Source organism: Pseudomonas sp. GW704-F2, assembly GCF_059423025.1.
Window position 1 is genome coordinate 1 of sequence record NZ_JBWKXO010000024.1, and the last position, 53769, is coordinate 53769.

A 53769-nucleotide genomic window follows, 5' to 3' on the forward strand; every position below is an offset into this window, starting at 1 on the left:
GGCGTCAGCGCATACACGCCAGCAGCATTGGTGGCCCCACGATAGTTTGGCGCGATCGACATTGCCGAGTCGCTGGCGATGTTTGTGACCTCATACCACCCGCCATCTGGGCCGAGAAAGGCATCACCTACCCGACTGTTGGCCACGAAGGCAGTGCCGGTTCCGATAACAGCGTTGGAATTTAGCGTTACAGAAACTGTGCCGGCTCTATACCAAGGCATATTTTTCTCCAGACAATAAAAAACCCACTCATGGCGGGATCTTAAAAGTTAAATATAGAACTCTTACTACGTTCCAGGAAGTCTTGCGAACACGGCGCCAGGCGCACCTATGTTAGTCCATGGCGATAGCGCGCTAACTCCAAACACTTGAAGTCTATTTTCTGAATAATTGAACCTTACAGCTGAATCTAGCCAATTCAGGTGGTTTTGCAGTATGCCGCGAGAGAATGGGTTGATCATGAAGTACTCATCAGACTGCAGTGGCGCAACAGATCCATTTGCCCAGTAGTAAGCCTGGGCCGTCCCATTTAAAACTACCATCCCTTGATATGCCCACGAGTTATTGGCCCGCGTAAAAATTACCGGGGCCGCCCCAGAATCAAAGATAAGTACGCCATTTGCATCCCACATCCGCAGCCCGTAATCAGCCTTACTTATCGAGGCAAATACGGCTGCAAACCACTTTCCGGCAGGCCTGAAGTCAATGTTAAGTGACGTGATGGAAAACCCAGTCCACGCTCCAGGACCTCCGTTAATGGTCATGCTCGTGTAAAGCTCATTCGGTCTAGCCGCACTGTTCTGAATGAATACGCACGGCGGCTCCGGCGTGGTTATGGCGGACGGGAACGACACTGACACCGATGAACTACCAGATGCCTGATACGTTCCACTGTACAGCGCACAAAGCCTAGGCTGCTCTGAGTCTATCTGTACATAGCTTCCGTCATTTACAACAGATAGACCGAAAGTCAATTTTTGAACCTCATTACAAGCAGCCTGAACTGTATTGTTGATCCTATCGCGCCAGGCTCATTTGGGTGTTTTGAGCGAACGACAACCGAACCAACACCTACTGACATAAACGGCATGGCGCTATAGCAGTAGTTGTTAGCTGCGGCCTGCGTGGGAAGTATAACGGCCGTACATGTTGCCGGGTCGAACCCGGCAATACTTGCAGTCACTATGGCACCCATCGTTAGCGTGTATAGGGCGTTATGCAGAACCTGATACGTGAAACTATCAGTATCCATTTGAAGATTACCTGAAGCATCCCACGTCCTTACCCCATGGCTCATACCGATAGATCTCCAAGTTGTACGCGCTTAACGTTGTTGGCGTCATATACCTTAATCGCTCTGTTGGTCATCGTCAGACGCCCACCGCCAGGTGCTGGCCCGTTGAATTCCAGGTTTCCCGCTTTGTCCAGGCGCCACCCCTGTACGCCGGCGACATAATTGTCGGACTGCAGGGCCTGCCCGATCTTCAACATCGTGATCGTGCCGTCCTCAATGAAGGCAGAGTTCATAAACACCTGCCCGCCACTCACCACAAACGGCGTAGTGATAGCCCCGCCAGCCAGCGTGTTAACAACAGCGAACCGATCAGCGCTCACCAGGAACTGGCTTTGCAGAAGGCCGTCAGCGTTCTGCTCGATACCGAGCCCGATGCCGGCCGCTACATACTGGCCGTTCTGGTTCACCTGCATCTTCACCGCCCACATGGTGGACAGCTTGCCGTCGGTGTCTGCCTGGGCCTTGGCTGTGATCTGGATCGCAGCCTTGTTCTTCCATTCGCTGAGAGCACTCGCAAGGTCACCCTCGTCCGTCCCATCGCGCCCGCCGCCGGCTATGGCTTCGAGCGTGGTGGAATGCGAGGCGATCGCCGTGTTCGTGTCGACTAGCGACTGGCTGACGGTTTGCACTGCCGCCGAGTTGTCATCGACTTCGCCTTTCAGTTGATCAATGCGCTCCGCTGTTACCACCTGATCGGTGGCCACTACCCGTTCAAGCGTAGTAATACTGGCTCTGTTCTGGCCAATCGCTGCGTCAAGCGCGGTGGTGCGCTCCACCATGGCCTGATTATCGGAGGCCTGCACCTTGACCTGCTGGGCGAATTTCGCAGCCGCATCCCAGTTTTGCAGCGCGCCCGATAGGTCACCCTCCCCATCATCCTCGCGCCAGCTTGCCTGGAGCGATTGCAGGGCCGAAGCCTGAGCCGTGACCTTACCGTCCACGGTTTCGATTGACGCCTTGTTCTGCTGGATCTGGAGCGCCATGGCCTGGGTTGTTTCGGCAATGGTGCCCATGTTGAACCAGAACTCTGCGGCGGGCGGCGGGGTTTCCACCGGAACCGCTTTGATCGCCTGGTACAGGTACTGGCCCTGTCGAACGATCTGCCCGACGGTGTATGGCTTGGCCGGATCGTAGGCCAGGGCGTCCGTTACCTGGTCAATCAGGTCTTCCAGTTCCTGCTTCGCCTGCTCCAACCTGTCATTGACCGAGCCAGGGCCGGAGCCAGAGATCAGGTCGATCTGGTCCATGATCTCCTTCGCAAGCTCGGTATCGCCAATCTGACCGGCGATCAGATCAAGGATCGGACCAGCCTGCGAGCTGGCCTGCCCAATCACGCCATTCACAACCGGGTAGAACGGCCCGATGTTGCCTGTGCGATCCACCAGGCGCGCCCAGAAAAACAACGTGGCGCCCGCCAGCAGTTGCTGCATGCGGTAATCGGCCTGCGGATAGGCCAGGTCGGCTAGCTTGGTAGCTACCGTAAGATCATTCGCAGGGCCGTACCACAGCTCGGTACGCTGGGTGTCTTCGGCGCCAGCAGGAAAGCCCCACTTGATGCCGATGCCGAACAGTTCGCTGGTGGTGGTTAGGAACGCCACCGCCGGCGGCAGGCCGACCTTCCCTTCCAGGTTGGTCAGTGCCGACGTGGTCGGGATCGAGGACACATTGAGCGCGCTCACCGCCCGCACCCTGGCCATGTATTGGCCGGAGTAAATACCGCGCACATCGACCATCTGATCGGCGGTGCGCGGCACAGTGACCCATTCGCGCGCCCCCCACTTCCATTCAACGTCGTAAGCCACAGCGTTCGGTGCCGCGTCCCACGCGATGGACATGACGGTGACCGCAATACCCTGCTCGATGACAACGTGCTGGCTGAGCATCACCCGGGCCGGAGCGTCCTGACTGCCCGCGGGAATGCCGGTGATTGGCCGAGGGTCTACCACGGCCCCGTTGTCGATTGCTTCAAACTTGCTCGGGTCGTGCTGAATAACTTCAAACTGGAACTGGTGCCACTCCGGCCGCGTGACGTTGCGGACGTAGAACTGCATCAGCTTCAGGTCTTCGTAGTCCAATATCCAGCCACACTCGGCCTGGGGCTGCTCGCTGAAATCGGCCATCACGGTGACGTCGCGCCCAGCAACCGACTTCACCACCCGCCCTTCGGACTTGCCGCTGGGCAGGTTGACCATCAGGCGCGCGCCGACCGGCACCACGGTATCGCGATCGAGCGTAACCACACGTCCGGCGGCCGCAGCGATCCGGCCGCCGTTGTTCCGTCCAACCAGCATCGGGTCGGCCACGGCGATCACCTGACCAGGCTTTGGAATATCACCGTCGAGCCCGACCCGAAACACACCGCCCTGGGTCTGCAGCTTTTCGGTCAGCGCCGCCCACTGCCCGGCGCGCTGCGCCTGACCCAGGGATGTGCAGGCGATGGCGTCGATGGTGGTGTCGCGCACGATTCCGCCAAGCTCGACCATGGCCTCATCATCAAACACCGGCTCCTTGTCGGTTTCAAAACCCTGGTCCGGATTATCCCAGGACACCATGTAGAGCGTGTGCCGATCGCGCGCGCGGGTGCCTTCGTACTTGATAGCGCCATTGTTCAGGATCTGCGTCTGGTTGTACGTGTACACCGGATCGCCTGGCATATCGGCATTGACCACGATCTGGCTGCCGTCCCAGTAGGCCAGGCCATGGAATATTGACGCCAGGTCCTGAAGCACGGCGTAGGCTTCGGCCTGCTTCTGGAAATAGAGGTTGCAGGTGAAGCGCGGCTCCATGCCCCCCTTCCCATCCGGCACCATCTGGTCGCAGTACTGCGCGATGCGATAGAGCGACCAGCGATCAACCATTGTCGCGTCGATCCGGTCGCCGAGCCCGTAGTACGGGTGCAGCACCAGGTCGTAGAAGATCCAAGCCGGGTTGTTGGTGTAGGCCTCCTTGAAGGTGCCGTCCCAAATACCGTTGCTTGTGCCGGTGCCCGACGTTGCGTAGGTGCGGGTTGTCGCGTCGTAGTTGCTGGGCACACGAATAATGCGACCACGCATGAGGACGGCGATCTTGGCGATATCGCCGCCGAAAGTCTGGGCGTCGTACTCAAGACAGCTGACGGCGGTGAGCGGGTATTCCTGATCGCTGTCGACCACCTCGGCAATTGCCTTGACGATCATCTGATCGACGACCAGGTCGGAGTTTGCATTTGGGGTCAGGCGACGGACGCGAATAGTCCAGCGGTTTCCGGCGGGCAACTCCAGGCGGTGCGCTCGCTCGTACTCCGTGATGTTCTTGCGATCTACGGCCGATACCAGCACTTCAACGTAGGGGCCGTTATCGGTGGATATGTCCACGGCATAATCGATACGCACTCCATTGATATTGCCGGCGGCGTCCTGACTGCGAAGCGTTGGCCAACTCAGGCGGATGCGCGCGGCATCGCTCATCGAGTTGGTGATGGTGTACAGCCATGGCGTTCCGTGGATCAACTCCTTCTTGACGTCGATCTCGTTACTGGATTCCTGTATTCCCTCCAGGCGCTCCTGATTCAGCTCGCCAGAACGGAACTGCCACTTCACACTGGGATAGTTGATCGTGCCGTCAGCGGCCTTCACGGGTGTTCCGTTGAGCTTGACTGAGCGCAAGTCGTCGACCGGACCAACAATAGGACCCCAGCTCCACAGGTAGGTGATTCGCGCGGTGGAGATCGACGGCACGCTATTGGAGGCGATACTCGGCTGCTTCTGCTTGGCCTGTCCGCCCTTTCCGCCAATTACGGCCCGGCGCTTACGAGGTGCTGCGCGGCGCGCCTTCTTTGCTACTGCGCTCATGCGCCCTCCAGAATGCAAAAACCCGCCGAAGCGGGTTGGTTGTGGTAACTGAATCAGATGTTGTCTTGGGTGTAGATCCCGCCAGACTCGACCGCGCCGCCGATCTCGCGCTCGCCGTAAAGCAGTGGGTATGGGTTGCCCTGGGCAATAGTCGTAACCGCCCCGCCGAAGCCGTAGCTCGGGTTGTTGCCGTCATCGTTCTGGCCATCGGCAGTGGCCTTGGTGGTGGGCGACAGCATTTGAACAACGCCGCCCAGGCCGACAGCGGCGCCGGCGGCGAGAAGGCCCATCCCCAGAGTTGAGGTGGTGCCGCCAGTAAATAGGCCGGCCACGATCAGCACCACGCCGAGCAGCGTCTGAAACATGCCCGCCTGTTTGCTGCCCTGGATAATCGGCTGAATGCGGATTTCGCCCTCACCTCGGCCCACAAGGTCAAGCTCCTGCTCGCCCAGATTGCGCTCATCGACGAACACGGCGAACACAAGGCCGCGCTCTTCGGCGGTGCGCAGGTACTTCTCGAAGCCCGGCTTCATCATGCACAGCGCCGCCATGGCATCACGGAAGCTGTGAACGTCCAGGGTGTACTGCTTGCCAAACTTCTTGCCCAGCACGCCGCCGAGCTTGATGGTACGCATGGTCATGGGCGGTAGTCCTTGTGTCGGAGGATCAATTTCACGCGGTTCGCCATCGACCAACCGTAGATTTCACGGACAGCCAGGCGGCCAGGCATGTGGTGGTAAATGAACGGGCCGGAGCCACCAAGTTTCGGCGCCGATTCGCTGATCAGCGACGGTTCATCGCCAAGGTAAATCACTGCGTGATTCGGGAAATAGCACTCCCGGCCTGGCGTGGGGATCTGCAACACCAGCATGTCGCCGCGGCGCGCCTCGTTGACCTGGTAGAAACCAGTCGCCGCGAAGTTGTCCTCGTAGAGGCTTGGGCCATCCTTATCCTCCCACCACAGGTCGGAGCGTTCGAAGTTTGGCAACTCCAGGCCCGCCTCGCGCGCGTACCAGTCGCGGCAGGCCGCCCAACAGTCAAGCAGCCCATGAGAGAAGTCCCGACCCAGCAGCGGCGCCTGGAAGCCCGAAGGCTTGAACCACTCGAAGTCACCGCCGGGCCAGCCGACAATGCCCCAGGGCAATTCGTGCAACTCGCAACTGACACGGTCGGCCATGCTCGGCGCCGGCGCCTTGTCCGGGTGGCTATGGATGATCGCCAGAACCTCGCCCCGATCTTCCGCTCGGGCCATGTCCTTATGGTCGATCTGGAAATGTTCGCGCGGCGTGGTGGCCAAGTTTACGCAAGGCACGTACTCACGGCCGGCGGCGGACTTGATGACCACCCCGCAAGCCTCGGCCGGATAGTTCCGCTCGGCGTGCGCGCGGATCTCATCCTGTAATTTTTGGTTGATTCGCATGGCTACCTCGAACTTGCAATAAGGCTTGCGCCCATGGACCCACCGAAGCGCCGCGTGTTGCCGCGAAGTTTGCAGCTGCTCCACCAACCGCCGCAGCGATCGAGGGCGGGGTTATCCGTGGGCTGGTTCTTTTTGTCGAACATCGCGGTGCCGGTGTAGGCGCAGGCCTCTTGGCGGTAGCCACCCCGGCAGGCCCAGCGGCAGAGCTTGGTGATCTGCTGGGAGGGCAGCATCTGCCCTTCCATATCCGTGGGGCTGGACAGCGAGAACGTGACCGAGATGCTGGGCAGCGCCTCAGTCTTCTGCTCGATAAACCAGAGGTTCGTTTTCGATTGGTCGCTGGCTTCCGGGTTGCCGTCGGGGAAGTTGGCCGCGTCCAGGAAGTGGCGGAACGTCTCGATCACCTTGACCCGGGCGCCGGCCAGGTCGCGGAACTGAAAACACAGAGCAGTAATCGCGCCGCGCACGCCGCCGAGCTCGTCATCCACCTGCAGCGTTGGTGTGGCCGGGCGCCCATCACCGCGGATGTCGAAGCCCTTGGCCTCGATCTGGAGCGGCGAGTAGAGCTGCCCCTGCCAGATGATGTCGCCCTCATGGGCATGGCCGTGGAACCGCCAGAGCATGCCGCCCAGGCGCGTAGCGTCCAACTCGTAAAGCCTGATCTGGTTGCCCGGCTCGAGCTTTTGAATATCGGCGTTGTAATTCATGGGGCCTCAGAAACAAGAAACCCCGCACTTGGCGGGGTCTGGTGAGGGTTAAGGTCGTGGGTTGAACACCTGCTTAACGGTGAAGGTGACAGTGTAGATTTCCTCGCCGAGCGCTTTTTTCTTGTACCCGTTGGTCCGGTACCAGCCTTCCGGCTCACCTGGCGGGGCAAAGCGGAAAGCCTTGTAGCCTTCATGCCGATCCAAGAAGGCGATCAGCTCGGGAAGCTCCTCTCCCGGCAGATCCTCACCGGTATGCACCAAGTTCCAGACTTGGCTTTTGGTATTGATGCCAATTCCCCCAGCCTGGACCAGCCCGTCGCCAAACTCATTTTCCCAAGTGCGCTGGCTGACATCACCATCGGCGCCGACCTCAACATCAAAAGTAAATGTCTCAGCCATCAACGCCTCCACAGCCGGCCACCCTGGCCCATTTCACGATCAAGAAATTTACCGAACTGCGTCTCCAGCCCGGCCGACATCGCCTGTCCCTGGCGTGCTGCATCCTGGTCTGTCATGCCGGGCTGGGCCTGCACGGTGATTGGTGCGTTGAAGACAATCTGTGTGGGTCCACTCGGTGCCAACTGGGTGCCGGCGCCAACCATTGCCGCGCGCCCATCGCCACCTGACTCCAGGCTACCAACACCTATCTGGGCTTGGGGCTGCGAACCGCTCAGGCCGTTGTCGATCCTCGACAGCATTGCATCCAGCTTCGCGCTGGTTTGAGCGGTGGTAACCCGCTCGCCCTTTTGCAGAAACCAACTGCCATCTTCAGGAACCGAATCGATACCGTCGTGCGCCATACCCGCTAGCGCGGTCATACCCACCGCCGATGCCAGGGGGCCGGTGACGGTCAGCGCCGCGGCCATTGCCGCCGGCGCGGCTGCTGGCCCAATGATCGGAATTGCCGCAGTCGAGGCGTAAGCGTTCAGGCCAGCCTGCAAGGACATCGCCTGAGCATTGGTACCCAAAGTGGTGGCGGCGCCAGCCTGAGTTGTTTTGCCCACCAGCAACTGCACGCCCTGGTAGATCAGCCACTGCGCCGCCATATCACCCAAAGCCTTGAGCATCGACTTGGCGAAGTTTCCGACCATGTCGCCCAGGGCGTCATCGGCATCCTCCGCTCCGCTGGCCACGTCCGAGAAGAAAGTGCCAAGCCCACCGGTTGCCTCGCTCAATGCGGTATTGGTGATGTCCGTTGCCTGGGCTGAATAGTCCCGCGCCGCGTCTGCGTAATTGGCCCAAGCCTCGTTGACGCCATTCATCCAGTTGGCTTGCTGCTCATCCGTCGCAGCGTAGAAATTCTCCTGCGCCAGCAGACGCTTGTTCAGCTCATCCTGCAGGACCTGGGTCTCATTGGCATAAAGCTCCGGCGTGATCTGCCCGGTGTTGCGCTGCTCGTTGAGGCTAGCAACGTCAGCCGCATACTTCTGCCGCATAGCCAGATCAGCGCGCATCCTGTCCCGGGCCTTGTCGCCCATACCGACGCCAGCCAATTCCTGGTCGAAGCCGTCCTTCGTAGTTTGGGTAGTCAGCGCTTGGGCATTCTTGAACGCCGTGAGCTTCAGGTCGTCCTCATTGGCCTTCTTCAGCTTGTTCAGCGCATCCAGCTCGGCAGCCATGCCCTGGAGCTTTTTCTTTTGCGCCTCGCTCAGCTTTCCGAGCTTGCCCTCCTGGAGTTCGAAGGACAGCTTCATCACCTCCGTGGCTTCGTTCTGCTTGTTGCCGGTGGTGTTGATCAGCTCGATCTGGCGCTTGTAGCCCTCCTCCGCGGTGTCGAAGGACTTGAGCTGTTGCTTGGCAGCAGAGTTCGATTCGGTGGTGTTCTTCCTCAAGGCCTTGGCGGCGGCATCATCCTTGGCTTTCTGTGCATCCTTAGCGGCTGCCGCCGAGCGAATCGCAACGACCATGTCATTGGTCAGGTCAGTGTTCTCCGCAATGAAGCGGTTAGCTGCCTCGAGGCTAGTTTTGTCTTGGGCGGCGCCGAGCTGCTTCTGAAGCTGCTCCAAGTACTTCTGTCCAACCTGCGCGGCAGCGGCCTTCGCGGCATTGTTCTCGCCCTGAGCGCGGGTGTTCGAATCGGTTTCGCCGGTGAGCAGCGCTAGAGTTTCTCGCTGCTTGTCGAGAACATCTGTCAATCCGGAGACTTTGATTTGTCCGTTTTCAATGGCCTGGGCCATCTCTTCGGTAACACCTGGGATCAGGCGAAGTTGGTCAGCGAGCGCCTTCCAGTCTACCGCCTGCCCTTTTGAAGCATCCGCAACAGCCTTATTCATCAGGTCCATTGCCGACTGCAACTCTGTCGACAGCGGCGCGATGCCAGCCATGAAGCCGGAAGATCCAGCCAGACCAGCATTAGTCATACTGCTTTGGAACTCAAAGGCGATTGTGCCAGCGGCACCAGACAGCTCCTCCTGAGTGTCTGCGATTGAAGCCCTGAGCTCTCTCAGGGTTACGGACTGAGTCGCACGATTTAGCTTATTGAATTTCTCCGCGAGCTTATCCAGCGGGTCACTGAGGTCGCCAAGCTTCTCTTCGAGAACGCTGGTGTTATCGTGCAACGTTAGGAAAGCGGTAGCTGCGCCGATCGCCAAGGCAGCGACACCCACGGGGCCGCCAAGCATTCCGACCAGACCAACCCCTGCACGACTAACGCCAACCTGAGCAGCCGCAACAGCATTCGTGGCGCGTGTCTCGACCAGCCGGGCCTCAGCAAGCTGGAGCGACATCTGGGTTTGAACTGCCGTTCCTCGCGCGGCTATCGCTTCTTTCTCGGCCAGAAAGACTGATGTCTGGGCCTTCTGCTGCTCAGCTTGAGCGACCAGTAACACGGCCGTGGCCTGAGCCTTCCTTGCGGCAACATCCTTGAAGGCCGAATAGGTAGCAGTAGCTGCCGATGTCGCCGCAAGAGCGCCGTATCGCGCAAGCGCTGCAGAAGCGGCAATGATCGAAACATTAGCGATAGTCTCGAAATCATCCCCGACCAAGCTGATGGCCTTGCCAAGCGTACCGGTGAAATCTGTGGCTTCGTTCAGGCGCCCAACATAGACGCTGAATGAATTGGACAGGTTTTGCACTGCATCCCTTACCGCGATGCTCATCGCATCCGCCAACTCGCCGTTCGCCTTCGATGCCTTCTGAAGTCCAGAAGTAAGGATATCGAGGCCGAGCTTTCCCTGCGCACCCAGGCTGCGGATCTCTTCAGCGCTTTTTCCGGTGGACTTTGCAAGGGTGTCAACGATCGTTGGCATAGCCGCGAGAATCGATTGCCATCCGTCTGCCTCGACCTTACCGGTCTGAAGCGCCTTCGAATACGCATCGATGGCCGAACTGGCTTTATCAGCGGAGGCAGAGTTTGTCACCAGCAGGAAGCTGAAACTGTCCATTACATCCAGCGCCTGGCTGGTGTTGTAACCCATGGACTTCAGGCTGTCAGAGGTACGGATGTAGAGCTCTTGAGCTTCGGCCAATGGGCGATATGTGCGTTTAGCAGTGTCGAGGAGGCGCTGTTGCACCAAGTCGTATTCGCCAACACTAACCGTTGCCATGCCGATGCGGTCAGACATCTGGCCGTATGAGTCGGCCGTCTCAATTATTTTACCAATGCCGGCGGCGCCAATAGCCGCACCGAGGGCGCTCTTTATCAGTCCGGATGCATGCTGAGCACGCTCACCCGTGCGATCAAAGGCGGCATCAATACGCCCCAGGCTCTTATCAATCTTCCCGGATATCTGGCCGACACTGGAATCGGCGCGCGCCATCTCTTGACGCAACTGGGCCGTGGTCGCCTCGATGCGGACGAGCATCCCCTGTACGTCGGTGTCAGCCATGCATTTTCTCCAGGCGAAAAAAAACCCGCCAAGCGGGTCTCTTTTTTAGTAACTCGTCGGGGTTAATCGGAACCCCGAATGGTTTGTGTAGATGCGCCTTTTGGCGACCTGACCAGCAGCGACAACAACTTCTGACTCCAGCAGACCCGCCCCTCCACAAGGAGCCGCTGCGGCTATTCCAAGGACGTGTGACCCAGCCTTAATGCCGAATGCAGCGGTTTCGCCCGAACCAAACTCCGCAGCGAAGGTTCCATCTATGTAGAGCTTATAATTGCAGGCCGCCCCCAAAATTCCTGTATCTCTCGTAACAACAAGCGTTGACTCCTGCTTGCTGGTGAAAGCGTGCAAACGGCTCGAAGGAACCTTCGATGCCTCGCCGGATGGAATTGGAGACGTGGAGCACCCCGAAACAGCTAACAACGCCAACGCCACTGCAATGTATTTCATGTCGGTCCCTCGCTCAGATGTGGCGGAACTTTATCACTACCAAGCTTAAAAGCGCATGAGACTCCTGCACGCGATGCTTCGCACGCTATCTCGCCTGCTTGCCCGTGAGAGCCTGGCGCAGCTTATCCGCCACAGTCGACGGCGAAGGCTTGTCGGCCTTGGTCTTCGTCTTGCCGGCGCCAAAAGGATTGGTCATCTGCGCCCATTCAATCTTGGCATCCATGGCCAGGAACAGTTCGGGCATCGGCGTGGACCAGGCCAGGTCAGGCGGCCAGCCCAGCCAGCCGGTGGCCACCGCGTAGAGCCGGTCGACGTAGCTGCCGTTCTCGACAGCACTTACGCCGCCGCCGGCTTTTACTTTCCCGCATCAGGGCCCTTTGGGTTGTACAGCGCGACCAGGTAGGCGTTGAGCTGCACGGACACATCCAGTACTCCAGCCTGCCAAACCTGCTCAGCGACAGCCTCGGCGGCCTTTCCTTTCAAGCCCGCGCCGCCAGCGATGATCACAGCGCAACCGTCGATACTCAGCGCATTGATGGCCTGTGATGCCCCACGCAGACCACCGAAGTGCGCCTCGATGGCGCGCACGGCGCCGAGCGTCGGCATGAGGGTATAGACCTCGTCGCCGAGCTTGATCTCGACGGTACCGTGAAGAGTCTTGCTCATGTGTCGAACCCTTGAGGAGCGGGGCCGAAGCCCCGATGGTTATGCCGCGGCAGCCGGGAGAATTTCCAGGATGTCGGAGTTGATGCCGATCGTGACGTTGCGGCGGACCACGTTGTCAGCAGCGCCGGCGGCGACGGTGTTGTTCATCACCTTGCCACGCAGGTAGAAGGTGGTCGGAAGAATCGCCGTGGCGGCATCAGGGTCGCCATCGTTCAGCGTGATCTTGATGTTGTAGTCGCCCTTGCTGCGATCCTTGTGAGCGATCTTCAGCTTGGCCTGGCCCACGTCGCCGTTATCCAGGCCGACGGCCAGGGTCAGGTCGCCGGCATCAGCAGTGCCCTTGTACTTGCGCACGCGGCCATCGCGCAGCGAAGTGAAGGTCACCGAACTGAAGGTGTCGCCGAACTCGCCCAGGTCTTCCACTTCGCCGATCTCGACGTAGGTGTCTGCCTTGTAGAGCGCTTCGGTATCCGCGCCGTTCTTGCTGCCGATGCTGATCCGGCAGCCGGCGGCTGTATTGAGGTTGTCGTCGGCCATGGGGGTTCCTCCAAAGGCACATTGGATAAAGCCGCGGGGCGGCCGGTGTTGGGTTTAGTGGGTGGTGATAATGCGGACCGTGATCGATCCCTGATACGTGACGCCGTCAGCATCGCGCTGGGCGTCGGCTTGCTCAACACGGACAGATACAGCGCGCCCGACGGTCAACGGCAGGCGGCGCTCATCCAGAGCGGCCACAACTTCACCGGTTATCCGTTTCACCTCGGCCTGGCCGTGGGCATCCGACCATACGGACAGGTAAACCAGACGCTGTTCGCGCTTCCTGCCCGCGATGGGCGAGGCGTTGGTGGATATTTCCCGGTCAATCGAGACGTATGGCATGGGCGAATCCATGGGGGCGCCGTCGTAGACAGGGCATGACACCTCGGCCTCCAGCCTGGCGAACAGCGCCTCCTGCAACGCAACAGACGGATCAGCCATTGGAAAGCCCCTTACTCGCCTTGCTCAGCGTTCGACCGATCGCAGCCCGAATGTTGGCCACGACATACTCCCGGTTCACGTCCTTCGAAGGACGAAGCCAGGGGTGCGCCGGGCGGGCCGGAATGTCTGGATACTTGCCAAAGAAGTTGGTGCCGTCAGCCTTGTTCGTGGGGCGGCGCGTGCGGCCCCCGGCGCGCTTGTTTCCGGTGTAGCCCTTGGTACCGTATTCGATGAAGCGCAGGTAGAAGAACCGTTGCTTGTTCTTCTTCCCGCGGATACCGATCTGTGCGTCGAGGCCGCTTTGCGAAACGAAAATCGTAAGCGCAGCAGCGGCGGCACCAGTGTCTTTCGGGATCAAATCCTTCATCGTCGAAAAAATCCGCTCAGCGCTGTCGCGCATTACCGGGGCCAGTTCGTTATCCATGGATTGGTGGATGGTGCGAAGCGTCCGGCGCAGCTTGAAGTCTCCGGACATGCGCGAGCGGCGGGCGGCCATGGCCTACTCCTTGGCCTTGGCTGCCTTTTCAGACGCAGGCGCTGTATCGGGCACTGGCCGTACCAGTTCACGCAACACAAGGTCGGCGCCGAGCCTGGCATCCACCGTAAACTCTTCACCCTTCTCCCGGTCGCCAGTGGCGCCGGACAGGGTGCCCAGGGCAATAACTTTCATGATTCACCTCTAAGGGTTGGGGACGTTTGAACACAGCAGCCGAAGCATGTCGCGCTCGTTGTTAGGCAGTGGAGCCTCGATCAGGTAGGTTGCGATGGCGCGACCTCCAACCATTTCGACGAGTCGATTTCCCGCGACAACATCCTTGCGCGGACGGACTCGGATTTCAGCGGTGACCACGGCCTTCAATTGCTCAGCCACAGGCGAAACCCGCCCAGTTGGCAGAACGATCTCAGCCCAAAGCTTGCCGATATCGAGCCAGGCTGTATCGAAGCCACCTGATTTGTTCTTGGTCAGAACCGGCTTGTACATCGTGCAGCGGTGACGCATTGGGCCGGCTCTCATACATTCACCCAGCGGTGAGGCTTCCAGAGCGCATTGGTTGCCATTGGTAACTCAGCAGTGATTGTTCCGATAACCACCGTCTCGCGACTGCTGTACCAATGACCTATCAACAGCAGCGCCCCCTGCTTAATCGCCTTTGTCATCAGGAGCGCATTGCCGACGGGGTCTGGCAAAGCCGTCTCTGGATCGACAAGCGTGCGATTGGTCCAGGTCTCAAACGCGCTGAGGGCTGCGTCCGTGTAGCCCTGTATCAGCGAGTCCTCATCGTCATGGTCGACCCGTAAGTGAGCCTTGACGATGGGGAGATCAATCACCCTTTGGCACCAGCGCCTGAAGGGCTTCCTTATTTGCGGACGGATCGAATTCGATCCCTTTGCCGGTGAGCCAGGCCTTCAGGTCGGGAACCTTCATCTTGAGCGGGTCGGTTTCTTTCTGCGCATCGATAGCCGCGTCGATTTCTTCCTGCGAGCTGCGCGATGCGTAACCCTCGGGTGGGTAATTCACCGCTAGGTAGCCGCCTGCTAAAAACTCAGCAATGGTCGGCCCATCCAGCTTCAGACCATTGGAGTCCAGTTGATTGGGATAGGACGCCACGCCCAGGTGCTCGACCGCTACCAGCGCGCAACGCTCCGAGACATCCTGCTCGCCGGCAGGAACCTCAACTACATGGTTGCCATCCGCAGAGAATGGGAACGGTTTTTTCACAATAATGATCGGCATAAATCCTCCGGCAGTCTGGGCGCCCGTAGGCGCCCGCCCATTCAGGCAGCGGCGCTCAGGGTGAGAATCTTCACGGCCTGAGAGTCGACCAGCATGCCGCCGACGCGCTTGGTGGTGTAGAAGCCAACAAAAGGCTTGTTGGTGTAGGGGTCGCGCAGGACGCGGGTGCCGATACGGTCGACAACGGTGTAAGCACGCTTGAAGTCGCCAAATGCAATGGCATTGGCATCGGCGGCGACATCCGGCATGTCTTCGTTTTCGGTGATGCCGTAGCCCAGAAGGACCGACGGAGCGCCCGCTTCCAGGCCTGGACGCCAGAGGTAGTTACCCTCGCTGTCCTTCAGCTTGCGGACATAAGCAACAGTCAGGTTGCCCATCATCCAGGTGCCGTTGGCACGGTAGCCCGCCTTGAGGGTGTGAATCAGGTTTATCAAACTGTCGCCAGTGATCGCCCCGGCGGCGCCAGAGACGAGCTTTTGCAGGACGCCGAAAGCACGCTCGTCGTCGTCCTTCAAATCCAAGCCGTAAGCCAACAGGCCTTTTGGCTTGTTGACGCCATCACCCTTCAGGAAAGCATTACCTTCCTTCTCGGCGAAGTCGCGGGCAACTTCTCCATTCAGCCAACCCTCAGCATCGAAAAAGATGTCGTCAAGGCTGGTCTGAGTGGCTTGTGGGTTGGCGTACAGCTCGCCCATAAAGGCAGAGATGTTACCCAACTTCGGGGTATTGGTTGCCGGGCGTGGATCGGTTTCACCAACCCAGCCAGCACCGTTACCACCCAGGTTCACCAAACGCTTGTAGTCCGGGCTGCCAACAGTGATTTGGTTGCATACCTGGCGCATTGGCGAGGTATCGCGCAGCAGTTCGATGATGCTGCGATCCAGCTCTTCAGGAACAGCAAAGCCGCCATCGGCATCAACGCCTACCTGCAAGGCCTTGGCCTGCAGTTCGCCCAGACCGGTCTCGATGCCCTTGCGCACGAACTGCATGAATGCGGTCTTGTGCTCACTGGCGGCCTTGGTGCCGGTACCGTCTGGGCGCTTGAGGGCCAATAGTTCTTTTTCCAGATTGCTTTTCAGCTCATCCAGCTCACTCAACTTCTCGTTGAGGGTGTCAACCTGGCCGGACAGCTTGCCCTTTTCGGCTTCCAGGCCGTCGATGCGCTTGTCGTTCTTTTCCTTGAACTCGTCGAACTTCTTGCCCAGAGCTTCAGCGACTTGTTCCACGTCTTTCAATTCAACAGCCATGAGAGGCTCCTTACATTCGGTCAATAAGTTTTTTAAAAGGTTGCAGCGTTTCGCCGGCATCCGCCTCTCGCGGTGAAACTGCGCCGTAGCCCTTGGCCATAAAGGCCTTGGCCTGGGAGCCAGAAAACCCAACCTCTCGAAGGGCTCGCTCCACTTTGCTGGGCGGCGGTGTTTCGCCGCGGGCCAGCAGAGATTTCACATCAGTGATCCGGGCCTCGTCGTTGGCCGGGAAGGTGACCGGGGATACTTCCCACAGGTCGATTGCCTTCAGTACCCAGACGCCCTTTTCCTTGTCGTATTCGTAATCATCAAGCATGTAGCCGATGGACAAGCCGGTCAGGCTTCCAGCCTTCATGTGCCCGTGGGCACGCTTGGCCAGCGGATCGTCATCAATCAGCAGGCGCCCCTTGACGAGCAGCCCGGTGTCGTCTTCGCGCATCTCGGTGTAGATGCCGATCGGCTCGCTCATCTGGTGTTGCCAGAGCATGGCCGGCAGGCGGCCCTTCTCTTTCCACTTGGCCAGGCTGGCCGCGAATGCCCCGCGAATCACCACGTCGCCGTAGCTGTCTTCGACGCCAAACACGGAGCCATAGCCTTCGAACTCGCCGTTGTCACTGACCGACTTAAGGGTCAGCGGCACGTCAAGACGCTGTTTTGTCTGCATTGTCGGCAGCCTCTGGATTGGTAGTCATGTTCATTGGGGTGAGGTAAATGTCACCACCCTCGCGGGGGTTTTCGTCTTCAAGTTCGCGGCAGTCGTTGGGGCTCAAAATCCCCCACTGGATGCCCTTGCCGTAGGATTCGTACCGACCTTTAAGGTCGCCGCGCATCAGGGCACCGGCGTTGAACTTGGCGTAATGGGTAAGTCGGTCTTTCTCGTTGAGCAGACCGACTTGGATGCGGTGCTCGATGCGAGTCATGATCGGAACCAGCGAGTAGTTCACGAAGCTCATGCCCATGTGCTCAATGTTGTTGAGCGTCATCTTCTCCATGCTGGCAACCAGGTGCGGCGGCACACGGAACAAGCCGCAGATCTGCGCTTCTGTCAGCTTTTTGGATTCAATGAACTGGGTATCCTGGGCGTTAAGGCTGATCGGCTTCCAATCCAGCCCCATCTCCAGGATCATTGGCTTATAGGCGTTGGCCACACCCATGTGCTCGCCCTGAAAGTCCGCCTTGAGCCGCGCAAACGCTTCGTCGGTGAGCTGCTGTTCAGTGCGCAAAACACCGCTGGTAACGGCGCCATTCGTGAAGAGCTTGGCGGCGTGAGCATCCATTGCCTGGCCCAGGCCCAGCGCTTGGCGCGCATAGGCGATTGGGTTTAACCCGTTGAGCCCGTCAAGCGTAAATAGCCGCACATGCCACAGCTCATCCTGGGTCAGCGTCCGTGTCCCCGACTTAAAGTTGACGGTGTATTCAACCGTCCAGTCGTCTTTGAGTTTTGGCGTAACGATGTCAGGGCTGAGCGGCAATAGTTCAACCACGTTCCCCAGCGCCATCACCTTGTAGGCGTAGAAGTTGCCACGAAGGCACAGGCACGCCACCAACATCTCCCAGAACTCCTGGGCGGTCATGTAGCTATTCGGCGCCATAGTAATGAGTGGGTAGAGCCGGTGTGTCGTTGCGGGCAATCGAACTCGACCGGTCTGCTTAAGTAGCCGACATGGCAGCATCCCCATCGACTCGGCCAACACCCGAACGCAGTTGAATACGACCAGTTGCTGCATGGCGCTGGTAGTTGTTACTCGCTGACCGGCATTGCTTTCGTAGCCTGCACCCAGCGCCTGAGCCAGCTTCTCTGGCGTATCAATGACCTGAGCTACGCTCTTCCTTCCAAGCATCGCGCGAAGCATCAGCGGCCCCCTCGAACAATAGAGGCCACTGACAAGGTGATTAACAGCGCACCACAGACAGTCAACGCCAGTGGCTCACCCATCCAGGACCAAAGACCACGGGTCAGCAATGCCAAACCAAGGACGCCGACGAGATCGGGGGCAGCCTCTTTCAGCGCCTCCAACTTTGGCGGCTTGATTTCGTCGGTCATAGGGTTCGAATTCCGTGCTTTGAGATGTGGTCAGAGAGAGTGTCTTCGGGGTGAAGGTTTGCCAGGACACGCCCGATCGCCATGATCAGAGCTACGGCGCCGTCGATTTTGTTGTCGTCGCCTTGCTTGATTGGACGGACAATGTCGTCGTTCCCCGGCATGTTCTTGCCGATCACGTTGGCGATACACCAGGTCATAATCGGGTTGCCGTCATGGTGAAAACGGCCCGCCTCAATGGCGGCCTCCAACTCCTTCATGGGGTCGGACATGTTGGTGTAGTTCTGAGTGATCGTGATCGGCTCAAAACCCTGGTCATCAAGGTCGTGACTCAGGCCTGTGGCGCCGTGCGGGTCAATCGGGCATTGACGCACCGGGGCGTGATGATTTGCCTCTTTGGTGTCCTCAAGGATCTCGCGGTAGTCGACCTCAGCGCCGTCGGTCACCTCCAAATGCTTGGTGTGAATCCAAGCCTGGAAGCGCTCCGCCATGCGCTTGTTATCGGTGTTGAACGCTGTGTCGTAAGGAACCCAGAACTTCGGCGCGATGCTGTAGTAGTGATTCTTCCCATCGATGACGCGCCAGAACAGTCTCGCCCTCGAGTTCATGTCGAGCTTTCGCGCCAAGTCGAAACCTGCAATCCACTCCTGCCCCTCGAACTGCTCCAGGGTCAGCGACGTGTCTTCGCAAGCCTTCCAGCTTTCCATGTTGTAGAAGCCGGACTTGGCGCTCACCCAGAGGTTGAGGTGCTTCGTTTTGAAGGTGTTGGCGAAGCGCGCCGAGCGAATGGCCCTGGCCTGCTGACTCTCCAGATACTCCTGAAACACTGAAACACCGTGGTTCGGGTTGGCCTTGGCCAGCATCTTCGGGTCGGTCCAGTCGTCCCCTTCGTCCAGCGTCCATATCCAGCCGAACAACTCTTCGTCCGGCACGGTGCCGGCCAGCATCTCAACGACCTGGCGGCGCTTGTCGTAACACGGCCCCTCGATGTCCGCACCCGCGGTGGTAATGATGAACATCAGCGGCTGACGCCGGGCGCCCATCCCCGTGAGCATGGTGTCGTACTGGGCCGACGTTGGGTGTTCGTGGTATTCGTCAACGATGGCGCAGCTGGGCGAAGCGCCGTCGCCGGGATTGCCGATCAGTGGCTCGAACCGGCTGAAGTCAGACGGAATATTCATGTTCGAGGCATTCACCTCAATGCCGGCGGCCTGAATCAGCATCGGTGACTTGCTGACCATGAGCTTCGCGGGCCGGAAAACCTCCCACGCTTGCTTCTCTGTGGTCGCACCGGCGTATACCTCGGCACCAAATTCGCCATCGGCAACGAACATGCTGATGCCAACACCGCCGGCGACAACAGATTTTCCGTTCTTCCTGGGCACTTCCCAGTAGCTTTCACGGAACCGGCGGTGACCGCCCTTCTTCTTGACCCAGCCAAATGTCACAGCCAGGCCGAACAACTGCCATGGCTCCAGCGTGATCAGTTGACGCTTGAACGCCCACTCGCCCTTGGTGTGCGGGAGCAACTGCATCAGCTTGAGCTTTTTCTCTGCCTTCGCCGGATCGAACTTGAAACGGAAACCGCGCTTGCGGCTGGCGGCCAGGTCGTCGAAGTGACGCTGCACTGCCTGGTGGATATAACGGCACGCAGGGACCTTACCGCGGAGCAACGACCGACCCCACGCCATTGCCTTGTCGACATTGGGGTGGGCAGATTTGGTCATCAGGTTCTCAGCAGGTTGGCAAATTCGTTGGTTTCTTTCTCCTTGTTGCCGCCGATCAGTCGTGTGCGGCTGGCAGGGTCCAGGCCCAGCATCGAACCGAACGTCACCATCTGGCGCATCGTTTCGTTAGCGGCTGTAAGGGCGGGGTTCTTCATAGGCCCACCGGTAGCGCCGGCAACAACGATTCCGTTCTTCTGGATCGATTCCTGCGCGAGTCGCCAGTTGTCGTAGGCGCTACAGAATGCCTCGACGTTATGCAGGTCCGTGATCGCCACCACGTTCTCGCGCAGCAACTCCGGAACAATCATGTTCCACATGGTGGCTGCCCGAGGACTGAACCAATCCGGCGGGTCGATCTGGGTGATCTTTGAAAACTGAGGTTCGGCTGTATTCAGCGCGCGCTTGCCAGGGTTTCCGGCGAGTAATTTTTTGGCCGTTGGCTTGGGTTTGCGACCACGGCCGGCGACCGTGGCGGTGCCTCCCATCGCGCAACTCCTGAATTTTTAATTTCGCGGGTGTAAGAAAAAGGCCAAGGGGACGGTCTAGCTCACGAAAAGCCGGGACTTTTCACCCTCCCCCCCCGTATTGAGATTCAACCTCATTACGGTGCTCGAATCGGTCAATTCGCACGATTTCTCGATGGATTGCCCCAGCCGCCGTCCTCGGACGCCGTCTTCCTGCTGTGGCAGGGATGGCACAGGGCTTGCCAGTTCGAACTGTCCCAGAACACGGCCTTGTCACCCTTGTGAGGAACGACGTGATCAAGGTCAGTGGCCGCGACCACCAAGCCCTGACGCTCGCACTCAGCACAGAGAGGATGCTTGGTCAGGTACGCCTTGCGAGCCTGCTGCCACTTGTAGCTGTACCCACGCTGGGCGCTGGTCTCACGCTGCTGCTCACGGCGCTTGGCCTCGGCGCTCTTTCCGATGTCCTTGTGGGCATCGCAGTAGCGCGGGTTTCGGGTCAGCACGTTGCAGCCCTGAGCGTTGCAAGGTTTCTTTGGCCTGAGCGGCATGATCAAGGCGTCCTGTTTGGCAGCTTGAAGTCAGTCACCCTGTCGGCAATTGCACGAACCTTCTCGACACCGAGCAAGCCAACCCAACCACCAACGAACGCAGCCATGCTTTGAGGCAGTCCGAAGAACTCGAAACCGCTGATGATGGTCAGGGTGAGCCCGCCGCAGATGGCGCCCTCGACCAGCATCTGGCGGCGGGTACCACCGCCGTAGGTGATACGCAACACAGCCATGGCACAGGAAAGGCCAGCCGCGTACAGAAGGGGCGAATGCTGGCTCAACCACGCAAGCACAATCGCCCAGGTGTCTGGCTTGTCTGGCATGTTTGGCATCTCAGGTTCCTCCCGAGTTGGGAGTTAGGGAATGGATTAGCGGGAGCGGTAAAGCAGGCCGCCGGGGCGCAGCTCGGAGCGGATCACTTCTTTGACCTGGTCGTCCAGGTTGAAAACAAAGCCATCACGCTCGCCAATGCCTATACCGGCTGCATAGGGACGACCGTCGGCACCCATTTGCGTTCTCAAGAACCAACTGGCGGTGAAGCCCTTACGGGCGGTGGCGTCCTTGATAGCTGTCTGGCTTATAAACACCTGGTCATCCGCCACTACGAATGGCGGCGGTTGCTCGGCCTTCGTGAGGTCGCCATAGCGAATGCGAGCGACGCCATCGATAGAGATGGTCGTCAACCCGCCCTTTTGCGTGATGCGTGTTCCAGCGACTTTCGCCCTCGCCTGCCGCGCAGCTACCTCTTCGGCAGTTTCGTGGCGCTCGTAGGTCAGCGAGGTCCGCACATCCGAACCATCACGATCAAATGAGATGTCCTCGGTCGTGAACTCCGCGCTTGCTCGGCACCCTGCTGGGATCTTTTCCAGCTCGGCTCCGATAAACGCCAGGCGCTCCAGTGCGTTGGCTGGCAGATCGTATTCCGACCAAGAGCCCGCCGTGACGGTGATCAACTGAGGATCACTTGGCAGGGTGCCGACTTGGATCTGGGCGCTGTTGATTTCGAAGTGGCCGCTGACGTGGTCGAGCTTCCAGCCGGAAACGCCCGGCACGTAGTTGCCGGATTGGATAGAGCCGGACATTTGCTGTGCTCCAGAAACAGAAAAGGCCCACCAATATGGCGAGCCTCGAAATAGATCAGCTCCAGCAGCACTCCCAGGTCGGAGCGATGGGTGTGGTGGAGCCGAAAACGAAAAAGCCCCGGCAAATGCCGAGGCTCAAGGAAGTGTAGAAAGCAAAAAGCCCAACTCTAGGGTCGGGCTTTGCTCGCGGAAAAACCGCAAAGTAACTTAAATCTATATATCGTCCCCGGGCCTGTCAAGCAGCCTGACGACGAATATCTAAAGCCCCATCAATCCAGGCAATGCCGGCCTTCCATAGCCCGCGCGTCTTCTCTTCGCCGAAGCCCATCTTCTTTCCGACTTCCATCAATGAGCTGTCGCGGGTGGTGTAGTACTTCATCAGCACCTGGCCGCATTCGGGGTACCGCTTAAGCAGGCGGCCCATCAAGCCATCGATCATAAGCGCGTCGTCATCGGTGATCATCGGCGACAGGATGGTGTTCTCGCGAGAGGCGCAGCAGGACACACCGGAGCCCAGGACAACCCAGCGACCCCAATGCTCGAGCAGATCCTCGGCGGTGCGTTCTTTAAAGCTCGGTGTGAAGGCCATGGCTCAATCCCCTGTGAAGTTGGTGGCACCAGGGCCACGGCGGTTGTTCTCGTTGTATTGCGCTTCAGCGCCGGCAGGCTTAAAGCAGTTGAATTGCGCGATCTGATGCTCGGCGGCCTGGAGGCGGATGCTCAGCTGCGTCACCAGCACCTCCAGCGGCAGCGCCTCACCGGTTTCGGCGGTGACCCAGCCCGAGGCGTTGCACTGCACGCACGCCAGTTCGTGGAATACACCCTTGATCACAGCGCGACCACGGCATGCCGGGCACTTGGCCAGGTCGAGTTGAGCGGCGCGGAAAGCGGGGCCGTGGGACTTCTTCATTTGGCCTCCAGCAGTTGCTTGTGCAGAGCGTAGATGTCGTCACCATCCGAACAATGCGCGGTATGCCTGACCAGGTGCCGATCACCCGTCGACATCTTCACGTCGAGCACCTGCCAGCCGTTCGAACTGCGGATCACCACCGAACTGACATCTGCGGGATTCACGGCGAGGCCAGAGTGCCTTTCGAGCAAAATCATCATTTTTAAACCTCGCCTATGGTTGATTCTTGAATGGCCTTGCAGCCCTTATGTTCTGCGGCGTGCAGCGAATCACCGGAATCTTCAAATCTAAAGCCGGTCAATCCGTGAATAGCTGCAAACCCTTTCTGATCTAGATGCGCGTGCCACTGCTCCAGCGCGTTACGCTTGCGGGCCATGACGTCGGACTGGATGTACACCTTCACGTTATGGCCCATCGCGTGGTTGATCAGCAGTTCGCCAATGAGGTGGTCGACGCCGAGGTCTGCCCAACCGGTGCGGGCCACCTTGCGCAGGTCGTGGCTGGTCCAATCACCCTTACCTAATCGACGGAAAACAGCACAGCCCTGAGCCTCGCCCAGCGCCTTGCCGTTGCGCGCAGGGAACAGGAACTGGCCGTCATAGCCTCGGGCGTACTGACCTTCGCGGTACTGGATCAGCAGCGTGCAGACCTGCTCGGTCAGTGGCAGGTGATGCTCGACGCCGGTCTTGGTGTGCTCGGCCGGGATGAACCACTCGCGCTCGGCCAGGCTGATGTGCGACCAGCGCGCCATCCGGGTTTCGCCGATCCGCGTGCCGTGGCACAGCATCATCAGGGCCAACATAGAATCCAGCGGGTCAGCAGCCATGACCTCGGCCAACTGCTCCAGCACCCCCTCCAATTGAACGCCGCGCAGGCGGGACGGCTTGATCCCGACCTTCGCTTTTGAGAAGTCGTTGAACCTGATCGCCGCCATCGGATTGGATGTGATCAGGCCCAGCTTTGTGGCCTGACGGAAAGCCAGGGCTAGTAGCTGGAACACAGAACGCACGTAGTCGATGGAAATGCTTTCCTGCATCGGCCACATGAGCTGGCTGTCGAGTGCGGCCTTGTCGAGACTGATCAGCGGCAGGTCGCCCAGGCGGGGCTTCAGGTGGCACTTTATCATCGAGGCACTGGTTTTCTTGCGTTTGTCCGACAGGCTCCGGTCGCGCGACATGCGATCAGCGAACCAGTCCAGCAACTCACCGACGGTATCCCACTTCGAGAGGCTCGCCCCTTCGCCAGCGGCCAGCCGCAAGCGAATTGCAGGGAGCGCCGTGACGACCTGCGTGTGATACAGCTCAGGGTATTTTCCGATGGGGTTCCATTTGCCCTTCAGCACCAGGAACCACGACCCACCGGTGCGCGCCTTGTTGAAACGCAGGTACAGGCCTTTATTCTCAAGGTCACGCAAATCCTGAACGGTACCGGAGGCCTGCCGCTTGATTTCGGCCTGGGTGATCTTCACGGCGGCAGTCGTCATGCGATCACCGCCCGCAACTTCTGCTGCTCTGGGGTGAGGTCGCCGCGCAGAGGCATGAGATGGCGCGGCTCGTGAATGCCGAAGTCGCCCTGCACAGGCTCTGCATCAGCAATCCAGCAAAGCCCGTCCCCGACCACCACCCAGCAAGGCACGTCGTCATGCTGGTAGGCGATGCCGTTGGGCGCGATGTAGAAATCGCCCTTTACGATGAACCGCCGCAGTTCGCACTGCTTGCCGATGTTCTGGGTCAGCGAGTTGGCACCAACGATCATCGCCTGGTCGCCTGGCTTGAAGTTATGGCTCATGCGGCAGCCCTCGTTTGTGGTTGAAGTAGGTAGGCCCTGATGGCCTCAATGGCGTCGACGTGCCCACGGCAGACGATGGCTAGGTAACCCTGATCAGTCAGCGCCTGCAGGTAAGCGTCCTGCGCAGGGGAAACGGCGGCGTCATACGGCGCCCGGGCCTTGAATTCGATGTACAGGCCAAAGTACCCGCCCCGAGCCATCGGCAGCACCAGATCAGGCACGCCAGCCTTGACGCCCTGCTCTTTCAGCTTGATCGCCACCAGCTTGTGCCGGTGCCCGCCGTTCGGGACGTGGAAGATCAACTTGGCGGCAGCCGGGTAGCGCAGGTCGATCTCTTTCATTAGGGCGGCCTGTTCCTGCCCTTCCCGGTCGACTGGCTTGGCGCGCGCTGTCTTCGGGCTGAATGGCTTCACGGCAAATGGCTTCAAAGTTTCACCTTCCCTTCGCGGATCAGGATGTCTTGCGTGCGCATTACGCCCTCAGCGAGAAACAAACGGATCTCGTATTTGGTCAACTGGCCAGGCGCGCGCAAACGGCCGTCGGCGACGTCATGGCAGTAACCGCAGGCCCAGGCAGCCTGGAAGTCGTTGGGCTTCATGCCCATGCCACAGGTACCGGCCAGTCGGTAGTGAGCCAGGACTGTGGTGGATGGTTCGCAGGAGCAGCCGGGAAACCGTACTTGGCACTCGCGATCGCGGGCGGCGTTGGTGAGTTTGCTCACTGGAAACCTCCCGCCCGGCGGGCGCGCAATTCGGCCAAGGCCTTTTTCCCCACCTCTGGCGTTATCTTCGGTTCCAGAGCCAACTCTGCCACTGGCACCGGGGCCAACTGCTCGCCCTGCCAGATGCGTCGGCACTGGATCAAGTACTGCTTCTCGAAGCTAGCCAGCCCAAGCTCGCGCGATAGAAGCGGTAGACTGTGAAAGCCCGCCGCTGCCGTGGCGTGGTACACGGCCGGGTGGTACCACTTCGAGCAGCTGCGCATGGCGGGGTGACAGTTGCGGAGTGCCTGGGCGTAAGCAGATTCAACATTGGGCAGGCCCAAGCCTTCAGGCGCAAAACACCAACTGACGAACACGCCTGGGGCAGGAACGAAAGCCGACTTGCTCGCACTCACAACGCGCATTCCGTGATCGATCTGCTCCATCCGAGTGATGCCGGAACGCATGAACTCGCCCAACCACTCCAGCTTGGAAGCGTTCATGACGGCCTCGGTCGGCCAGGACTGACGCCAGGCACCGCACGCACCGCGCAGCCGCAGGAAAAGATCGTCTATTACGGCCTGAGTTGAAGGATCGACAGCGACGACCGCCGGTGACTGGTCGGGCCCCTGATAGGTCGGATCAGATCGGCGGCGAGCAACCAGCTCACCCACGGCGACAGGCTTGTTTGATCGGTTCACAGGCGCACTCCTTTCGCTGCCCAGTCATCACCGGCTGAGCCTTCCTCGTTGGTGGCTGTACTGGCAGCCAGGGCTCGCTCTCGCTTGATCCAGCCGACAAGCTTGAAACACCAACCGGCGGCCGTATCTACAACGGATGTTTTGGCGACGAAGAACCCCTTGAACCCCGACAGAAGCTCAGCGGTCAGGGCGTCAGCTGGCAAACCGGCGATCTTCAACTGAGTCTCCAGCGCCTCTACCGAGGGCTCGAATTCAGCAAACATTGCGAACCGTTGGCGATCATCCTGCTGCTCCAGCGCCTGGCGATCCTGCTCAGCGATCAAGTCCGAAAGCTCGCGCTGCTGCTGCTCTTCGGTTCCTTGATGGTTAAGTGATGGATTGGGTGCAGCTGCTGCACCCCGTTCTGTTCCAGGCTGCACCCCGTTGTGTTGTGAGTTGCACCCCGCTGCGTCATCTGCACCCCGTTTTGCACGGGGTGCAGGATTTGCACCCCGCAATATTTGGAGGTCGTAAACGACGGGGCGGCGGTCGTGGCGATCAATGTGCACCGCAGCGATGGCCTGATTGCCCTTTTTGATCAGTCCAGACTGTTCCAGGTCATCAAGTTTGTAACGGACAGTGCGCTCGGAAAGACCGGTGTCCTGGGCAAGGGTAGAGGCAGATGGGAAGGCCCCGGTACCGTTCGAGCCGGCGTAGTTGGCCAGGCACAGCAGCACGTGACGCGCGCTTGAGTCTTTGAGGGTTTGCACGGGCAGAGAGAGCGCCCAGGACATTGCTTGAACGCTCACAGCGAGTTTCCTTGGATTTGTTCGGCGAGAGTGGTGATGCCTTTGCGGGTGACCATGACCTGCTCGACCACCTTGAGATCTTCCTCGTCGCCCTTGCCTACCTTGACCAGCTTGTGCTCGAGCAGGCCGGCGGTGAGGCGGGGCTGATACGCAGACCAGGCCGAGAACGCCGCGCGGCGGTAGATCCAGCGGTTATCGCTGAGCCACTTGAAGAGTTTCAGCGGGCCGATGCCCAACTGCTTGGCGGCCGAGGTGATGCAGATAGAGCCCTCAGTGGCTGACAGGCGCTCAAACGCTTGAACCTTCGGGGCCTGCTGCTGGATGACCTGGTGCAGCGAAGCGTTCTGCTTGGCCTGATCGGCGGCGAGTTGGAGGGCTTCGGCGAAGTTGGTGGGGATTTGGAGCTGCCCGACAACCTTCGACTCCAACTCCTGCCACCGGTCGATCACACGAGCTCGATGCTCGTCGCTGTAACCCGCGATCACTAGATGGGTGTCACGCTCCGTAAGGTCGTAGACATCAATTGGACGCCCGCCAGTCGACTCTCGGCGGCTTTTACGATCAGATCGTAAAAGCCCTTTACTGAAGAGCCGCTCGATTGTCGCGATGACATCGTTGTGGCGAGCCTCTACCAGATCTGCGATCTCGCGCGAAGACATTGTGTGGCGCGACACCTTTTCAGAATTGCCAAAAAGTGTCGCGACACTAGGGGTATTGCCAGGGGTAGCTGTCATGTTCATAATGGCCCCACGAATTGTTTCTGCTGTTGAAAGAACCGCCCTGCCAGGCGGTTTTTTTATGCCTGTGATTCAGGCGGCCTTCAGCGATTCGCGCAAAACTTGCAGAGCGTCTATCGCCTCAAGGATTGCTTTATCGCCCTGGGCTTTTTCGTGCTGGCTGATGTGGTTGTCCGCCGTGGCATCGAAAATCAATCGACCAACATCACCGCATTCCGCGGACAATAGGCCCAGCGCGGTCATCAGCGGTTTGGCTTTAGGCTTTTCACGAGCCACGAGGTCAAAACCGAATTGGTCAGCGAGCGCCACCAGCGGGCGCATGTCTTGTGTGTGGAGCAGCACGCCAAACAGATGCTCGATCGTTAGGTGGTGCGCCGCGTTGTCCGGGTTTGAGCGCTGCAGAAGGCTCACGTGAGCCATGCACATTTTTCCTGCCAGCTCCTCTGCCCCGCTTTCCTTGATGGTGGTGTGGCAAGCCCTCAAGAAATCTTCCATTCGTAAAACCTCAAATCTGTTTCAGTGGTGCCCCGACGGTTCAGGGGCGATCATTTAGTCAATGCGATGGCGGACAGGGATTTCAGGCGGCTGACTGAGATGAAATTCCCTCAGGCGGAAATACCTCATCAAGAACGCACTCAGCTCCAAGGGTGTTCAACGCAGACACGATCAACCGCGCCTCGCTAAGTCCTGGGCAACGCAGACCGGACTCGTAATTCGCGAGGCGCGATTGATTCCACCCAAGCGACCGACGAAGTGCAGCCTGGGTAATCCCGGCTTTCTCTCGAATGTTTCGGACGTGGTTCATGAAAATCGCTCCTATAGCTATTGGCCCAAGGATAAACACGCATCGTGTTAAAGGCAAACACAATAAGTGAGTGCGCAGATATTTCATTTCGTGATGGAATCCAGCGTATGAATGAAACTATTGGTAAGCGCATTAAGCGCCTTAGAACTGCCGCGAAAATGTCCCAGGCCCAGCTGGCAGATGCCTGTGGATGGAAATCGCAATCGCGAATAGGAAACTACGAGGCGGACTCGCGAGAGCCGTCGTTTGCGGATATTGAGTCCATTGCGAAGGCACTCAGGGTTGATAAATCTGAGCTTTTACTAGACCTTCGCGGCGCGCCAATAAGCGACGCCAAGTCCGGCACGACCAGCCTTGCACCTGTGACGCCGAAGACGTCCTCTGCTGACTTGGTCGCCCAAATGCTGGCGAGGCACGGTAAGAATCTTCCAAGCGAGGCACGCCAAAGAATCGCTGACGCGGTGCGGGATGCTGCGGAAGAGGTCATTTCGGGAAATGTGATCCAGGCAGACTTTTCGGGTCTCAAGGCTAGGCCGGAAGAGATCATCATTCGCCAATATGACGTGCGCGCCTCTATGGGCCACGGCCAAGTGCCGGGCGACTACAACGAGGTGATTAGGAACCTGGTCATCCGTGAGGACGTGCTGCGAGAAAAAGGCATCACCTACACATCCACTCACTCCTTGGCAATGATTACCGGTTGGGGCCAGAGCATGGAGGGTACGATCAACGATAAAGACCCGCTGATCGTCGACAAGGGCGTCAACGAGTACGCAGGCGACGGTATCTACGTCCTCACCTGGCATGAGCACCTATTCATTAAGCGAATTCAAATGCTGGATTCCGAGCGTTTCTTGCTGGTGTCCGACAACCCGCATGTAAGGGATCAAGAAGCCCGTATTGAGGATGTGACAGTCCACGCCAAGGTTCTGCTGATCTGGAATGCGAGAAAGGCTTAAGTCATACCCCTCGCTAAACCAAATCAGCAGCTGCACCGCTACCTGCAAGGCATTTCCCCCGCCGTTGAGCTGGCTCTTCGGCATTCGTCAGAAAAGCGCTGGCTCTTCAATGGGCTCGACTTCGCCTGTATCAATCAGCCGATCCTCATCGCTTGGCGCCTCCCATTCCAGTAAGACACCGCCATCATCCTGGAAGATCATATTCACGCCGTCGGTCTCGGCTATCTGCCCCATTACCTCCTCCCATTCCGCGTCCCGATCCGTTTCCAGTCTATGAATAAGCGCTGCGCATCTTTCCTGGGCGCGTGGCGAATTTATCATTGACGAAACACGCAGACCTAGCCGTTCCACGCTGCTCATCTCCTGCCGTGCTGCTGGTTTAGCCTGCTTCGCTGCTTTTGCCATATCACCCTCCCGATAGCTGTACATACATCCAGTTGTAGCAAAATCATATATCACGCTGCGTGAATTTATAACCCTCCAGATAGAGAAATTCAGCGGGGGAACTCACGAAAATAAATCACGATGCGTGTTGACACGCGAAACACGATGCGTGATATTTAAGGCCGTCGCAGCAACACACAGCAGCCACAAAGGCATCACCGCTCTTTAACAGTCAGCGCAACACAGAAACACCAACAGACCGCATTGCCTATACCGGCGACCGGCGATCAGACGGGTCAGATAGCCCGCCCACGACAGGAGAACCCTGTACGGCTGATCGAGAGCGAAACGCTCGAACCGCGCGAACGACCTGGCAAGCAATGCGCCCCGCCCCTTCCGGCGGCAATAGGACGGACAGCATCACTGAAGCACCTTCTTGCGAGGGTGCTTTGGGATGACAGAGAGGATAGGAATATGAAAAGCGGCGCTGAAGAGCTACCGAAAATAGAATCGCCTTCACTGCAAGTCCGCATAGAAGCGGCACTCATGACGCTGGCTTGCCAGGGCGACCCAGGGCTACGGACAAAGCTCAGCCTGATGCACCCTAGCCAAGACATCGACAAACAAAGCTGCTTGAAATTTGCAACGATCGTTCTCAGCCGGACGATAGCTGCTTCATTACGAGCTTTGCCTCCTCCGGCGATTGAGACGATTTCGAAAGAGTTAACTGAATATCTCTTTTCAGAATTCGAATGTCCGTGACTGCGTGCCAGAAGCCGTTCGCTACGAAGATCGCATCACCAATCTTGATCGGCTCGTCGCTCTCGTAGGTCTTCGGGCAGGAATCATCAAAGTCGAATCCGTACTTCAGTTTGAATTTGCGCATAGCAAGTTCGCCCTCCTTTGCAGGCTGCGTTGTGTGAGAGCGCTCAGCCTATCGCAAAGCCCGTCACCTGGGCAGTGGTGAGCTGGCCGCCGGCCACCCTATTGGCAACGCATCACTTCTGCCCATTCAATGAGTGGGCAGCGGGATGGCGAAGGCCTACGGGAATGGGCGAACTACACGTATGAACCCCATATAAAAGTAATGGTGACGTGGAAGTCCGGTGCAAGCCCGGGCCCGAGCACCTGGTACTCCCCAGCACCAGGCCGCATCGGATATAGCTCGGCCCTCTGTCGTGATAGCAGGGTGGCCACCTTGTCCCGAGCTGGTGCGATCAATAGCGCCTTGTGAAGACGGACAACACTCGGAGGGATTCGAGCTATATCCGATGCGGACGAACACCCGGCGCGCGCCGGCCACCTGCATTTCAACCCACCCAGAACGGAGGATTGGCAGCTATGTAAACAACAAACTCAGGCGCTCGACCGCCCCCCCCTGCGTGACATAGGGAGGTCTATGTAACGCAACGAAAAGCCCGGTCCCTACTGGGCTTTTTTTCATCTCGCGTTTACCCGTCAGCGCCCTCCCCTGGGCCCACCGGCACCCGCCAGGCGGTCAGGGTGCTGACGAATACACGCAACCCACTGAGGCATCCACCATGCACGCATCAATTCAACAGCGCGTAGACGGGGTTGCGGCCCTGCACGTGCGCTCCCGCATCGCGACCGCCGAGTTCTACGCCTTGATCGGCAAGGAGGCGCCAGTGCAGAAGATTCGCTTTCAGATCCGCACCGCCGGCAAGGCTTACCACATCGTGGAGATCGCCACCGGCAAGGTAAAGGGCTTCCGCTGGACATGGAAGGATGCCAGCAACTTTGCCCAGGAGTTGGAATCTCGGGCCGACGGCGTGAAGGTGACGCTGTCAGGCGGCGCGCAATGATCGGCGCCCCGCTGCCCGACCCGCGACACTCGATCATCGACAACCTCAACCAGCAGCTCGAAGCGTTCTTCGGTTCCGGCAAGACCGTCCAGTTCATCCCGAGCGGTGTTGGTGTCGACGGTCCCTTCAACGGCACCACGGCGCACCACGAACGCCTTCGCAAAGAACGCGACAAGCTTGCCCCTGCTGTGCGCGCCGAGGCAGCCAAGGGCGTCGTGGCAAGTGTCGCGGCGAAGAACCTGGGCATGCACATCAAGCGCGTGACGCTGATCGCCCAGGAAAACGGCTTCAAGTTCGCCGACACCCCATGAGGCGCATCAGCAAGATAACCGCCGCGCGGCGCCGGCCTGCATGGCTGGCAATCCCGGAAAGTGGAATCGAAGAGGTAGGCCATGGCCGAGGAAGAGCAGCAGCCGACGGCGGAAGCCCTCAAGCAGCGCCGCAAGCGCGAGAAGGCGGCGGCGAAGGACGCAGCATTGGGCGTCGAGAAATTTACGATTGAAGTGGCCGGCATCTTCAAAAAAGACCTCAAGCGCCTGATGAGGCAGCACGGCTTCAACAACCAGCAGGAAGTACACCAGACACTTCTACGCAACGTGATCGCCGCTGACTTCGAAACCGCGGCGCAGATGCTCAAGTGTGTCACGACACCTTTTGTCGTTACCGAAAAGGTGTCGCGGCTCATTCGAGCGGCTGGCCTGAAGTCGCTTGCCGACGACCCGCCAGAGCCTGAAGACGAAATCGAAACACCCGCTTAACCAACACTACACGCTGCATCCGGAACCCGGAGGGCGGCGCCTGACTGGAGGTAATCCAATGCAAATTCAACGCGAAGGTCGCGTGTCGTTCGGCGAGGCGCGCCTGGCTGTGTGGGAGGAAGGTATTCCTCGCGAGTGGGACGCCAAGGTGATCTGGGAGCGCAAGTTCAAGCGCGAAGTGTTCAAGCGGATCATTCAAACGCTCAATCGTATCGGATGGACCGTCGGCGAGCAGACCCACATCTTCACTGGCAACAATTCACGCCATTGCGTGAAAGGCGATCTGCAAGCCGACCTCAAGATCTGCGGGCGCAGCATTGAACTGGAGTTCTTCCAGGCCGTGAACACGCCGGATCGCGCTGATCATAGCGGGCGGTACCAAAGCGACAAAGAAAAGCACATGCCGTACCTGGCTCGCCTGGAAATGCAGCGTACCCGCACGCGCATTCGTGACTATCTGTGCAACGTCTTCACGGGCTACACGTTCAAGGCGTCAGATCGGAAGTGCGGTTTAGGCGGCTTGACCAACATCGAGTGGATCAATGCCGACTATGTAAGCAAGCGCCGCTTCGGTCCGCCAGACATTCCCGCTGCCGATTACAACTCGGTATCAGGCGACAAGAAAACTATTCAGCATGGCTCAAAGGTTTGGACGACTGACCGCAAAGGCCGCTGGTACCAGGGCACCGCGTTCGTGAACATCAACAACATGTGGTGGGTGGCTTACGGCAAATACGGATACACCAACAAGGCGTGCTTTGAGCTCTTTGTTGACCGGCCGGCAGATATCAGGACCAAGAAAAACGAGCGGGCCCGCCGCCAGCGCTTGGAAGACATGATCGCCAGAGCAGTGGCCGGGATGAACTATCAGCGGGCCGAGGTTCTGCGCAAGGTGCTTTTCCCTGAGCCTGAGCCGTTGTTCATGATCCTTAACGTGAAAGACGGGGTGTATTTCCGGCCCAACTACAGCGGGTACACCAGTGACATGATCAGGGCTGGCAAGTACACCCGCGCGGAGCTGAAGCCTTATCTGGGCGACGCTGACGAAAAAGACGATCTGAAGGCCGTGCCGATTTCTCAGGCCGCCTGATCCGGCTCCATGCCGGTCACCCGTAATACCCCATATCAACGAATCACGCCAGCCGGCGAGGATCCCCTATGCCCGATATCACCTACGGCTCTGTGTGCAGCGGCATCGAGGCCGCGACCCAGGCCTGGCACCCGCTGGGCATGCGCGCCGCCTGGTTCGCCGAGATTGAGCCTTTCCCTTCGGCGGTCCTGGCCCACCACTACCCCGACGTGCCCAACCACGGCGACATGACTAACCTGGCTGCCCTGGTGCTGGCCGGCAAGATCCCGGCCCCGGACGTGCTTGTCGGCGGCACACCGTGCCAGGCCTTCTCGGTCGCCGGTATGCGCGAAGGCCTCACCGACCCGCGCGGCGCCCTCACCATCAAATACGTGGAGCTTGCAGATGCAGTTGACTATGTTCGCGCCGGCCAGCGAAAGCCCGCCAGCGTCATCGTTTGGGAGAACGTCCCCGGCGTCCTCAGTGACAAAGGGAACGCCTTCGGATGCTTTCTTGGCGCGCTTGCTGGGGAAGACTGCGAGCTGCAGCCTCCAGGGAAAAAATGGCAGGACGCTGGTTGTGTGTATGGACCCAAAAGAACAATCGCGTGGAGGGTCCTGGACGCCCAATATTTCGGCCTGGCCCAACGACGCCGTCGTGTGTTCGTTGTCGCAAGTGCTCGAGACGGGTTCGATCCCGCCGAGGTACTTTTTGAGCGCGAAGGCACTCGCCGGGATAGCCCGCCGGGATGGCCGGCGAAGCTTGCACTTCACCCTACTCTCACGGCGCAAGGGGGTGGCTCTCTCGATGACCGAGAGGCATATGTACTGGAGTGCGAAGGCGTTCGCCGAACCAGCGTGATCGAATGGGAGCGCTGCCAAGGCTTTCCCGACGACTACACCCTAATCCCCTGGCGCGGCAAGCCTGCCAGCGAATGCCCGGACGGGCCCCGCTACAAGGCGATCGGCAACAGCAAGGCCGTCACCGTGGTTCGCTGGATCGGCCGGCGCCTTCTGCAGCAGCTTTAAGCCCGCTCGGCAATCAAACGGGCCCCGACCTCACGCCCGGCAACCTGCGCCAGGCCACGGTCAACATAGGTTCGGTCACCGGCAACAACCGGCACCACCACCTCACCACCACTCTTTACCTCGACGTTGATACGCCAGGTCTCCCGGCCTTCCTCGTCCTTGTCGCACTCCATGTAGTTCCAAACCTGAAAGCCTTCGATCTCATCGTAAATATCGTGCTTGGTCATGGTCCAGCCCATTTATAGGAAGGGACCATCGTAGCACCACACCGCCCGGGCATGGCCCGGCAAGGACTCCCCGTGCGCACTCAAGACAACAAAGATCCGCAATCCACCCGCCTCGGCACGATGGTTTTTACGATCGCCAACGAGCTGGTCAACCATTACGGCAAGAAGCTTGATCGCGAAGTTATCGATGAAATCACGCGGAACCTTACTTTCGAGATGTGTCAGGGACCTACCGCATGGGCGTTCGGCGGTAAAAGTCAGCCAGGTGAGCCAGTCGTAACGCTGCAGGCCAGTAGAGCTAACCGTGTCTACGTGGCCGGGCCGATGACGGGCATCGAGGACTTCAACTACCCAGCCTTCAACGCCGCGGCCGAACAGCTCCGCGCACAAGGCTACGAAGTCGAAAACCCAGCAGACCACGGCATCGTCGAAGGTGCCCAGTGGGCCGACTACATGGCCTACGACCTGACCCGTCTGGGCCTGTGCGGGATCATCGCCCTGCTGCCGGACTGGGAGAAGTCGCAAGGCGCGTGCTTGGAAGTCCTGATCGCCGAACGCCTCGGCATGACGGTTGTGAATGCCCATGATCTGGTAACGAGGGAGGCTGTATGAGCCGATTCTGTTTTTGTAACTGCCCTGCGGGCTTCTCCGCTGAGCCTGAGCGCCACGCACCTGATTGTCCCGGGCGATTCGGCGCGGGCAAGGCACAGACTCCAGTGCCGGCCACACTTACCGCTTCGCAGCCGGTGGAAAGTGGCGTGGACTTCGGAATCGACGGGCGATCGGTGCGCGTATCGCAGGAGGTTTACTCGATCTTCCTGGCGCGTGAAGCGGCCGGACGAGAAAAAATCGCGGCCCTGCAACAGCGCCTGACCGCTGCCGATCAGGAGATAGATGATTTGCGGGCTGAGCTCAAGGCTGTGCGTCTGGGACCCTGCAAGATGATCGTCGGGGACGAACTGCCATGACCCACAAAAGCTACAGGCTCGACCCGAACGTGAGAACCATCACCGACCTGGTGACCGATGAGCAGGTGCAGAGCTCATTCCAGGGCACCAACTTCGGCCACGATGACTTTCGCGGGCTACTGGCCCAGGGCTGCATCAAGGCGCTGGCCGGCTGGCACCAGGGCCACACGCTGACGACCATCCTTGAAGAGCTGCGGCTGATCAGCTGGAACCGGCAGGTTGGCAAGATCAAGGTCACAGCCAAAGGGCGCCACTACATTTGGCTCGCCTTCAAGGGCCGCCCGGGCGTCTGATCCCGATAGGAGTACATCCGTACTCCACCCGCAAAACCTGTAACCCCTCCCCCTTCAAAGTCAGCCGCTATAGCGGCAAGGACGAACTCGCATGAAAAAAATGTACTGGATTCTCCGCGCCGCTTTGCACATGCGCAGCCTGATGGGGTGGTGGAAACCAAAAGACCTCGCCTTCTGCTGGGAAACCGGCGCCGTGATCTACGACAACTACGAGTACGACGGGCGCCTCAATGAAATCGGCGAGCCCGCCGAGGAAATCGCCGAAGAACTCAGTTGCTGGAGCGAATGACCATGAGCGCAATCAAAGAACGCCCCATCCTGTTCTCAGCGCCGATGGTGCGCGCCGTCCTGGAAGGCCGGAAGACGGTCACGCGGCGGGCAGTGAAAGGTTTCCAAATCCCTACCGAGGACACCGCCATTCCGATTGGCGATCGTCAGCGCTGGAGCGCAATAGGCCAGCGAGACCCGCGCTATGGCTTCTGCGTATTCGGATCGACCGAAGCAGAGTGCGCGAAGGAACTGGAACAGTATGCACCTTGCCCACATGGCCGACGCGGCGACCGGCTTTGGGTGCGCGAGACACACAGCCTTGTACCCGACCCAGAAGAACCGGCCGGCTATTCCCAGGTGCTGTATGCAGCCGACGGGCAGCAGTACGGAAAGAACAGACCATCCATCCATATGTTTCGCGCTGACAGCCGCATCCTGCTGGAGATCACCGACGTGCGCGTGGAGCGGTTGCAGGACATCACCGAGGATCAGGCCAAGGCCGAGGGCGTCCGGCTCTACACCGATCATGCCGAGCTCGGTGACTGGTGGCACGTTGAGGGAATCGAGACCTATAGCGCCGACCCTCGAAAGTCTTTCGAGCTGCTTTGGTCATCCGTCGGCGGTGATTGGGAAGCCAACCCATGGGTCTGGGTGGTCGAGTTCAAGCGGGTAACACCATGATCGCCACCCTCTGGTTCGCCTACGTCTTTATCTACAAGGGGCCGAGGCCATGAATACCTATCGACACACCTTCGCAGCCGTCTGCCCTTCCGACGGCGAAACGATCCTCTACCGGCTGGAGTTGCGGTCGAACTCCATGATTCACGTCGAGCACATCAAGGCGGCGACGGCACTGATCAAAAAGGGCTGGCATGAGCAGATCGCCGACCGCCTGGCTGAATCCCTGGGCGGTGACCAAACCATCATCGCCACGCACCAAGGCGTCGAGATCGAAACAGTGAGGCTTAGCGGATGATCCATTACCACGGCACGCCTGTCGGCGGTAAGCGAGAGGATGCGGCAAAGTTCCTGGCCGGCCGGCACGCGCTGGTGCCGTTCCCGCGCAAGGACGATCTTGGGATCGTCGCCGATGTGTGCAAATCGTTTGTTTTCGATAACGGCGCGTTCACGGTGTGGAAAAAAGGTGGTCAGGTGGACGTCGAGGGCTACACGCGATGGGTAGAAGACTGGCATCGACACCCTGGATTCACTTGGGCGCTCATTCCGGACGTTATCGACGACGACGAAGAGGCCAACGACAACCTTGTTAGGCAGTGGCCAGAGGAACTTCGCGGAGTACCCGTCTGGCACCTGCACGAATCGACTGAGCGCCTGCAACGGCTGGCGAGGTGTTGGCGAACGGTTGCCATTGGCAGTTCTGGGCAATGGGCTACACCGGGCACTGGGCCATGGTGGAAGCGGATGGGCGCCGCGATGGACGCTGTCTGCGACGACCAAGGCCGACCAGCATGTCGCCTCCACGGCCTCAGGATGCTCGACCCCGCGATATTCCAGCATCTGCCCTTCGCGTCAGCCGACAGCACGAACGCCGCGGTAAACGGTGGAAGCATCAGTCGCTTCGGCATGTATGCCCCACCGACCGCCGGCCAGCGCGCAAACGTAATCGCTGACCGCATTGAGTCGCACAACAGCTCACCGATCTGGCAGAGAGAAACCCAGGCCGAAATGGCGCTGTAACCCCAATCCCCCTACATTCCTGCCGGTGAGCGGCGGGCGAGGTATTCGTGCATGACTGAAAACCAATTCCCCCACGAGGCCTGGGTGCTTACCGCTGGCTTCGCGCCGAAAAAGGTAGAGATCGTGGGCATGTACAGCCTGAACGGCTGGATGCAAGCCCAGAGTCGAAAGATCTACCACCAGGCGGACCTGTTCACCTCCAAGGAGAAAGCCATTGAAGCCGGTTGGCGTCGGCTGGATGAGCAGTGGAGTGCGCTGCAGAAGCGAGCAGACGCCATCGTCAAGAAGAAGGTGATGCTCACGAAGCATTCAGCCAAACCCTAACCAGCCTTCTGCCGCCCAGCGCGGCAAGGACACCCCATGTTCGCTATGAAACTCACCCTGATCCTGCTGGCCGCTCTGCTGTACCTGTTCGGCACCGGCTACTGGTTCATCTGGCTCGGGCCTGACCTGCTCAGCACCGGCACCACCGAGGCGCTACTCGGCGCATTCGCCGGCACCTGTGCCTGGATGCTGATCACCTTCGGCCTGGTCATCCACATCATCAAGACAGCGCGCCCCACAGTGGGCGGCGGGAGGTAGTCATGGCAGCAGCAGAGCAGATACCCGTCGAGTACCTGTCCGACAAAATCGCGGAGAAGAACTTCGCGGAGATGGTCGGGACAACGCGGCGCGCGCTTCAGGGAAAGCGCCAGCGCAACATCATCCCGAAAGGGGTGTGGAACGAAATCGATGGTCAGATTTACTACAGCATCAGGAGATATGAGGCATGGCTAGAAAGCCTTTGGGATTGCCCGCCGGCGTTGAATTTGCAGGCCAGTCAGTCCGCATTCGCTTCACCTGGAAGTTCCGGCGCTGCGAGACCCTCGCCTATTCCCAAACGCCAAAAGGCATTAAAGCGGCCGCAGATCTACGCTCTACAGTAATAAGCCTGATCAAGCACGGCGTGATGGACGATAAGCGTTACGCCGAGCTTTTCCCGAACTCGACATATTCCACCTACTCCGCGACTCCACTGTTTGGAGAGTACGCCCAGACCTGGCTGGACAGCCGCGAAGTGGTCGGGGGCACCCGCAAAAACTATCGGATATCCCTCAACCTTTACTGGATGCCGCACCTCGCGCTGCTTCCGATCGACCAGATCACATCGGCAATGCTCCGGAAAATATCCGGAGAGACGCCGTGGAAGTCGTCGACGGTAAAGCGCTCGGCGATCCAGCGCCTGCACACGATGTTCGAGTGCGCCGTGAACGATGAGCTGATCACCAGGAACCCGGTCGGCTCAATTGAACTGCCTGTGAAGGCGAAGAAACCGGTGGACCCTTTCACAGTAGCGGAGGCGGATTTGATCATCGGGCACCTTTATGAGGTGCTGACCGGTTCAATGCGGGTATACGCGGCCTACTTTGAGTTCGCGTTTTATACCGGCATGCGGCCTGGGGAGATAGCGGCGTTGCGCTGGGACGAGGTGGATACAGAGGGGCGTGTCGCCAACGTGTGCAGAATCGTCGCTGACTACAAGATCGAGGAGCGCACGAAAACGCGTGAAACACGGCGAGTCATGCTGAACAGTCGGGCGCTAAATGCGATTGAGGAGGCCAAGAGCGTGGCCGAGTTGAGGGCGAAACAGAGCCGGCGCCAGCATAAACAGTCGCCTTACGTTTTCCCGCCGACCAAGAACTTCGAGTTCATTCAACAGGCCAGCGTGACCGACAAGCACTTCAAGGCGGCACTGGTCGCGCTGAAGGTCAGGGCCAGACGGCAATACAACTGCCGCCACACTTACGCTACCATGTGCTTAATGGCAGGCATGAACCTTGGGTTCATCGCTAATCAGCTCGGTCACAGCGTGCAAATGCTGCTGACGACTTACGCCCGATGGATCAACTCCAGTGAAGACTGGAGCGAAGTCGGGAAGCTTGAGCAAAGCCTGATTGGTACAAAATTGGTACAGGCAGAAACCGTACCCCTCTAGAACCCATACGGAATAACGCTCTGTGACATTGGAACAGAATTACACCGCGATCCTCGGCCAACTCGGCGAGGACGTTACCCGCGAGGGCCTGCTCGACACGCCAAAGCGTGCCGCCAAGGCGATGCAGTACCTTTGCCGCGGCTATGAACAGACACTGGAAGAAGTCACCAACGGTGCCTTGTTCAGCTCCGACAACAGCGAAATGGTGCTGGTCAAGGACATCGAGTTGTACTCGTTGTGCGAACACCACCTGCTGCCGTTTATCGGCAAGGCCCACGTCGCGTATATCCCGAGCGGCAAAGTGCTGGGCCTGTCGAAGGTCGCGCGGATTGTCGACATGTATGCCCGCCGCCTGCAGATCCAGGAAAACCTCAGCCGCCAGATCGCCGATGCCGTGATGCAAGTGACCGGCGCCCTGGGCGTGGCCGTGGTGATCGAAGCCAAGCACATGTGCATGATGATGCGCGGTGTGGAGAAACAGAATTCGTCGATGATCACCTCGGTGATGCTGGGTGAGTTCCGCGAAAACGCGGCGACCCGCAGCGAATTCCTCAGCCTGATCAAATAACCGGTCGGGTAGGAAAAAGCCGGCGTTCATCGCCGGTTTTTTTTCGCCCCCACAAATCAAGTAAGATGCTGCCCTCTGTTCTGGGCAAGAGGTTTCAGCCATGTTCGTCAAAGCACTTCGAGTGGGCCTCGGCCACGTCATCATCGCGGGCGACTACATTACCCGTCCACGCAAAAAGCAGCGCCCCGCCGAGCAGCAAGCGCAGGTCAACGCGGCCGCCAAGGAGCTGACCCTGTATCAGTTCCACGCCTGCCCGTTCTGCGTGAAGACCCGTCGCACCCTGCATCGCCTGAATGTGCCGGTAGCGTTGAAGGATGCGAAGAACAACGAACAGGATCGCCAGACCCTGCTGGAGCAAGGCGGCAAGATCAAAGTGCCGTGCCTGCGCATCGAAGAGAATGGCCAGACCACCTGGATGTATGACTCCAAGGTGATCATCGATTACCTGGACAAGCGCTTCGCCGCCGCCTGACAAACGCCCTCTCCTCTGTAGGAGCGAGCTTGCTCGCGAAAAACCTGAGGACGCCGCTGGGTGTCAGGTTCCCCTCGTTATCGTTGACGATTTTCGCGAGCTAGCTCACTCCTACAGAGGGGGGATTTCCATGTCCAGTAATGCGGAGCCCAGGCACTTGCCATGGGCGTCCAGCGCCAGCGAACGGGTCACGCCGCCGCGCAAGATCCCCGGCAACACGAAGTTCAGCGCCTGCACGTTGGGCAATTCATAGCGTCGCACCGGCGCCGCCCCCGGCTCCAACAGCCCGGCGAAGAACGCCGCCACGCGCGCGGCCGTGAGCTGTTCGCAGAGCAGCGGATAATCCTCAGGGCGATAGGCAATGATCGAAATGTTCGAGGTGTCGCCCTTATCCCCGGTGCGGGAATGGGCCAGGGTATGCAGCTTCATGCTTCGATCCTCGGGTTGACGGCGTCACGCGGCAACAACAACGAGGCCACCGCCACCACCTGGCGCACGCTTTTGCTGGCACCGCCGCCGCCGGACGGGCCGTTGGTGTAGAGGGTTTCCACTTCATTGCCGACCCGCACCGCTTCGCTGCGTTCCTCACAACGCGCAGCGACGCGCAGGCGCACTTCCCACGGCTCGACGCGGCTGCGCGGGCCGTGCAGCGAGTCCATGCCGATCAACTCGGCGCGCACGTCCTGCATCTTCACCCCCATCAGTTCCAGGCGCTTGAGCACCACCTCTCGCGCCAGTTCGGCGCGTGCGACAGCTCCCGGCCCGCCGTAGGACATCTGCCCCTCGCCGATCCAACCGTCCAGGTAACCCACGCTGACTTTCAACCGTTCCGGCCGCGCCCGTCCCGCAGCGCCCTGGGCGCGTACCCGGTCGACGCTTTCCTCGACAAAGCTCACCTGGGAAAAGTCGGCCGTCACGTCCGGCGTCAGATAGGCCGCCGGGTCGTGTACTTCGTAGATCAATTGTTCAGTACACGTAGCGCGGCTGACGCGCCCGCCGGACCCGCTCACTTTGGTGATCACGGCGTTGCCCTCGGCATCGATCTCGGCCAGGGGGAAGCCCAGGCGCGCCAGGTCGTCTACGTCCTTGAACCCGGGATCGGCGAAATAGCCGCCACTGACCTGCCCCGCGCATTCGAGCAAATGCCCGACCAACGTGCCGCGCCCCAGGCGCAACCAATCGTCAGCCGCCCAGCCGAACGCAAACATCTGCGGCGCCAGAAATAGCGACGGGTCGGCCACGCGCCCGGTGATCACTACATCGGCCTCGGCGCGCAACGCCTGCAGAATGCCGTCGACGCCCAGGTAGGCGTTCGCGGAAATCAGCCGCGCACCCAGCGAGCCAAGGGTCTGGCCGTTATCCAACACCTGCTCGGGGCGCAACACGTCGAGCACATCATCGCCCACCACCGCCACGACCTTGAGGCTCAGGCCCAGCTCATTGGCAATGCGCCGCACTTCAATGGCCGCCGACACCGGGTTGGCCGCGCCCATATTGGTGATCACGCGCAAGCGCCGACGACCTGCCTGCTCACCGACAAAGGGCAGCACCCGGCGCATGCGCTCACTCAGCAACGGGTCATACCCGCCCTGCGGATCGCTGATGCGTGCCTGTTGCGCCAAGGCGATGGTGCGTTCGGCCAGGCATTCGAAGACCAGGTAATCGAGGTCGCCCTGTTCGGCCAGTTCCACGGCAGGTTCGATGCGGTCGCCGGAATAGCCGGCGCCGGAACCGATGCGCAAGGTTTTCATCTCAAAATACTCCCAGGAGCAACGCGGTCAGGGTCATCAACACCGACGCGGCGAACAGAAACGGAATCGTGAAGCGCTGGTGATCGGCCAGCTCGATCTTGCACAGGCCCACCAACAGGAAGGTCGCGGGGGTCAGCGGGCTGACCGGGAAACCGGTGGTGTGTACGCCCAGCAGCGAGGCCTGGGCCACTTGCAGCGGGTCGACGCCCAGGGCCTTGCCGACTTCGGCGATCACCGGCATCACGCCGAAATAGTAGGAATCGGGGTCGAACAACATGCTCAGCGGCATGGAAATAAAGCCCACCACTGCCGGGATCAACTTGCCGTGGCCGGCCGGAATCTGCGCCACCGCCACTTCGGCAATCGCCTTGAGCATGCCGGTGCCTTGCATGATGCCGGTGAACACCCCGGCGGCGAGCAGGATACTGGCCATGGTCAGGGCGGTCTTGGCATGGGCGTCGATGCGTGCGCGCTGGGCGTCGACATCCGGGTAGTTGATGCACAGTGCGACCACGGTGCCGAGCATGAACATCACCACCGGGTCGACCCAGCCGGCGATCATCACCACCATCACCAGCACGGTGAGCATCAGGTTGACCCAGAACAGCCGTGGGCGTCGCAGCTTGATGTCGTCGTCGCTGAGCACCCGTTGCGGCACGGCATCCACCGTCGAACCGGCGCCCAGGCCAAGGCGTTTTTCTTCACGATGGCCGAGCCACCAGGCGCAGGCGAAGACAAAGATCAGGCCGACGATCTGCACCGGGATCAGCGGCTGGAACAGATCCGCCACCGGCACATGCAACGCCGCCGACGAGCGCAGCACCGGGCCGGTCCACGGCAGGAAGTTGACCCCGGCAGCCATCGCGCAGACGCAGGCGAGGATGCGTTTGTCGATGCCCAGCCGCGTATACAGCGGCAGCATCGCCGGCACCGTCACCAGAAACGTCACCGCGCCGGAACCGTCCAGGTGGACCAGCAAGGCGAGGGTCGCGGTGCCAACGACAATTCGTGTAGGACGCGTCCCTACCGTGCGCAGGATGCGATCAATGATCGGGTCAAGCATGCCGGCATCGGTCATGATCCCGAAAAACAGAATCGCGAACACAAACATGCCCACCACCGGGGCAACGTTCTTGATCCCGGTAATGATGAAGGCACTGGTTTGCAGGCCGAACCCGCCGAGCAGCGCAGCGATGATCGGCAAGGCGATCAGCGCCACCAGGGGCGAGAGGCGTTTGCTCATGACGGCAGCGAGCAAGCAAAGGATGGTAATGACACCCAGGGTAGCGAGCATGGGTTACTCCAGAGCGGCCTTGGTGGCCGGTTATTGTTTTCCCTGGAGTATTGGAAACGCGTTAGTCTTTGTAAATTGGAATATTCACCCGCTAGCGTTCGGAAAAACAAAATGAAGAACTCTATCCAACACATCCAAGCCTTCCTCGCTGTCGCGCGCACCGGCAGCTTTACCAAGGCGGCCAACGAACTGCACCTGTCGCCGTCCGCGCTCACCGTGCAGGTTCAGCAACTCGAGGACTGGCTCGGCGTCGCCCTGCTCGACCGCAGCCCGCGGCATGTCAGCATCACGGCCGCCGGCCAGGAAGCGCGCGGGCCGATGGAAAAGCTGCTGCTGGACCTGGACAACATCGTCACCGGCTCCCGCGACCTCGCGGCGTTACGTCGTGGCGTGGTGACCATCGCCGCCCTGCCCTCGGTGTGCGCCGGCGCCCTGCCGCCCGCGCTGCGCCTGTTTCGCGAACGCTTCGGCGGGATCGAAGTGCGCCTGCATGACCTGGTGGCCCATCGCATTCATGCCCAGGTGCGCTCGGGCGAGGTGGACTTCGGCATCGGCGTGCGCGCACGGCTGAACCACGGGCTGGCGTTCGTGCCGGTATTGAATGATCGGCTGTGCGCGTTCGTACCGCAGGATCATCCCCTCGCCCGCTATCCAGCGCTGACCCTGAAGCAACTGGCGGATCAGCCGATCATCCTGACCGGGCGCGACAGCAGTGTGCGCGAACACGTCGAAGCGCTATTTGATGAGACACGCCTGACGATGAACGCGGGGATGGAGGCCAACTACATGTCGACGGTGTTGGCGCTGGTGCGTCAGGGCTTGGGGATCAGTGTGCTGCCGGAGTCGGCGGCGGACAGCCTGGAGGGGTTGAAGCGCATCAGCATCGATCATCCCGGCGTGAACCGCGAGATCGGGTTGATCAGTCGCAACGCGATGGCGCTGAGCCCGGCGGCGCAGCGCTGTTTCGACTTGCTGCATGAAAAATTATCCGACACACCACTGAGCTAAATGCGGGAGGGGCTTGCCCGCTCCCACAATTGACCGAGTGAGTCAGTCGAGCATCGCCACATGTCTGGGATGGCTGGCCACACGCTTCAGCCATGCCTGCAGCGCCGGGTAAGGCGTCAAGTCAAAACCGCCCTCATGCGCCACGTGGGTGTAGGCATACAGCGCAATATCCGCAATCGAATACTGCTCGCCCACCAGGTACGGCGTGCTTTGCAGTTGGCGCTCCATGACCTTCAACGCCTTGTAACCGCCCTTGTGGGTGGTTTTGTATTCGTCGAGGCGATCCTCTGGCATCCCCAAGTACAGTTGGATAAAGCGCGCCACCGCAATGTACGGCTCATGGCTGTACTGCTCGAAGAACTGCCACTGCAACACTTGGGTACGCAAGCGCGGTTCGGTCGGCAGAAACTCGCTGCCATCGGCGAGGAAATTGAGGATCGCATTGGATTCCCACAGGCAGGTGCCGTCTTCGAGCTCCAGCACCGGGATCTTGCCGTTGGGGTTCTTGGCCAGGAATTCGGCGGTCTGGGTGTCGCCCTTGAGGATGTCGACATCCACCCATTGATACGGGATGCCCAACAGGTTGAGCATCAATTTGACCTTGTAGCAGTTGCCCGACTTGTAATCGCCATAAACCTTGTACATGGGGCTCCCCTTATGCCGCTCGCGCGTGCTGTGCTTGACGGACCACCGCGGCCAGGCGCTTGAGACCTTCGTCCAGACGGGACGGGTCGATATGGCTGAAATTGAGCCGCAGTGAGCCAAGGTGCTGGTCCGGCTCGGAAAAGAACGGTTCACCGGGCATGAACGCGACGTTCTGATCGAGCGCAGGAGCCAACAAGGTGCGGGTGTCGAGCGGCTGTTTCAAGGTCAACCAGAAGAATAATCCGCCCTGGGGCACTTGCCAGTCGGCCAATTCGCCGAAATGCCGCTCGAGCGCCGCCTGAAAAGCATCCCGGCGCGCGCGATAGAAACCACGCAGCTCGACCAGATGCTGTTGATATTTTTCGCTGCCGAGCCACTGCATCGCCTGCCACTGGCCGACGCGGTTGGTGTGCAGGTCGGCCGACTGCTTGAGCTTGAGCAAGTGCGGGAACAGGTCGGGGCTTGCGATCAGGTAACCGACGCGCAGGCCGGGCAACAAGGTTTTCGACACAGTGCCGGTGTAGATCCAACTGGCCTTTTTCAGGCGGCCGGCGATGGGCTGCGCACTGCCGCCGTCGAAGGTCAGTTCGCGGTACGGTTCGTCTTCGATCAGGGTCACGTCGAATTCATCGAGCAGCGCCGCGACGGCTTCGCGCTTGGCCTCGCTGTAACGCACGGCCGACGGGTTCTGGAACGTCGGGATCAGGTAGATGAACGCCGGGCGGTAGCGTTCAAGACGTGAGCGCAACGCGGCCAGGTCCGGGCCGTCGGCTTCCAGTTGTACGGTGAGGCACTCGGCGCCGAACAGTTGGAAAATCTGCAAGGCCGCCAGGTAGGTCGGGCCTTCCAGGAGGATGTTCGTGCCCTTGTCGATATACAGCTTGGCCGCCAGGTCCAGGGCCTGCTGGGAACCGCTGACCACCAACACCTGGCTGGCCTGGCACGGCACACCCAATGCACGCGCCTCGGCGGCGAGCAATTCACGCAGCTGCGGCTCGCCTTCGCTCATGCCGTATTGGCCGATGTTCACCGGCATGTCGTCCCAGTTCAACGCAGGCAACATCGCTTCGGCCGGCAGCCCACCGGCGAACGACATCATTTCCGGGCGCTGGGCCGCCGCGAGGATTTCACGGATCAAGGAGCTTTTGAGGCGCGTAACACGTTCTGAGAAGGCCATAGGGTCACCGGTAGCAAAGCCTGTGGGAAATACGTCAAACTGGTTGACCGAAATTACGACGACTTGTGTGGATACGTCAATATGCTTGACCTTAAAAACCAGACCAGCCAGCAAACCGCCATGGAAGCGTTCTTCTTCGGCTACCAGGCGTTCACCGCCAAGGCCGACGAAATGCTGGAGCGCCGCGGCCTGAGCCGAGTGCATCAGCGCATCGTATTTTTTATCGCGCGCTACCCCGGCCTGAGCGTGAAGGAACTGCTGGAATTGCTCGGCGTGAGCAAGCAGGCGCTGAACATGCCGCTGCGCCAATTACAGGAAATGCACCTGGTGCAAAGCGTCGCGTCGGAGACCGACAAGCGCAAACGCCTGCTGGAATTGAGCGCCGAAGGTCTGCGTTTCGAGCAGTCCTTGCGCCGCGAACAGGTGAAGTTGTTGCAGCGCGCCTTCAATGAAGCGGGGGAAGCCGCGGTGAACGGCTGGCTGGCGGTCAATCAGGCGTTGAGTGCGGTGAATTAGCCTTTCATCCTTTTTTGCGCAGACAATCGAAAACATTATTTGCTTTTTTTGTATACAAAAGCATAATTCGCTTCGTGCGAGTTCCTGACCTATCAGTCAACAAACCCGCCAGTACCTCACAGCGCCTGCGCGCTGACCATAACAATAAAATGCTTGAGGAGTACTTGCTGTGGATAGCCGCAAATCCGAAGCCCCGCTGGACCTCGCCGCGCCGAACCTCTCCGCCGCCGACAGCGGCTGGCTCGAACGCCTGTTCAAACTGCGCGTGCATGGCACCACAGTGAAGACCGAGTTGATCGCCGGCCTCACGACGTTTATCACCATGGCCTACATCATCTTCGTCAACCCGAACATCATGGCCGATGCCGGTATCGATCACGGCGCCGCCTTTGTCGCCACGTGCATCGCTGCCGCGCTGGGGTGCCTGTTGATGGGCCTGTATGCCAACTGGCCGGTGGGCCTGGCGCCGGGCATGGGCTTGAACGCGTTCTTCACCTACACCGTGGTCGGGACCATGGGCTACACCTGGGAAACGGCCCTCGGTGCGGTGTTTATCTCCGGCGTGTTGTTCATGGTGCTGACGCTGTCGCGCATCCGCGAATGGCTGCTCAACAGCATTCCGGTGAGCCTGCGCCATGCGATGGGTGCCGGTGTCGGCTTGTTCCTCGGGGTGATCGGCCTGAAAACCGCCGGCATCATCGTCGACAGCCCGGCCACCCTGATCAAGCTCGGTTCGCTGCACGAGCCGGCACCGTTGCTGGCGGCCATCTGCTTTCTACTGATTGCCATCCTCAGCTACCACCGGGTGTTCGGCGCGATCCTCATCAGCATCATCGCCGTGACCCTCGCCGGCTGGGGCCTCGGGCTGGTGCACTACAACGGCATCCTCTCTACCCCGCCGAGCCTGGCACCGACCTGGTTAGCCATGGACGTGATGGGTGTATTCAATGTGAGCATGATCAGCGTGGTGTTCGCCTTTCTGTTTGTACACATGTTCGACACCGCCGGCACCCTGATGGGCGTCGCGCAACGGGCCGGGCTGGTCAACCCCGACGGCAAGATCCACAACCTGTCCCGTGCGTTGAAGGCCGACAGCGCCTCCAGCGTGTTCGGCGCCATGGTCGGCGTGCCACCGGTGACCAGCTACGTGGAAAGTGCCGCCGGTGTCGCCGCCGGCGGCCGTACCGGGCTGACCGCCGTGACCGTGGGCGTGCTGTTTGTGGCGGCGATGTTTTTCGCGCCGCTGGCGGGCATGATTCCTGCGTATGCCACCGCCGGCGCGCTGATTTATGTGGCGATGCTGATGATGGCGAGCATGGCCCATATCAATTGGGACGACGCCACCGACAGCATTCCGGCGATCGTCACCGCGATCATGATGCCGCTGACCTTCTCGGTCGCCGACGGGATCGCCCTGGGCTTTATCACTTACGTGGCGCTCAAGGCCGGCAGCGGCAAGTACCGCGAAATTTCCGTCAGCCTGTGGGTGCTGTGCGCGATCTTTATCGCGAAATTCATCTTCCTCTAGGTCGGCAACCCCCGAAGAAACCGCCTCACCTTTGGGTGAGGCTTTTGCATGAAAGGAGCACTGTGAATGAACCTGGAAACCTGGCTGCTGTTCAGCGGCGCCGCGCTGGTGGTGATCCTGATCCCCGGTCCCCTGTCGTTGCTGATGATCAGCAACAGCTTGAACTACGGCCTGCGCCGTTCGTACCCGGCGTTCCTCGGCGGCGTGTTCGCCTCGATCTGCCTGTTGAGTGCCTCGGCACTCGGCCTGGGTGCGCTGTTGCTCGCGTCGGAACAATTGTTCAGCGCCTTGAAGATAGTCGGCGCGCTCTACCTGTTTTACCTCGCCTGGCAGAGCTGGCAGCAATCGCGCCAACCGGCCCACGGCGCGGTGGTGCCCCTGGCCGTCGCCACGCCGCGTTTTCGCGCCTTGTTTGGCCGTGCGTTTGTGCTGGGCGCCAGCAACCCCAAGGACATTCTGTTCTTCGCCGCCTTCCTGCCGCAGTTCCTCAGCAGCCAACAGCCGTTTCTGCCGCAACTGCTGGTGATGATCGCCACCTGGACCGTGCTCGACCTGTTGTGCAAGCTCGCCTACGGCCTTGGCGCCCACGGCGCGGCACGCTATCTGCGCAGCGGCAACGGCCAGAGCTGGTTCAACCGCACCAGTGCCGGGCTGTTCGGGGCGGCTGGCGCGGTCTCGCTGCTCAACGTCAGAGCGGGGTCACTTTGACAAAATACACGCTGGGGCGGACCGACCCCGTCGCCTGCCACTGAATGCCGGCGGCGATCCGAACCAGACGGTTTTCCCGCAGCGCACTCTTGACCGCAGCCAACGCCAGCGAGGTCGGGTGTCTGATGATTGCGGCATTGAACCAATGGTCTGTCAGGCGGTTTTCCAACGGCACAGAGCCGCGCCCAAGCCAATGCAACGACACGTAGTACAGTTTGTTTGAACCGCAGCGCGAATGTGTCACGAGCAATTCATGGCTGGGCTTTTTGCCGCGCATGACCTGCAGTTCCTGCACGTCGAAGCCCTGCTGTTCGAGCACGCGCTTGACGGCTGCGCGCTGTGCAATCTCCCGCTGCGGCGCACGCGCGCGGCCGCCGGTGCGCAGGGTCGGGTCCAGGCCGGCGACGTTGAAGTCGACGCGAGTGAAGCCCGGTGCCTTGCCGTCGAAGCCGATATAGATCGATCGGCCGCTGCTTTCGGTGGGCCGCAGCATTCTCAGCAAATCATCAGTCTGGCCCAGCCGGTTGGCGGTGGGGGTCAACCAATTGTCCAGCGCTGCACGCACATTGAGCAGGTGGCTGGCCGTCGCCGAGCGAGAAGTATCGGCCAGTTCGACCAGCCGGGCGACGGCCATGCTGCGGCTATGGGTAGTAAGGTTCGGGAACGCCGTGGCGACAGACCGTTCCAACGGCGTGTCGAACAACGGCGCGTGGAGCCGCCACTCGCCCGCCTGGGTGCGTGATACCGGGATGGGCTGTTCCTCCAGCGCAGTGTCTGTCCAGCGCTCAAGGTCCGCCCGGGCCAGTGATACCAGCGGTTCATCCTTGGTAATGAATGCAAGGCCGCTCCAGGGCGCACTGTCCCCCGGCGCCAGCACCCGGTAATAGCCCACCCCCGATGCCGTCGGGCGGTCGTACTGGGCGCCGATATAGATGACATCGTAGGGAAACCCCGGCGGGTCCATATGCACATGAAACGTGCCGAACGCCGAGGAGCCAGGCACTTGGCCCGTGGGCACGCGCGCGCGCCAGGCGAACCACTCGGTGTTCGGCGCAGACGAGCGATAAATGCGGCTTTCCGTAGCGGCGCGCACCGTCGGTGGGCGCCAGTCCGGTGGCGGCGTCACGGGTGGACGCCATGGGTTGAGCACCCCGGAACTGGTGCCCGCGACCGGTTGCGGTGCATCCGCGCCGAGTAACCATTCCTTGGACTGGTGGATGTGCAAAATCAGTTCGTCCTGCCCCGGCGCCTGCGGGTTCTTCAGGCGAAACGCCGGTTCGTCTCCACGTCGGTAAAGGGGGTAAGTGTGGGTGTCGTCCGCCACAAAGAGCTCACCGTGTTTCACCTGCACGCCTGCCGTGTCCGGCCCTTTCAGCGCAACGGCGCCCTCAGGCACGCCGTTGATTTTGAAGCGATCCAAGGCCTTGAGCCGAGTCAAGGGCGGCGTTGCCACGCGGGAAACCCCGGCATCCGTCGCCATCCGTAAACGATGTAGCCGCCCCAGCACGGCCCTCAGCGCCGGCCGCGCGACACCTGCGCCGACACGTCCGACTTTCCTGGGGCCGGGGACAAAGTTCAGCAACACGTCGATCACCATAAAGGCGCTCATGAAACCCACATCGACCGCGTCCCGGGGGTCGCCGAAACGGTGATAACGCCGTGACACCAGCAGCAGCTCATGGAAGTCATTGAACGTCCCGTACAACGGCGAAAAAAACCCCACCAGCGCCCGTGCGCGGGTATCACCCTGCTCATTCAGGCGCTGGTTCCGATAGTGCTCCAACGCCTTGCCGGAATGACTGGCCGCTTGAGTGCGGCGTTGCAGCTCCTGCACGCTGGCGTGGTAGAGCAATGCCTGGGCGTTGCAGTGGGGCACGGCCACAAGCGCGAGCCAGTCCTGCGGAGCACTGGCGATCTGTTCAAGGGTCTGGGCTTCGATCTCCTCGAGCACCACCGCAGGTTCCAGGTGCTTGATGCCGAATGAGCGCACGAAGTCGATCCCCCGCCAGATGCCCTTCATCATGAAAAACGCCGGTATGGCTTTCAGCGTTTTGGCGGCCTGGGCGCGCGCATCGACCCCCTCCGGTGGCTGGGGGAGCGCCTCGAATGCCCAGCCCGGCGCGACCTGCCGCGCCAGTGTCTTGACGTTATCCGCTAACGCACCGATGCGGTTCAATGCAGCGTGGGCCTGTTGCAGGCTGCTGTACTCGGTCAGGACCAGGGCCGACGGCGCATCGGGCCAGTAAACCACGCACAGGTCGGTACGCGGGTCATGTACCGCGACGATCCCTGCGACATAGCGATCATGCTGCAGGGTGTGGCCGACCAGATGGACCACGTACAACTGCAGCGGGTGCTGACTGCTCGACAGGTCCTGCGGCGTGCGTGCCACCATCGCTGTCTTGAACAGGCTTTGTGCCGTTGCCGTCAGCCCCCGTTGCACCGCATCGAACAGGTGATATGCAGCGCCCGCTTGCAAGGCGCGATTCAATAACCCAGGGATACGTCCGTTGCTGAGCACACGGTCGGTTTCACGACGGGGATAATAAACTTGGTGGATCAGGGCATCGTAGCGGCCACCGATGTCCAGCGAAGACACCAGGTCGATCAAGTAAGCCGCATTGAGGCGCTGCTTCCACTCGGGTTGCAGATAACGCGCATGATCGAATCGCCACTGCGTCCAGGGTGCCAGCGGGTCCAGGTTATGCAGCGCCAGTTGCAGCAAGCTGAAGGAGGTGCGCGTCGCGGTCGGGGTCAGCACGATGCGGCGATCGCCCACGGCGCAGCCACTGGTCCAGCCACAGAAAGCGCCGTGGACATCATCGGGCATCTCAATCAACGCTTGGTCGATATCCAACTGCGGAAAAAAACCGTCCTCGCGCAAACGGGCGATCAAGGCGCGCCGGGCAAAGGTGTTCAGATCAGGCAGGCATTGCTCCAGCCGGCTTTTGAAGGCCAACGCGTTGCCCAGGTACAAGCGCAGCAAGCGCTTGAAGTGTTGACGCTGGGCCCGTGGTGCGTGCGCGAGCCAGGCGGGCAACGTTTTCGCCTCAGACGCCGCCGTGCGCAGCAGCTCAATATTGGCCAGCGCCTGGCTCAGGGCGTTATTGGGCGGGATCTTCAACTGCGCGTCCAGATCGACCATCAGCAGCGCGCGGCTCAGGTCGGCATCCGTCACTTCGCTGAACACCCGCGTGATGTCCTCGCTGCTGCGGTGTAAGCGGTCGTAGCTCCCCAGCAGTTTCTTGAGCGCAGCCAGCGCGGGCTTGCCGTTGATTTCAACGTAGCGCACGTCGAGTGTTTGCGCGGCGGCATGGGCGCGCAGGTCGGCGCGTTTATCGTGCTCGACGCAGCGCCACAACACCGAGTCGTCTGGGCTGTTCAGGCTTGCCTTGAGGCTGCGGGTCAACGCGTCCAGCCCGGCAAACGCCTTGATCCCACCCTCCACGCCGAAAGCGTAAAGCACCACCGGCAGTTGGCGCGACGAGCGCTCTAGCGCCGCAGCCGTGGTCACCACCCACACGTTATGGAGCGGGTAGAAAGCGTCCGGCGCGCTGCCCACCGCGATCGACAGCACTTGGGCAAGACTGCCCGGGCGACGGCTGGCCAAGGGTTGGTCGACCACCTCGATCATCAGGGCGCGATGCGCCGTACTGATCCGCTTGAGGCGGTGTTGCAACTCCACCTCGCAACGCAGGGCCCCGGTTTGGGCCTGCATAAACAACGACACGCGCCTGAGCGTACCCGCTCCCCCCGGACGTTCAGCCCAAAAAGCCAACTCCAGCAGCCGTTGCCCGGCATCTTGCATCAACGTATTCAACGCTTGGATATGCACGTCAATTTGGCTCATCAGCGACGCAATGACCCGGTACGCCAGGGTATCCGCGCTGGGATCAGCCGGGACCAGCAGCGCGAGCAGCGCATCTTCGTAGCGTGCGACCTGACGCTGCGCCGTGTGCAGGGCCAGGCCGGAGGCCGTGCTGGCGAAGATGATTTCTGCGCCTCGGCGTTGCCGGTCCCACTTGAGTAATTGCGCGCCGATCACGCCAAGCCGAGCGCCGCCGACCCATTGCTGCCTCGCCTCTTCGACCGCGGCCAGAAACGGTGCGGCATCCGGCAGTCGAGGCCGCCCTTCGGAAAACACGTAGCCGTCATTCATCTTCGCCGCACACGCCAACTCGTTGCTCCATTGCCCACTCAGCAAG

66 protein-coding genes and 4 pseudogenes (1 of these 70 only partly in view) are annotated in these 53769 nt (G+C 60.1%); 24 read left to right on the forward strand and 46 right to left on the reverse strand.

Annotated elements, in window-relative coordinates; all coding sequences use genetic code 11:
- The 37 genes and pseudogenes from AC07W0_RS19780 to AC07W0_RS19960 form a co-directional block, all read right to left on the reverse strand.
- Positions 1–221: pseudogene (locus tag AC07W0_RS19780) on the reverse strand (tail fiber domain-containing protein); the annotation flags it as partial.
- A gap of 1072 nt (positions 222–1293) precedes the next feature.
- Positions 1294–5124: a TipJ family phage tail tip protein gene (locus tag AC07W0_RS19785; RefSeq protein ID WP_495029337.1), complete on the reverse strand. Its 3831-nt coding sequence runs from the start codon at positions 5122–5124 to the stop codon at positions 1294–1296.
- 53 nt (positions 5125–5177) lie between these two features.
- Positions 5178–5765, reverse strand: coding sequence for a tail assembly protein (locus AC07W0_RS19790; protein ID WP_102617972.1), 588 nt, complete (start codon positions 5763–5765; stop codon positions 5178–5180).
- Positions 5762–6544, reverse strand: coding sequence for a C40 family peptidase (locus tag AC07W0_RS19795; protein WP_102617973.1), 783 nt, complete (start codon positions 6542–6544; stop codon positions 5762–5764). Before AC07W0_RS19795 ends, AC07W0_RS19790 begins: the two co-directional genes overlap by 4 nt.
- Before the next feature lie 2 nt (positions 6545–6546).
- Positions 6547–7251, reverse strand: coding sequence for a phage minor tail protein L (locus tag AC07W0_RS19800; RefSeq protein ID WP_102617974.1), 705 nt, complete (start codon positions 7249–7251; stop codon positions 6547–6549).
- A gap of 48 nt (positions 7252–7299) precedes the next feature.
- Positions 7300–7650 carry a phage tail protein gene (locus AC07W0_RS19805; protein ID WP_102617975.1) on the reverse strand — a complete coding sequence of 117 codons (351 nt, stop codon included), beginning with the start codon at positions 7648–7650 and terminating at the stop codon, positions 7300–7302.
- Entirely contained in the window at positions 7650–11078 is a 3429-nt protein-coding gene (locus AC07W0_RS19810; protein ID WP_102617976.1) for a tape measure protein, read from the reverse strand. Before AC07W0_RS19810 ends, AC07W0_RS19805 begins: the two co-directional genes overlap by 1 nt.
- Positions 11079–11610: 532 nt before the next feature.
- On the reverse strand, positions 11611–11769 hold the full coding sequence (locus tag AC07W0_RS19815) for a hypothetical protein (RefSeq protein WP_186354495.1): 159 nt from the start codon (positions 11767–11769) through the stop codon (positions 11611–11613).
- Positions 11770–11879: 110 nt separating this feature from the next.
- Entirely contained in the window at positions 11880–12191 is a 312-nt protein-coding gene (locus tag AC07W0_RS19820) for a hypothetical protein (protein ID WP_102617978.1), read from the reverse strand.
- Between the two features lie 39 nt (positions 12192–12230).
- The gene (locus AC07W0_RS19825; protein WP_102617979.1) at positions 12231–12728 is read right to left on the reverse strand and encodes a hypothetical protein; all 498 of its coding nucleotides are present in this window, start codon (positions 12726–12728) and stop codon (positions 12231–12233) included.
- A gap of 54 nt (positions 12729–12782) precedes the next feature.
- On the reverse strand, positions 12783–13169 hold the full coding sequence (locus tag AC07W0_RS19830; RefSeq protein WP_102617980.1) for a DUF3168 domain-containing protein: 387 nt from the start codon (positions 13167–13169) through the stop codon (positions 12783–12785).
- Positions 13162–13665: an HK97 gp10 family phage protein gene (locus AC07W0_RS19835; protein ID WP_102617981.1), complete on the reverse strand. Its 504-nt coding sequence runs from the start codon at positions 13663–13665 to the stop codon at positions 13162–13164. Before AC07W0_RS19835 ends, AC07W0_RS19830 begins: the two co-directional genes overlap by 8 nt.
- Positions 13666–13668: 3 nt before the next feature.
- Positions 13669–13839, reverse strand: a complete 171-nt coding sequence (locus tag AC07W0_RS19840) for a hypothetical protein (protein WP_173677822.1) — start codon at positions 13837–13839, stop codon at positions 13669–13671.
- A 9-nt stretch (positions 13840–13848) separates the two neighbouring features.
- Positions 13849–14184 (reverse strand): head-tail adaptor protein, encoded by a 336-nt coding sequence (locus tag AC07W0_RS19845; protein ID WP_102617982.1) that lies wholly within the window; start codon positions 14182–14184, stop codon positions 13849–13851.
- A complete protein-coding gene (locus tag AC07W0_RS19850; RefSeq protein WP_102617983.1) occupies positions 14181–14498 on the reverse strand; it encodes a head-tail connector protein in 318 nt (105 codons plus the stop codon). The genes AC07W0_RS19845 and AC07W0_RS19850 overlap by 4 nt, the downstream gene beginning before the upstream one ends.
- Positions 14491–14904, reverse strand: a complete 414-nt coding sequence (locus AC07W0_RS19855) for a HeH/LEM domain-containing protein (RefSeq protein WP_102617984.1) — start codon at positions 14902–14904, stop codon at positions 14491–14493. Before AC07W0_RS19855 ends, AC07W0_RS19850 begins: the two co-directional genes overlap by 8 nt.
- A 41-nt stretch (positions 14905–14945) precedes the next feature.
- Positions 14946–16211, reverse strand: coding sequence for a phage major capsid protein (locus AC07W0_RS19860; protein WP_256580837.1), 1266 nt, complete (start codon positions 16209–16211; stop codon positions 14946–14948).
- A complete protein-coding gene (locus AC07W0_RS19865) occupies positions 16162–16815 on the reverse strand; it encodes an HK97 family phage prohead protease (protein ID WP_102617986.1) in 654 nt (217 codons plus the stop codon). Before AC07W0_RS19865 ends, AC07W0_RS19860 begins: the two co-directional genes overlap by 50 nt.
- On the reverse strand, positions 16793–18004 hold the full coding sequence (locus AC07W0_RS19870; RefSeq protein ID WP_102617987.1) for a phage portal protein: 1212 nt from the start codon (positions 18002–18004) through the stop codon (positions 16793–16795). Before AC07W0_RS19870 ends, AC07W0_RS19865 begins: the two co-directional genes overlap by 23 nt.
- Positions 18004–18195 (reverse strand): hypothetical protein, encoded by a 192-nt coding sequence (locus AC07W0_RS19875; RefSeq protein WP_102617988.1) that lies wholly within the window; start codon positions 18193–18195, stop codon positions 18004–18006. Before AC07W0_RS19875 ends, AC07W0_RS19870 begins: the two co-directional genes overlap by 1 nt.
- Positions 18192–19919 carry a terminase large subunit gene (locus AC07W0_RS19880; RefSeq protein WP_046485535.1) on the reverse strand — a complete coding sequence of 576 codons (1728 nt, stop codon included), beginning with the start codon at positions 19917–19919 and terminating at the stop codon, positions 18192–18194. Before AC07W0_RS19880 ends, AC07W0_RS19875 begins: the two co-directional genes overlap by 4 nt.
- Positions 19919–20404 carry a phage terminase small subunit P27 family gene (locus AC07W0_RS19885; RefSeq protein WP_046485537.1) on the reverse strand — a complete coding sequence of 162 codons (486 nt, stop codon included), beginning with the start codon at positions 20402–20404 and terminating at the stop codon, positions 19919–19921. The genes AC07W0_RS19880 and AC07W0_RS19885 overlap by 1 nt, the downstream gene beginning before the upstream one ends.
- 134 nt (positions 20405–20538) lie before the next feature.
- Positions 20539–20934: an HNH endonuclease gene (locus AC07W0_RS19890; RefSeq protein ID WP_046485540.1), complete on the reverse strand. Its 396-nt coding sequence runs from the start codon at positions 20932–20934 to the stop codon at positions 20539–20541.
- Between the two features lie 2 nt (positions 20935–20936).
- Positions 20937–21266, reverse strand: coding sequence for a phage holin, lambda family (locus AC07W0_RS19895; protein ID WP_102617989.1), 330 nt, complete (start codon positions 21264–21266; stop codon positions 20937–20939).
- A 36-nt stretch (positions 21267–21302) separates the two neighbouring features.
- Positions 21303–22016: a DUF1983 domain-containing protein gene (locus AC07W0_RS19900; RefSeq protein ID WP_102617990.1), complete on the reverse strand. Its 714-nt coding sequence runs from the start codon at positions 22014–22016 to the stop codon at positions 21303–21305.
- A gap of 235 nt (positions 22017–22251) precedes the next feature.
- Positions 22252–22605 (reverse strand): antiterminator Q family protein, encoded by a 354-nt coding sequence (locus AC07W0_RS19905; protein ID WP_065870011.1) that lies wholly within the window; start codon positions 22603–22605, stop codon positions 22252–22254.
- A 3-nt stretch (positions 22606–22608) separates the two neighbouring features.
- Positions 22609–22926 carry a hypothetical protein gene (locus AC07W0_RS19910; RefSeq protein ID WP_102617991.1) on the reverse strand — a complete coding sequence of 106 codons (318 nt, stop codon included), beginning with the start codon at positions 22924–22926 and terminating at the stop codon, positions 22609–22611.
- Positions 22923–23090, reverse strand: a complete 168-nt coding sequence (locus AC07W0_RS19915; RefSeq protein ID WP_158243617.1) for a hypothetical protein — start codon at positions 23088–23090, stop codon at positions 22923–22925. The genes AC07W0_RS19910 and AC07W0_RS19915 overlap by 4 nt, the downstream gene beginning before the upstream one ends.
- Positions 23091–23128: 38 nt before the next feature.
- Entirely contained in the window at positions 23129–24409 is a 1281-nt protein-coding gene (locus AC07W0_RS19920) for a tyrosine-type recombinase/integrase (protein ID WP_102617993.1), read from the reverse strand.
- Positions 24406–24714 carry a hypothetical protein gene (locus AC07W0_RS19925; protein ID WP_102617994.1) on the reverse strand — a complete coding sequence of 103 codons (309 nt, stop codon included), beginning with the start codon at positions 24712–24714 and terminating at the stop codon, positions 24406–24408. Before AC07W0_RS19925 ends, AC07W0_RS19920 begins: the two co-directional genes overlap by 4 nt.
- Positions 24711–25142 (reverse strand): VRR-NUC domain-containing protein, encoded by a 432-nt coding sequence (locus AC07W0_RS19930; protein ID WP_102617995.1) that lies wholly within the window; start codon positions 25140–25142, stop codon positions 24711–24713. Before AC07W0_RS19930 ends, AC07W0_RS19925 begins: the two co-directional genes overlap by 4 nt.
- On the reverse strand, positions 25139–25435 hold the full coding sequence (locus AC07W0_RS19935; RefSeq protein WP_102617996.1) for a DUF1364 domain-containing protein: 297 nt from the start codon (positions 25433–25435) through the stop codon (positions 25139–25141). Before AC07W0_RS19935 ends, AC07W0_RS19930 begins: the two co-directional genes overlap by 4 nt.
- Positions 25432–26115 (reverse strand): replication protein P, encoded by a 684-nt coding sequence (locus AC07W0_RS19940; RefSeq protein WP_102617997.1) that lies wholly within the window; start codon positions 26113–26115, stop codon positions 25432–25434. Before AC07W0_RS19940 ends, AC07W0_RS19935 begins: the two co-directional genes overlap by 4 nt.
- Positions 26112–26888: a helix-turn-helix domain-containing protein gene (locus AC07W0_RS19945; protein ID WP_102618029.1), complete on the reverse strand. Its 777-nt coding sequence runs from the start codon at positions 26886–26888 to the stop codon at positions 26112–26114. The genes AC07W0_RS19940 and AC07W0_RS19945 overlap by 4 nt, the downstream gene beginning before the upstream one ends.
- A gap of 11 nt (positions 26889–26899) precedes the next feature.
- A complete protein-coding gene (locus tag AC07W0_RS19950) occupies positions 26900–27562 on the reverse strand; it encodes a phage antirepressor KilAC domain-containing protein (RefSeq protein ID WP_102617998.1) in 663 nt (220 codons plus the stop codon).
- Between the two features lie 150 nt (positions 27563–27712).
- Positions 27713–28135, reverse strand: a complete 423-nt coding sequence (locus AC07W0_RS19955; RefSeq protein ID WP_102617999.1) for a phage regulatory CII family protein — start codon at positions 28133–28135, stop codon at positions 27713–27715.
- 82 nt (positions 28136–28217) lie between these two features.
- Positions 28218–28532 (reverse strand): helix-turn-helix transcriptional regulator, encoded by a 315-nt coding sequence (locus AC07W0_RS19960; protein ID WP_371918427.1) that lies wholly within the window; start codon positions 28530–28532, stop codon positions 28218–28220.
- A gap of 20 nt (positions 28533–28552) precedes the next feature.
- Between AC07W0_RS19960 and AC07W0_RS19965 the strand changes: the two genes are divergently transcribed.
- Entirely contained in the window at positions 28553–29404 is an 852-nt protein-coding gene (locus AC07W0_RS19965) for an XRE family transcriptional regulator (protein ID WP_102618001.1), read from the forward strand.
- 87 nt (positions 29405–29491) lie between these two features.
- Here AC07W0_RS19965 and AC07W0_RS19970 read toward each other — a convergent pair whose 3' ends face one another.
- On the reverse strand, positions 29492–29809 hold the full coding sequence (locus AC07W0_RS19970; RefSeq protein WP_102618030.1) for a DUF1654 domain-containing protein: 318 nt from the start codon (positions 29807–29809) through the stop codon (positions 29492–29494).
- Between the two features lie 453 nt (positions 29810–30262).
- Between AC07W0_RS19970 and AC07W0_RS19975 the strand changes: the two genes are divergently transcribed.
- From AC07W0_RS19975 to AC07W0_RS20005, 7 genes and pseudogenes are all read left to right on the forward strand, one after another.
- On the forward strand, positions 30263–30550 hold the full coding sequence (locus tag AC07W0_RS19975; RefSeq protein WP_146013179.1) for a hypothetical protein: 288 nt from the start codon (positions 30263–30265) through the stop codon (positions 30548–30550).
- Positions 30551–31329: 779 nt separating this feature from the next.
- The gene (locus AC07W0_RS19980; RefSeq protein ID WP_102618003.1) at positions 31330–31611 is read left to right on the forward strand and encodes a hypothetical protein; all 282 of its coding nucleotides are present in this window, start codon (positions 31330–31332) and stop codon (positions 31609–31611) included.
- Entirely contained in the window at positions 31608–31922 is a 315-nt protein-coding gene (locus AC07W0_RS19985) for a hypothetical protein (protein ID WP_102618004.1), read from the forward strand. Before AC07W0_RS19980 ends, AC07W0_RS19985 begins: the two co-directional genes overlap by 4 nt.
- An 81-nt stretch (positions 31923–32003) precedes the next feature.
- Positions 32004–32369, forward strand: coding sequence for a hypothetical protein (locus AC07W0_RS19990; protein ID WP_102618005.1), 366 nt, complete (start codon positions 32004–32006; stop codon positions 32367–32369).
- A gap of 58 nt (positions 32370–32427) precedes the next feature.
- Entirely contained in the window at positions 32428–33459 is a 1032-nt protein-coding gene (locus tag AC07W0_RS19995) for a hypothetical protein (RefSeq protein WP_102618006.1), read from the forward strand.
- A 68-nt stretch (positions 33460–33527) separates the two neighbouring features.
- Positions 33528–34184: pseudogene (locus AC07W0_RS20000) on the forward strand (DNA cytosine methyltransferase); the annotation flags it as partial.
- Between the two features lie 72 nt (positions 34185–34256).
- Positions 34257–34466, forward strand: a pseudogene (locus AC07W0_RS20005) (DNA cytosine methyltransferase); the annotation flags it as partial.
- Here the strand turns inward: AC07W0_RS20005 and AC07W0_RS20010 are convergent.
- Positions 34463–34693, reverse strand: a complete 231-nt coding sequence (locus AC07W0_RS20010) for a hypothetical protein (protein ID WP_048376017.1) — start codon at positions 34691–34693, stop codon at positions 34463–34465. The pseudogene AC07W0_RS20005 and the gene AC07W0_RS20010 overlap by 4 nt on opposite strands.
- A 72-nt stretch (positions 34694–34765) precedes the next feature.
- On the opposite strand from AC07W0_RS20010, the gene AC07W0_RS20015 reads away from it, so the two are divergent.
- The 12 genes from AC07W0_RS20015 to AC07W0_RS20070 all read left to right on the forward strand — a co-directional run bounded on the left by AC07W0_RS20015 (position 34766) and on the right by AC07W0_RS20070 (position 40937).
- The gene (locus AC07W0_RS20015) at positions 34766–35305 is read left to right on the forward strand and encodes a DUF4406 domain-containing protein (protein ID WP_256580834.1); all 540 of its coding nucleotides are present in this window, start codon (positions 34766–34768) and stop codon (positions 35303–35305) included.
- On the forward strand, positions 35302–35661 hold the full coding sequence (locus AC07W0_RS20020) for a hypothetical protein (RefSeq protein ID WP_146013180.1): 360 nt from the start codon (positions 35302–35304) through the stop codon (positions 35659–35661). The genes AC07W0_RS20015 and AC07W0_RS20020 overlap by 4 nt, the downstream gene beginning before the upstream one ends.
- Complete coding sequence (locus tag AC07W0_RS20025) at positions 35658–35954, forward strand: hypothetical protein (RefSeq protein WP_102618009.1); 297 nt, start codon at positions 35658–35660, stop codon at positions 35952–35954. Before AC07W0_RS20020 ends, AC07W0_RS20025 begins: the two co-directional genes overlap by 4 nt.
- A gap of 91 nt (positions 35955–36045) precedes the next feature.
- Positions 36046–36243, forward strand: coding sequence for a hypothetical protein (locus tag AC07W0_RS20030; protein ID WP_028236739.1), 198 nt, complete (start codon positions 36046–36048; stop codon positions 36241–36243).
- 2 nt (positions 36244–36245) lie between these two features.
- On the forward strand, positions 36246–36905 hold the full coding sequence (locus tag AC07W0_RS20035; protein ID WP_102618010.1) for a hypothetical protein: 660 nt from the start codon (positions 36246–36248) through the stop codon (positions 36903–36905).
- A 49-nt stretch (positions 36906–36954) separates the two neighbouring features.
- Positions 36955–37200, forward strand: coding sequence for a hypothetical protein (locus tag AC07W0_RS20040; RefSeq protein WP_102618011.1), 246 nt, complete (start codon positions 36955–36957; stop codon positions 37198–37200).
- Positions 37197–37922, forward strand: a complete 726-nt coding sequence (locus AC07W0_RS20045) for a hypothetical protein (protein ID WP_102618012.1) — start codon at positions 37197–37199, stop codon at positions 37920–37922. The genes AC07W0_RS20040 and AC07W0_RS20045 overlap by 4 nt, the downstream gene beginning before the upstream one ends.
- A gap of 51 nt (positions 37923–37973) precedes the next feature.
- A complete protein-coding gene (locus AC07W0_RS20050; RefSeq protein WP_102618013.1) occupies positions 37974–38246 on the forward strand; it encodes a hypothetical protein in 273 nt (90 codons plus the stop codon).
- Positions 38247–38282: 36 nt separating this feature from the next.
- Positions 38283–38504 (forward strand): hypothetical protein, encoded by a 222-nt coding sequence (locus AC07W0_RS20055; protein ID WP_102618014.1) that lies wholly within the window; start codon positions 38283–38285, stop codon positions 38502–38504.
- Between the two features lie 187 nt (positions 38505–38691).
- Entirely contained in the window at positions 38692–39897 is a 1206-nt protein-coding gene (locus AC07W0_RS20060) for a site-specific integrase (protein ID WP_102618015.1), read from the forward strand.
- A gap of 22 nt (positions 39898–39919) precedes the next feature.
- Positions 39920–40465 (forward strand): GTP cyclohydrolase I FolE, encoded by a 546-nt coding sequence (folE, locus tag AC07W0_RS20065; RefSeq protein WP_010566419.1) that lies wholly within the window; start codon positions 39920–39922, stop codon positions 40463–40465.
- A gap of 100 nt (positions 40466–40565) precedes the next feature.
- A complete protein-coding gene (locus AC07W0_RS20070) occupies positions 40566–40937 on the forward strand; it encodes a glutathione S-transferase N-terminal domain-containing protein (RefSeq protein ID WP_017845838.1) in 372 nt (123 codons plus the stop codon).
- Positions 40938–40953: 16 nt separating this feature from the next.
- On the opposite strand, the pseudogene AC07W0_RS20075 reads toward AC07W0_RS20070, so the two are convergent.
- The 4 genes and pseudogenes from AC07W0_RS20075 to AC07W0_RS20090 all read right to left on the reverse strand — a co-directional run.
- Positions 40954–41028, reverse strand: a pseudogene (locus tag AC07W0_RS20075) (outer membrane lipoprotein carrier protein LolA); the annotation flags it as partial.
- A 20-nt stretch (positions 41029–41048) separates the two neighbouring features.
- Positions 41049–41366, reverse strand: a complete 318-nt coding sequence (locus AC07W0_RS20080) for an AtuA-related protein (RefSeq protein ID WP_102618016.1) — start codon at positions 41364–41366, stop codon at positions 41049–41051.
- Complete coding sequence (locus tag AC07W0_RS20085) at positions 41363–42688, reverse strand: acyclic terpene utilization AtuA family protein (RefSeq protein ID WP_102618017.1); 1326 nt, start codon at positions 42686–42688, stop codon at positions 41363–41365. The genes AC07W0_RS20080 and AC07W0_RS20085 overlap by 4 nt, the downstream gene beginning before the upstream one ends.
- Position 42689: 1 nt before the next feature.
- Positions 42690–43982, reverse strand: coding sequence for a CitMHS family transporter (locus tag AC07W0_RS20090; protein WP_102618018.1), 1293 nt, complete (start codon positions 43980–43982; stop codon positions 42690–42692).
- A 111-nt stretch (positions 43983–44093) separates the two neighbouring features.
- On the opposite strand from AC07W0_RS20090, the gene AC07W0_RS20095 reads away from it, so the two are divergent.
- Complete coding sequence (locus AC07W0_RS20095) at positions 44094–44990, forward strand: LysR family transcriptional regulator (protein ID WP_102618019.1); 897 nt, start codon at positions 44094–44096, stop codon at positions 44988–44990.
- A 42-nt stretch (positions 44991–45032) separates the two neighbouring features.
- On the opposite strand, the gene AC07W0_RS20100 is transcribed toward AC07W0_RS20095, so the two are convergent.
- Positions 45033–45635, reverse strand: coding sequence for a glutathione S-transferase family protein (locus tag AC07W0_RS20100; RefSeq protein WP_017845833.1), 603 nt, complete (start codon positions 45633–45635; stop codon positions 45033–45035).
- Between the two features lie 10 nt (positions 45636–45645).
- Positions 45646–46812, reverse strand: coding sequence for an aminotransferase-like domain-containing protein (locus AC07W0_RS20105; protein ID WP_046483985.1), 1167 nt, complete (start codon positions 46810–46812; stop codon positions 45646–45648).
- 81 nt (positions 46813–46893) lie between these two features.
- Between AC07W0_RS20105 and AC07W0_RS20110 the strand changes: the two genes are divergently transcribed.
- The 3 genes from AC07W0_RS20110 to AC07W0_RS20120 all read left to right on the forward strand — a co-directional run bounded on the left by AC07W0_RS20110 (position 46894) and on the right by AC07W0_RS20120 (position 49564).
- Entirely contained in the window at positions 46894–47328 is a 435-nt protein-coding gene (locus AC07W0_RS20110; protein WP_046382563.1) for a MarR family winged helix-turn-helix transcriptional regulator, read from the forward strand.
- A 196-nt stretch (positions 47329–47524) separates the two neighbouring features.
- Positions 47525–48856 (forward strand): NCS2 family permease, encoded by a 1332-nt coding sequence (locus AC07W0_RS20115; RefSeq protein WP_167331342.1) that lies wholly within the window; start codon positions 47525–47527, stop codon positions 48854–48856.
- Positions 48857–48922: 66 nt separating this feature from the next.
- Positions 48923–49564 carry a LysE family translocator gene (locus AC07W0_RS20120; protein ID WP_057003890.1) on the forward strand — a complete coding sequence of 214 codons (642 nt, stop codon included), beginning with the start codon at positions 48923–48925 and terminating at the stop codon, positions 49562–49564.
- Here the strand turns inward: AC07W0_RS20120 and AC07W0_RS20125 are convergent.
- On the reverse strand, positions 49545–53769 hold the 3' portion of the coding sequence (locus AC07W0_RS20125) for a dermonecrotic toxin domain-containing protein (protein ID WP_102618020.1). It continues 1040 nt past the right edge of the window; 4225 of the gene's 5265 nt are visible here — the last part of the coding sequence; the start codon falls outside the window, past its right edge; its stop codon occupies positions 49545–49547. The two genes, AC07W0_RS20120 and AC07W0_RS20125, sit on opposite strands and share 20 nt — an antisense overlap.

What these genes read in the sequence shown, in the direction of transcription:
- AC07W0_RS19895 (WP_102617989.1), bottom strand. Translation starts at nt 21,266, where the DNA reads ATGCCAAACATGCCAGACAAGCCAGACACCTGGGCGATTGTGCTTGCG.
- AC07W0_RS19950 (WP_102617998.1), bottom strand. Translation starts at nt 27,562, where the DNA reads ATGTCTTCGCGCGAGATCGCAGATCTGGTAGAGGCTCGCCACAACGAT.
- AC07W0_RS19795 (WP_102617973.1), bottom strand. Translation starts at nt 6,544, where the DNA reads ATGCGAATCAACCAAAAATTACAGGATGAGATCCGCGCGCACGCCGAG.
- AC07W0_RS19945 (WP_102618029.1), bottom strand. Translation starts at nt 26,888, where the DNA reads ATGTCCTGGGCGCTCTCTCTGCCCGTGCAAACCCTCAAAGACTCAAGC.
- AC07W0_RS19860 (WP_256580837.1), bottom strand. Translation starts at nt 16,211, where the DNA reads ATGCCGGCGAAACGCTGCAACCTTTTAAAAAACTTATTGACCGAATGT.
- AC07W0_RS19890 (WP_046485540.1), bottom strand. Translation starts at nt 20,934, where the DNA reads ATGCCGCTCAGGCCAAAGAAACCTTGCAACGCTCAGGGCTGCAACGTG.
- AC07W0_RS19925 (WP_102617994.1), bottom strand. Translation starts at nt 24,714, where the DNA reads ATGAGCCATAACTTCAAGCCAGGCGACCAGGCGATGATCGTTGGTGCC.
- AC07W0_RS20110 (WP_046382563.1), top strand. Translation starts at nt 46,894, where the DNA reads ATGCTTGACCTTAAAAACCAGACCAGCCAGCAAACCGCCATGGAAGCG.
- AC07W0_RS20010 (WP_048376017.1), bottom strand. Translation starts at nt 34,693, where the DNA reads ATGACCAAGCACGATATTTACGATGAGATCGAAGGCTTTCAGGTTTGG.
- AC07W0_RS19855 (WP_102617984.1), bottom strand. Translation starts at nt 14,904, where the DNA reads ATGCCGATCATTATTGTGAAAAAACCGTTCCCATTCTCTGCGGATGGC.
- AC07W0_RS19905 (WP_065870011.1), bottom strand. Translation starts at nt 22,605, where the DNA reads ATGGCCTTCACACCGAGCTTTAAAGAACGCACCGCCGAGGATCTGCTC.
- AC07W0_RS19845 (WP_102617982.1), bottom strand. Translation starts at nt 14,184, where the DNA reads ATGAGAGCCGGCCCAATGCGTCACCGCTGCACGATGTACAAGCCGGTT.
- AC07W0_RS19960 (WP_371918427.1), bottom strand. Translation starts at nt 28,532, where the DNA reads ATGAAATATCTGCGCACTCACTTATTGTGTTTGCCTTTAACACGATGC.
- AC07W0_RS19810 (WP_102617976.1), bottom strand. Translation starts at nt 11,078, where the DNA reads ATGGCTGACACCGACGTACAGGGGATGCTCGTCCGCATCGAGGCGACC.
- AC07W0_RS19920 (WP_102617993.1), bottom strand. Translation starts at nt 24,409, where the DNA reads ATGACGACTGCCGCCGTGAAGATCACCCAGGCCGAAATCAAGCGGCAG.
- AC07W0_RS19880 (WP_046485535.1), bottom strand. Translation starts at nt 19,919, where the DNA reads ATGACCAAATCTGCCCACCCCAATGTCGACAAGGCAATGGCGTGGGGT.
- AC07W0_RS20055 (WP_102618014.1), top strand. Translation starts at nt 38,283, where the DNA reads ATGTTCGCTATGAAACTCACCCTGATCCTGCTGGCCGCTCTGCTGTAC.
- AC07W0_RS20020 (WP_146013180.1), top strand. Translation starts at nt 35,302, where the DNA reads ATGAGCCGATTCTGTTTTTGTAACTGCCCTGCGGGCTTCTCCGCTGAG.
- AC07W0_RS20090 (WP_102618018.1), bottom strand. Translation starts at nt 43,982, where the DNA reads ATGCTCGCTACCCTGGGTGTCATTACCATCCTTTGCTTGCTCGCTGCC.
- AC07W0_RS20085 (WP_102618017.1), bottom strand. Translation starts at nt 42,688, where the DNA reads ATGAAAACCTTGCGCATCGGTTCCGGCGCCGGCTATTCCGGCGACCGC.
- AC07W0_RS19865 (WP_102617986.1), bottom strand. Translation starts at nt 16,815, where the DNA reads ATGCAGACAAAACAGCGTCTTGACGTGCCGCTGACCCTTAAGTCGGTC.
- AC07W0_RS20060 (WP_102618015.1), top strand. Translation starts at nt 38,692, where the DNA reads ATGGCTAGAAAGCCTTTGGGATTGCCCGCCGGCGTTGAATTTGCAGGC.
- AC07W0_RS20045 (WP_102618012.1), top strand. Translation starts at nt 37,197, where the DNA reads ATGATCCATTACCACGGCACGCCTGTCGGCGGTAAGCGAGAGGATGCG.
- AC07W0_RS19790 (WP_102617972.1), bottom strand. Translation starts at nt 5,765, where the DNA reads ATGACCATGCGTACCATCAAGCTCGGCGGCGTGCTGGGCAAGAAGTTT.
- AC07W0_RS20095 (WP_102618019.1), top strand. Translation starts at nt 44,094, where the DNA reads ATGAAGAACTCTATCCAACACATCCAAGCCTTCCTCGCTGTCGCGCGC.
- AC07W0_RS19840 (WP_173677822.1), bottom strand. Translation starts at nt 13,839, where the DNA reads ATGAAAGTTATTGCCCTGGGCACCCTGTCCGGCGCCACTGGCGACCGG.
- AC07W0_RS19875 (WP_102617988.1), bottom strand. Translation starts at nt 18,195, where the DNA reads ATGACCGACGAAATCAAGCCGCCAAAGTTGGAGGCGCTGAAAGAGGCT.
- AC07W0_RS19900 (WP_102617990.1), bottom strand. Translation starts at nt 22,016, where the DNA reads ATGTCCGGCTCTATCCAATCCGGCAACTACGTGCCGGGCGTTTCCGGC.
- AC07W0_RS19805 (WP_102617975.1), bottom strand. Translation starts at nt 7,650, where the DNA reads ATGGCTGAGACATTTACTTTTGATGTTGAGGTCGGCGCCGATGGTGAT.
- AC07W0_RS19785 (WP_495029337.1), bottom strand. Translation starts at nt 5,124, where the DNA reads ATGAGCGCAGTAGCAAAGAAGGCGCGCCGCGCAGCACCTCGTAAGCGC.
- AC07W0_RS19955 (WP_102617999.1), bottom strand. Translation starts at nt 28,135, where the DNA reads ATGGAAGATTTCTTGAGGGCTTGCCACACCACCATCAAGGAAAGCGGG.
- AC07W0_RS20100 (WP_017845833.1), bottom strand. Translation starts at nt 45,635, where the DNA reads ATGTACAAGGTTTATGGCGATTACAAGTCGGGCAACTGCTACAAGGTC.
- AC07W0_RS20050 (WP_102618013.1), top strand. Translation starts at nt 37,974, where the DNA reads ATGACTGAAAACCAATTCCCCCACGAGGCCTGGGTGCTTACCGCTGGC.
- AC07W0_RS20080 (WP_102618016.1), bottom strand. Translation starts at nt 41,366, where the DNA reads ATGAAGCTGCATACCCTGGCCCATTCCCGCACCGGGGATAAGGGCGAC.
- AC07W0_RS19910 (WP_102617991.1), bottom strand. Translation starts at nt 22,926, where the DNA reads ATGAAGAAGTCCCACGGCCCCGCTTTCCGCGCCGCTCAACTCGACCTG.
- AC07W0_RS19980 (WP_102618003.1), top strand. Translation starts at nt 31,330, where the DNA reads ATGCACGCATCAATTCAACAGCGCGTAGACGGGGTTGCGGCCCTGCAC.
- AC07W0_RS19800 (WP_102617974.1), bottom strand. Translation starts at nt 7,251, where the DNA reads ATGAATTACAACGCCGATATTCAAAAGCTCGAGCCGGGCAACCAGATC.
- AC07W0_RS20035 (WP_102618010.1), top strand. Translation starts at nt 36,246, where the DNA reads ATGAGCGCAATCAAAGAACGCCCCATCCTGTTCTCAGCGCCGATGGTG.
- AC07W0_RS20040 (WP_102618011.1), top strand. Translation starts at nt 36,955, where the DNA reads ATGAATACCTATCGACACACCTTCGCAGCCGTCTGCCCTTCCGACGGC.
- AC07W0_RS20025 (WP_102618009.1), top strand. Translation starts at nt 35,658, where the DNA reads ATGACCCACAAAAGCTACAGGCTCGACCCGAACGTGAGAACCATCACC.
- AC07W0_RS20030 (WP_028236739.1), top strand. Translation starts at nt 36,046, where the DNA reads ATGAAAAAAATGTACTGGATTCTCCGCGCCGCTTTGCACATGCGCAGC.
- AC07W0_RS20070 (WP_017845838.1), top strand. Translation starts at nt 40,566, where the DNA reads ATGTTCGTCAAAGCACTTCGAGTGGGCCTCGGCCACGTCATCATCGCG.
- AC07W0_RS19835 (WP_102617981.1), bottom strand. Translation starts at nt 13,665, where the DNA reads ATGGCCGCCCGCCGCTCGCGCATGTCCGGAGACTTCAAGCTGCGCCGG.
- AC07W0_RS19830 (WP_102617980.1), bottom strand. Translation starts at nt 13,169, where the DNA reads ATGGCTGATCCGTCTGTTGCGTTGCAGGAGGCGCTGTTCGCCAGGCTG.
- AC07W0_RS19870 (WP_102617987.1), bottom strand. Translation starts at nt 18,004, where the DNA reads ATGCTTCGCGCGATGCTTGGAAGGAAGAGCGTAGCTCAGGTCATTGAT.
- AC07W0_RS19825 (WP_102617979.1), bottom strand. Translation starts at nt 12,728, where the DNA reads ATGGCCGACGACAACCTCAATACAGCCGCCGGCTGCCGGATCAGCATC.
- AC07W0_RS19995 (WP_102618006.1), top strand. Translation starts at nt 32,428, where the DNA reads ATGCAAATTCAACGCGAAGGTCGCGTGTCGTTCGGCGAGGCGCGCCTG.
- AC07W0_RS19885 (WP_046485537.1), bottom strand. Translation starts at nt 20,404, where the DNA reads ATGGGAGGCACCGCCACGGTCGCCGGCCGTGGTCGCAAACCCAAGCCA.
- AC07W0_RS19820 (WP_102617978.1), bottom strand. Translation starts at nt 12,191, where the DNA reads ATGAGCAAGACTCTTCACGGTACCGTCGAGATCAAGCTCGGCGACGAG.
- AC07W0_RS19975 (WP_146013179.1), top strand. Translation starts at nt 30,263, where the DNA reads ATGAAAAGCGGCGCTGAAGAGCTACCGAAAATAGAATCGCCTTCACTG.
- AC07W0_RS19815 (WP_186354495.1), bottom strand. Translation starts at nt 11,769, where the DNA reads ATGCCCGAACTGTTCCTGGCCATGGATGCCAAGATTGAATGGGCGCAG.
- AC07W0_RS19990 (WP_102618005.1), top strand. Translation starts at nt 32,004, where the DNA reads ATGGCCGAGGAAGAGCAGCAGCCGACGGCGGAAGCCCTCAAGCAGCGC.
- AC07W0_RS19965 (WP_102618001.1), top strand. Translation starts at nt 28,553, where the DNA reads ATGAATGAAACTATTGGTAAGCGCATTAAGCGCCTTAGAACTGCCGCG.
- AC07W0_RS19985 (WP_102618004.1), top strand. Translation starts at nt 31,608, where the DNA reads ATGATCGGCGCCCCGCTGCCCGACCCGCGACACTCGATCATCGACAAC.
- AC07W0_RS20120 (WP_057003890.1), top strand. Translation starts at nt 48,923, where the DNA reads ATGAACCTGGAAACCTGGCTGCTGTTCAGCGGCGCCGCGCTGGTGGTG.
- AC07W0_RS19970 (WP_102618030.1), bottom strand. Translation starts at nt 29,809, where the DNA reads ATGGCAAAAGCAGCGAAGCAGGCTAAACCAGCAGCACGGCAGGAGATG.
- AC07W0_RS20105 (WP_046483985.1), bottom strand. Translation starts at nt 46,812, where the DNA reads ATGGCCTTCTCAGAACGTGTTACGCGCCTCAAAAGCTCCTTGATCCGT.